The sequence below is a fragment of the Psychrobacter vallis genome (assembly GCF_904846715.1).
GTDB classification, from domain to species: domain Bacteria; phylum Pseudomonadota; class Gammaproteobacteria; order Pseudomonadales; family Moraxellaceae; genus Psychrobacter; species Psychrobacter vallis.
Map to the genome: position 1 here is coordinate 57,672 of NZ_CAJHBU010000005.1, position 57,671 is coordinate 115,342.

Here is a 57,671-nt window from a genome sequence, read left to right on the forward strand (position 1 = left end):
AAAAAATTCTATAAAATCATGATGTTAAGCGACTTTTTAATCAGCGCGCTTATTTGTTGGCGGTTGTGTTTTAGCCGTACGTTGTGCTTGACGTGCTTGCTGGATAGTCAGCTGTTTGATCAGTGCTTTTCTTTGCCTACGGCTATACATAATAAAAACCAGCATCATGCCAACGGTAATAGCCCAGCATGACCAGACAAAAACCCCATGCTTACCCATGGCAATAAATTCAGAAAAGCTATAAAAATAGGGCTGCATAATAATTTCCTAGCCGTTATTTGTGTTGACCACGGATATATTCTTTCACCCACGCTTTACCTTGATCACGGTATAAAATGAGTGTATTGGTTCGATAAATCGCCAATGTCCCCACCAGTAAATAACTACCAATAGTCGTGAGTAGCAACGGCATCCACATATCTGCTGACATTTTTGGTGCTGCCGTTAAGGTAAACGTTGCGCCTTGATGCAAGGTATTCCACCACTCTACTGAATACTTGATAATAGGCAGGTTCACCGCGCCAACAATCGACAGAATGGCCGCTGCTTTACCACGGTTGGCGGTATGTTCAAAAGCAGCAAACATCGCCATAACACCTGCATATAAAAACGCCAAAATCAGCATAGATGTCAAACGCGCGTCCCAAACCCAGTAAGTGCCCCACGTTGGTTTTGCCCAAATAGAACCTGTTAGCAAACTAATCACACACAGCAAAAAGCCTATCGGCGCAAGTGCTTGCGCGACCAAACTGGCAGTCTTAATCTTCCATACCAAATAAATTGCCCCCAATACTGCAAGGGCAAAATAGATAGAGATGGCAAGACTGGCCGCTGGGACGTGGATAAAGATAATGCGATAACTGTTGCCCTGTAAGTAATCAGGTGGTGCAAAAGCAAGACCCCAGACACTACCTATCAGCAGACAGATACTGGCTAATATCGCTAACCACTTAACCCAAGGTGCAAAAATGCGAAAGAACTGCTTGGTGCCCACAGTGGTCAAAAAGCCTTGCCAAATGCGTTGCCACAGGCTAGGAGATGAGACGTTATTCAGGTTGGGCATGGGAATAAACCTATTGCGTAGCTTATGGTGACAGGTATAACACATCATGGGCGCTACTACCTGCTAACCTGCTGGCGTTAAACACTGGATAGAATCTATAAGGGAGTGTTTACTTATTTAATGGACTATTATAGCAAAATTGCCAGTTTTCACCATGCTGTTAGTAAAAAGGGTTTTGATAAAATAATTGATCTACTGTTTATTGGTCTGTTGTTTATTAGTCTACTGTTTAATTGAGCCACGCCATTTTTAAGGTCAACGCAATAACCCACGGCATCACCAAAACTGAAACGATACTGCCTGCTAGCAATAACGCCAATATAGGTAATCCATTAAGACCAGTGGCAAACAAATCAACCGCACCCGTCGCAAAAATCAACACCGGCAACTGCATTGGCAATGCAATCAGAGGCACCAGCACCGCGCCATTTTTCAATGACAGTGTCAAACTACTAGCGACCGCTGATAGCATCAAGAGCATTGGGCTACCAGTAACGATAGAGGCCATCAGTATCCACGCCTCAAACCAGCTCAGCTGAAATAAAGGCACAGCAAGCAAACTGAGTAATGCCACAATACCACTGCTAAACACCCAATGAATGACTAAGCGTATCAACACCCACAACGGCAGCGAAGCATTGGCGACGACCAACTGTGCCAGTGTGCCATTATCAAGGGCTGGCTTAAACAAACCATCCACGCCCATCACCAGCGAGAGTAAAGCAGCAATCCACACCGCTGACACCCCAAGTCGTTGCAACAGCGCAGGTTCGCTACCAACGGCCAGTGGAAACAGTGTAATAATCACCAAAAACAAGACCAAAGGATACAACCATTGCACCGCCCCTTGCTGCTTTACTTGCCATTCGCGCCGCCATAACTGCATAAAACCAATACCACGCGATGCCGTTACCATCATGGTTGGGCTTTCATTCGCGGCTTGTACTGGACTGTTTGTCTTTGTCATGTATTTGCTCTTCTGCTCATCGCACTTGTATTATCGTTGGTACGAAATAAACGGTCTAGATCATATATTCTGTCAAGTCGAGCACTTGATTGGCAACGCCGACTGATTGATGACTGGTCATTAAGATTGCCCCGCCAGCATTGGCAAAATCGCGTAATCGGTCTTCCATTCGCGCCACCATATCGACATCAAGCGCCGTGAAAGGCTCGTCAAGCAACCAAAGCGGTGTCACATCGGGCGTCAATAAATACAGCCGCGCAAGAGTGATACGGCGGGTTTGCCCAGCAGATAAGTGGCTTGAGCTAAGGGTCTCAAATCCTTGTAACCCTACCCAAGTGAGGGCGTCATCAATGTCAGCAGCACTTGGTGTAATACCATATAAATTCAGCAAAAACGTCAGATTTTGTGCGACAGTGAGATTGGGATGAATGCCCAGTTGGTGCGATACATATAAAGGCTGCATGGGCAAACCTGCCTTTTCTTGATAAGCAACCTCACCCGTCAGGACTGGCAATAACCCAGCCAACTGCATCAGTAGCGTCGTTTTACCCGTACCATTTGCACCAATGAGATGACAAATACTACCAGTAGATAAATTGAGCGTGACCGCTTCACATAGGGGGATTTCACCACGCTGAACCGTCAGCTCATCAAGCACAAGTAAAGGGGTTTTCAAAGCCGTCATCAAAACCTCTCGTTATTTATCAAGCGGCAGTCAATATTCATCACAAACAAACACGCTGTTCATGGCATAATACTTTATGCTTCCTACAAATACACAGTATAACAAATTGTCGATTACTATGACCTCAAAACCTATGCAGACTTCAAAAGATAGCCAAAACCAAACGCCGCCAGTAGATGCTGAACATAAGGCAGATGCTGGAAACAGCCACTCTCAGTCAAACTTGTCTGGTACACGCTTGACCATAGACGGCTTGATCGATGCCCAAGTTGAATTTATGCAGCAGTGGTTAAGCAAGCAAGCTGCGCCCTTGAGTATAGAAGCTTGGCAGTGGTTTGGTGAGCAACCCTTAAATAAATATATCAGCCGCGAGCATTTGCAGCACTTGATAAATGATTGGCTACTCAATCAGCCGATCAGTGAGGTGATGCGTACCGATATCCGCGATATCTTGCATACCGTTATTTATCATCCCGTCAATGACAACGTGCCATTATCTGAATTGGTGGATGACACGCAAGTTGAGACCCTTGCCAATTATGTCGGCAGCCATGATGAGCAGCGCAATGTCTTGATTCATACGCTGATCGGCAATGAAACCTTTGCAGACTTGCTGACGCAAACGCTATACCACGCCATCAACGACTTTATGGAAACCACATTAGATAAAGCGGGCGGCGTTGGTAAACTGATGAAACTTGGGCGCAGCTCTTTTGAAAAGGCCACCAATAGAAATCTCGATGAAAAATTGCAGGCGTATTTGCACCGTAACATTAAAGATTTGGCACGCCGAGCAGAAACCAATGCACAAGAGCATTTATCCAACGAAGAAGTCGCGCGATTAATGGTCACAGGCTGGGCTCGGATCAAAGATCAGCCTGTCAGTCATCTACAAACCTACTTGCGCGATGAGCCTGACAATAGCAGTATCGACCATATCGAAGCCAGTATCCAGCAAAGCTATAACCGCCTGCGCATGTCGCCTTATTTGCACAGTCTCGTGGCAGCCAGCATCGATACTTGGTACGCCAATCATCAAGCAGACACCATAGCAACCATCGCTGCGAGCTTATATATTGACGAGCAGGCCATGACGCAATTTAGTACCGTGCTACTGCCAATTATCTATGACGCTCTTGCAAGCCCTTGGTTTACGGCACATATCCGTGACATGTTACAAGCATTTTATAATCAGCCAAACATCAAAGAGAGTTTGACACTTAATAACGCGTAATTTGCTGTTTTGGCGTGTTTATCCATATTCACTATCACTTATGTGTCAGCCCAATATTATGAGTCCAATATTATGAACCAACGTAATAAACTCAGCTTGTGGCAAAAAATCAAACGGTTGCTGACGACTTCAGCGCCGTCATCTATTATTAATGGCACAAATAAGCCATCGCATGTATCGTCAGATAAAAGTGAAGTGACCCAATCAGCAACTGATAGCAATCAACGTAATGATACTGACAATGAAGATACTGGCATTGATGATAAAAATGACTCAAACGGTAAACTCAAAACTGGCTCTGAATCTGACGCCAAAAATCACCACGAGCATTCACCAATCACCCCTTCTGACTTGCGTGTAGGACAACAAGAGCGCAACGACACCCCCATTGTCAGTGTGCTAAAACAATACTTCAATAGCAAGCAGTGGCACTATACGCATTATCGACCCAAAACCAATGACGGCCAAAAATCACATCATTTGTCATTAAGAATGCGGCATAAACAACTAAACTGTGGCTATCTGTTTCGGGTTCAAGAGCATAATAAGCTATTGGCCGTCTATGGCATTTTGCCATTTTTGATACCAGAGAGTCATCAAAGTGCTGCGATGCTCCTCATCACTCAACTGAATTATGACATGCTGGTCGGTAATCTAGAAATGGATGTCAATGATGGCGAGATACGCTACAAAAACGCCATCGATGTTGAAGCAGTTGGTATTAATGACGACATTATCGAACATTTACTACAAGGCGTGGTTGCCATGACCACTGTCGCTCATGAATTGTTGAGTAATTTGCTCAATAATCAAGATCCTACAGAAGACTTACCAACATTGCTGATAGCGCTACGCCAACAGACAGATTCACGAACGTTCTTTTTGCCAACACAGTTCGTGCAGTAAACACCTGATGGAAATAGGGTTGATGCACTTTAAATACTCCCCAAACACGCTACCAAAAGAACCCATTTAACATTATGCTAAAAATTGCTTACTCTGATATTTTTCGTTATTCAGTACCTGAAAAACACCGCTTTCCCATGCAAAAATACACCATGATTCCTGAGCGTTTGTTGGCTGAAGGTACGATCATTACGGATAACTTCTTTGCACCTAAGCAATTAAGCGAAGACGAGATTTTGACCACGCATACGCCCGACTATTGGTCTCAGCTTAAAAACCAAACGCTGCCACGAAAAGAAGCACGCGCCATTGGCTTTGATATGACGCCATTGCTGGTAGAGCGTGGCCGTTATATTGCCCATGCGACTTATGAATGTGCGCTATATGCGCAGCAATATGGTGTGGCGATGAATGTCGCTGGCGGCACACATCACGCGTTTGCCGATCATGGTGAAGGGTTTTGTGTTTTCAATGATGTGTGTATCGCTAGCAACTTACTGCTTAATCGCGGACAAGCGCAAAAGATTCTGGTGGTTGATTTGGATGTACACCAAGGCAACGGTAATGCCAGTATCATGGCGGATGAGTCACGCGTTTTTGTCTTTAGTATGCATGGTGCCAAAAACTATCCGTTCCGCAAGCAAATCTCAGACTTGGACATTGAGTTGGACAATGAAACGGGTGATAAGGAATACTTACAGATTTTGGCCGACACGCTACCGCGCTTGATTGCTGATGTTGCGCCAGACATGATATTTTATCAATCTGCTGTCGATGTGCTCGCTACGGATAAGTTAGGAAAGCTGGGACTGACGATAGAGGGCTGCAAAGCCCGTGATGAATATGTGTTACGCCAAGCGAAATCTGCCAACATTCCTGTCGCTATTGTGATGGGTGGCGGCTATTCAGAATATATCGAAGATGTGGTAGAAGCACACTGTAATACCTTTCGTTTGGCTCAGCAGATTTATTTTGGTGAAATGGCTGATTAGGACTAGGACTTAACCTCTGACGACTCAACGGATAACGTCACAAGGCAGTATTTATATGGCAAAAATATTGATAGGCATGGGCATTGTGCTGGTTATTATCGGCGTTATTTGGCTGCTGTTTCCTAGTGCATTTTCGTGGATAGGTAATCTCCCAGGCGATATCAAACACACATCAGGCAATACGCGGGTGTATTTTCCTGTGGTCACCATGATCGTGATCAGTGTCGTCGCGACTATTCTCTTAAATATGTTTAATCGCTAAAGAATAAGTTTGTACTAACCTTTTTTAGTAACTATGTATTTGTTAATTATAAATACAAGAGCTATTAGGACTATCGATATTGAAAGTGCAATAGCTATATATAATAAAAACTGTGTATTCTGATCATCACTGATTGGAAAGCCGAAGGAAAGCCATACTGGCTCAACGACTCTATTTGATAAAGAAAAAGAAGCTATCAGTCCAAAAGTTATAGCAATTAATCTATTCATAGAATTATTGCTAACATTGTATATACGGCTCAACTCATCTAGTTGTAAGTCAAGTCTTTGATTTATTCTAGCTTCTAACTCTGGCACTCCATACTCCTTTAATGACGCATTAATAATGCTCTCTAATCTCGCCATGTCTAGGTGCGTCTTTAATATAGTTTTTGAAATCTAATATTTGGCTCCTTAACTTATTAACAGCCTTCAAATCTTTCGAGTCATTTACTTTTTGAAGTAACATCCTGTTTATCATATAACCATATTCTAAAAATTCATTTATAGCTTGTTGTCCATAAATTAAGCTACCATTATTAGAATCATTCCATTCTTTCTGCGAATCAACACCTTCTTTAGACCAGACACATAACGAGAAAGAGTCTGACAGAAATATTGAGTAATCATCAAAGTATCTATAGTCTTTGGATAAATACTGTTTGGGATTAGCCTCCTTTTGTATAAGGCGCCTTCCCATTATGCACCCTAAACTATGTCCGAAATTATTAATGTTTTCTTTAGCCGATGCTCTTTGTCCTTCAAAATGAATAATAAACGTGTAAGGCCTACCACTCCAAAAATTTCCAGCTTTGATTAACTTCTTTTGTCCGAAAAAAATATAGCTTAGACCTTGTCTGGGATTACTTGCTATATACCCAATTATCGAAAAAATAGTTTGAGCGATAGAGCTTAAATTTTCACGACTATTTTCTAAATTTATCAGTTCAGCTAACTCGAAAACAAAATCACCACTTTCTACACTCTTTTTTACATCCTGAACTGCCCGACTATGGCGATTACCTATACCTATTATTTTTAATCTTTTGTGAAATGAGTATTTAAAAGTAGACTCGTGATAAGCTTTAGCACGTAGATCTACTATGGCTAAGGGCACTTCAACAGATTCAAAACCAACCATACCTAAATTTAAATCTGAGCTGATAAAATCTGCGTAATGAACCTTTTTTTGAGGTGAGATTTCTCTATATTCGACTATGATCACGCCGTTTCTATATAACTTTATTGTTAGGTATAGGTGGTAGTTAACTTGTTTTTCTTCTGAAAATGCTTTGATAAGCCCTACCGATATTCTTATATAATCTGTTAGAAAACTATCTTCAAAAACAATTAATTCATTCATTCTGAATTGAATAGATTGATACCATGACTCTTGAGCATAATCATTTAGTTGATTAAGAATATTGTCAGAATTTTTTCCGACCAAGTTTACTCTAGTTCTACCGGATTCAATTCCGTAGATAGTTTCGCCAGACAATACTCTTCCATCTGACTTAAACCAAGTTGTACCATCTCTATGTAGAATACAGGGAGCAAAATCATTATCGACAAGCGCTGCTGCAACTTCATAAAGATTTAAATCATCCACATCTAAAAAGCTTGTATAAGTATGAAAAATGCTCCATTCATCGAGAATTAGGCTTTCTTCATTACTTCTCCGTAATTTACTACCTAATGCTCTAATGGAATCTAGATTCATAAATTATTTTAGCCGATAAATATATAGTTATCTAAAGGGAGTATTATTTCAATGAGGCATAAAAAGAACGTTTTATGACAAAATCGCTGCAATTCCCTGCCAACCCACACGTATCCCAAGTACGGTTAAAATCACTAAAATAAGCTGACGAAAGCGTGCTTGCGGTAAGTAACGACGTAGACGAATCCCGACTAACAGAGCGACGATAGACAAAACGCTCAACAATACAATGATTTGCCACTCACCACTGCTCAGCGCCATAATCGGCTCGCGTAAGACAATAATTTGGGCGATTTTACCCAAAAAATAGCACATGTTGCCGACCTTGGCGACCGTGTTTTTATCATCGCTTGCAGACAATAAGTACATCATCAAGATAGTCGACATGGCATTGGTTGACCCGCCAATGACGCCGGCGCTAAAACCAACAGCGATCAGCACAGGCTTGGTATCCGGTAAGCGAATCTGTTTACCAAGAAGGCTACTTATCACATAGAAGCCAATGACTGCTGCCAATACCAGTAAAATATAAGCACTATCTACCCATAATAATAACTTTGCACCCAAAATACTGCCGAGTAAGCTGGTCAACGCCAGCAACCAATAGCGTCTGCCGTAATAAATAAAGTTTTGCCAAATGGTGCGACCGCCACCCGCCAGCCAAGTCATTGCATTGAGCAATAAAGAGGGAAAGATGGTTAGCACGATGGCATAAGGCAACGGGTACATACTGGCAAGCGCCGTAGTCGTCACCAACGTCACGCCCAACCCGCTAATACCATGTAACAATGAGGCCAGTGCAAAGACTGCCACCAGCAATAGCGTCTGTGCGCTATCGTTACCGATTATTTCGGTCATATTTGTCGCACCATTTAAGGCTTAGTGCCCATACTTAATAACGACCTGACTAACCATTGTGACGTTGCCAGATTGACTCACCAATGATGCCAGCCAATTGCTCAGCAATCTTATCTTTGCTTGCTTTTTCAAGTGTTAGCGCCTCTTTCTCGTATCGATCTGAGAAGAACACCTGCATCGCATTGTCATCACTAGCAAAACCAATATCTGCTCGTGAGACATCATTACAAGCAATTAAATCGAGATTTTTAGAAACGAGCTTACCACGCGCATAACGCTCCACGTCTTGCGTTTCTGCCGCAAAGCCAACGACAAACAACTCTGGATGAGTAAGCGAAATAGTTGCCAAAATATCAGGATTTTTAACCAAGCTCAGCATCATAGCATCTTGCGTTTTTTTGATTTTTTGCGGAGCTGCTTCTTCGGTGCGATAATCAGCCACCGCCGCAGTTGCAATAAAGATATCCGCCACTCTCACGCTATCATCGACAGAAACGCTAGTCGTATTTTCCTCATCTTGCTCCTCATCGCAATCACAGTCATGAGAGTGATGATGGTCATGGTCATGACTATGATCGTGTGAATGGTCGTGATCATCTTCAAAAATATATTGTAGCTCGCTATGCGTGCCATCCACACATTGCTGTGATGCAAGCAACATTTCTTGGGCAGACAACACATTAATACGTGTGACATTAAGTGGTGTGGGCAATGCCACCTTACCACCAGCGATTAAGATAACTTCTGCCCCAGCCGCCACACAAGCGCGTGCTAACGCAAAGCCCATTTTGCCCGTAGAGTGATTGGACAAATAGCGTACCGGATCGATGGCTTCAACTGTCGCGCCTGCGGTAATTACGACCCTTTTGCCTGCCAATAGCTGCGGCGTTGTTTGCATCGCATTAAATAGCGATATCTCAGCCAATAGCTGCTCAGGTTCAGGTAAACGTCCTGCCCCCACATCCCCGCAAGCTTGCTCACCGCTTGCTGGTTGAATGATCTGATAATTCATATCCAGCAGTGTTTGTACGTTCAGATTCACCGCTGGGTGTGCCCACATTTGCTGGTTCATCGCAGGCGCGATGATGACGGGCGCTGTCGTTGCCAGACATACTGTGGTCAATAAGTCATCTGCCATACCCATCGCCAGACGGGCAAGTGTATTGGCAGAGGCTGGTGCAATGACGATTAAATCTGCCCATTTGGCCAGTTCAATATGCCCCATTCCTGCCTCAGCTCGCTCATCAAGTAACGAGATATGAACCTCATTACCCGTCAAGGCCTGCAATGTCAAAGGAGTGATAAAGGCTTGTGCACCTGTGGTCATAATGACACGCACATCAAAGCCCGCCTTCATTAAAAGACGAGCAAATATAGCAGATTTATAAGCGGCGATGCCGCCTGTGATAGCAAGCACAATATTTGACATAAGCATGGCATCAATAAAAAAGTTGAAAGATAAAATTGCGCTTATAGTAACAATTATGAGATAAATTGGGTAAAATTTTCCGCATTTAACTGAGGTATTTGTTATCAGCCTCTACTCAAGGAGAGATAATGGCCATTAAAGACTGGCATGAAGACGATAGACCCCGCGAAAAGCTATTGAAATTTGGCGCAGCACATCTTACTGATGCAGAGATCTTGGCGATATTTTTACGTACAGGCACACAGTCACAATCAGCCATTGAGCTGGCGCGTCATCTTATTGCGCAATTTGGTAGCTTGGCAGAGCTGTTGGCAGCGCCTCAGGACATCGTCCTTGCGTGTCATGGCATCGGGCCTGCTAAGTACTCGCAGATATTGGCATCGCTTGAGATGGGAACACGATATTTAGACAGCCAGCTCAAAACAGGTCAAGCGCTTGGGCGCTCACAAGCGGTCAAAGAGTATATCAGTACGCAGTTGCGCGGTGAGCATCGTGAGGTCTTTGCCGTGCTTTGCTTGGACAATGCGCTTAACCTCTTAAACTTTGAGATACTGTTTACTGGTGGCATCTCATCTTGTTCTGTCTGTATCAAACACGTATTGCGCCATGCCTTGAGCCACGCCGCCAGCCAGCTAATCGTTGCACACAATCACCCGCATACCAATGCGACGCCCTCTACCGCAGATAACTTATTAACTTATGAGCTAAAAAAGGCCTGTGATTTGTTAGACATAGCGCTCGTCGATCACATCATCGTTGGCCGTAATGAAACCTTATCTTATGCCGAAAGCTGCTTAGCACCTTTTGGTTAATAGGCGCTCTTAACGACTTATCATCTATTAATTAGTGCTATGAGCCATTGAAATGTGATACATATTATCGACACAGCGTAGCATTTCACCTATTGATAGTTATAAGTAACTGTTTCATATTGTTAAGCAATCGTATCTTTTATTGATCGAAAAATAAGTAAAGCAGCTATTAGAACAATAATTATAGTGATCTAAAAAAACTCATTCATATATTTTTCACGCTTATGGTTTAGCGTTACAAAGGAGATAGTCATGGCCATTGGCTTATTTATTTTGGCAGTCATCATTCAATTAGCCGTGGTCTTGGCCATCTTTTTGTTGTCTTTATCTCGTGTGACTGGCAGCGTGGTTGCTCTTGTAACCATCATCGTAACAGCGATCATCAGTCCATGGTCACTCCTTTTAGGCATACCCATTGCGCTACTCTGCTTGGTGCTGCTCGTCACCCCTATTCGGCAATCCCTGATTACCAAACCTGTTTATAAAGCGTTGGGCGGTGCGATGCCTAGTATGAGCGATACCGAGCGTGAAGCGCTAGACGCTGGTACCAGTTGGTGGGAAAAAGAGCTGTTTATGGGTGCACCCAATTGGGATACGTTTGCCAGCTATCCTTATCCAAAGCTATCAGAAGAAGAACAAAGCTTCATTGACAATGAAGTAGAAACACTCTGTGCCATGCTTGATGAATGGAAAATCCAGCATGAAGATAAAGATCTATCGCCTGAAGCGTGGCAATTTATCAAGAGTAATGGCTTTTTGGGTTTAATCATTCCAAAAGAATTTGGTGGTTTAGAATTTAGCTCTTATGCCCAGAGCCGTGTCATGAGTAAAATCGCCTCGCGTTCACCGACAGCTGCTGTCACCTGTATGGTGCCAAACTCGCTCGGTCCTGGTGAGCTGTTGATGCATTATGGTACAGATGAACAAAAACAACGCTGGCTACCCGGCCTTGCCAAAGGCGATGAAGTACCTTGTTTTGGTTTGACTGGTCCTGAGGCCGGTTCCGATGCAGGTGCGATTCCTGATACAGGCGTGGTTTGCTACGGCATGCACGAGGGCGAGCAAATGCTTGGTCTACGTATGAATTTCTCTAAGCGCTGGATTACCTTAGCGCCTATTGCCACGGTTGTGGGCTTGGCATTCAAGATGCACGATCCAGAAGGATTGCTTGGCGATCCTCAAAAAACTGATTACGGTATTACTTGTGCACTCGTACCAGCCAGCCATAAAGGAGTCATTATAGGGCCACGCCACAACCCAATTGGCTCACCGTTTATGAACGGTACGGTTGATGGTAAAGATGTCTTTATCCCATTAGATTACATCATCGGTGGTGTTGAAAACGCAGGTCGCGGTTGGCGTATGCTTATGGAGTGCTTAGGCGTTGGTCGCGGCATCTCGCTACCAGCATTATCGACCTCAGCCAGCGAAATGACGTATTTGTCAGTTGGTGCTTTTGCCAAAGTGCGCGAACAGTTCAAAATTTCGGTCGGTAAGTTTGAAGGCGTGCAAGATGCCACCAGCCGTATGGCCAGTAACACTTATATGTTAGAAGCATTCCGTCATCTGGTGACGTGTGGACTGAATCAAGGTGGTACGCCATCGGTTATGACGGCCATGGCAAAATATTATGCGACTGAAACCATGCGTAGTGTGGTCAATGATGGTATGGATGTCGTTGGTGGTCGTGCGGTACAGATGGGACCACGTAACTTTTTGGCAACACCTTATCAAGCGATTCCAGTCTCTATTACTGTTGAGGGTGCTAATATCTTAACACGCTCACTGATGATCTTTGGTCAAGGTGCCATGCGTTGCCACCCGTACCTATTTGATGAGTTACAACTACTACAAAGTGAAGATAAAGAAGGCGCACTTAAGCAGTTCGACATCCTTTTCTTTAAACATTTGGGCTATACCTTTAACCGCGGAGCAAAAGCCTTTGTGGCAGGCTATGTCGGCGGTAGCAATGATGCGCCAAGCTTCGCTGATGCCTTTACCCGTCCTTATTACAAGCACATCAATCGCTTAAGTGCGAGCTTTGCTTTGACTGCTGATATGGCATTAGGGTTGCTCGCTGGTGATCTAAAACGTAAAGAGATGCTCTCTGGTCGCTTGGCTGATATTCATGGCCATTTATTTATCGCGACGGCTATTTTACAGTTTTATGAGCATGGTACAAAGTCAGACTCTGAGCGCTTGCATGCTGAAGTGGCACTCCAAAATAGCTTTTACACAATTCAAGAAGCGTTTTTGTCATTCTTTGCCAACTTCCCAAATCGTATGGCAGCGAGTGTGGTGAGTTTTGTGACTTTCCCAAGTGGTCGTATCTTTACCCCGCCAAGTGACGAGCTAAAACGTCAATTGGGGGATACCTTTATGGACGATTTTGCAGCGAATCCATTCCGCGATTATCTTAAAACCATGGTTTATTACAATACTGACGCAGATGATGTTACTGGGCGTATGGAAAATGCTTATCAGACGCTCATTGGTATAGAACCCTTATGGCAAAAATTCAAGAAGGCTGAACATAAAGACAATTTTGAAGGTCTTACTTTTGAGGATCATGTGGTTGATGCCAGCCAAAAAGGCGACATTACTGAAGAAGAAGCAGAAGTGCTCATTCAATACAATGCCCTTCGTTTTGATTCGCTGTTGACCGATGTGTTCGATGAGCATTTATTAAAAGCACTAGAACGTAGTAATCCTCACAGCCTTGAGAATGCCGTACAACAGCTGACAGACTATGCGCAATTAAAAAATGAGGCGCAAGCCAAACACGGTATCGTGCCTAATAATGAGGTCGCCTCTGATAACTTGGCGGCACCTAATAGCGCCGATGAAAAGATTGGTGATGCCAATCCCAACCACGGTTATGAGAGTGATGGTGATGTAGAAATGGTCTCTGAGCAAGACACGGCGCAAGAGGTACAGGCTCAGACTGATTTTGCTGATTCTAGTCCTAAAGCAGAAGCGCTTGACCATCGCCATCGCGACGCCGCGACACATTTAAATGAGCGCATGAGTAGCAATCATAGTCTGAATAAATATAGCACTGATGCTACTGAGACTGAGCATGTAGACAACGCTGAAAAACATGATCACTCAGACATTACGAAAGAGTCGATTAGCAACCCTTCTATAGACGAGACTTCTACTCCTGATACCAAATGGCAAGACGGTCTACGTCGTGACGAAAGTGACAAGGTCTAAAAGTAGAGAACTTACTGAGTGTATCCCTATCACCTGATATAAAAAGGCTGTCCAAATTGGGCGGCCTTTTTGTTTGTGAATGACACGTTTAATGATTATTAGAGATGAAGCCTTGTAGCATTTACCTTTTTTGACCACAAAAAACCTGCGTATATGGCTGAAATCTTACGCTTGCTTTGGCTAAATTATAAAAAAACATTGCAGTATCCTTAACAATTATTTTATATTGTGCAAGAAATTGACACAAACTGACTGAAAAAATTCACAAACGCAAAAAAATCAAGGATAGAAGCAGCAACCATCGATATGTTGCGTCAGTCTGATACTTGGCATTGCGTACAAAAGGATAGAGTTTATGTGGAAAAATATGGGACTGACAGGCAAGATCATTGTTGCCATGGTGCTCGGTATCATACTCGGTTTATTTATAAACTATTCAGGACTGAATGCTGAAGGCGGGTTTGTTCATACGTATATTACCAACGGTTTCCTCGCTATCGTTGGCAAGTTGTTTGTTAACTCACTAAAAATGTTGGTTGTCCCCTTAGTACTTATCTCGTTGATTTGCGGCGTTTGCGGTATTGGTGATATCCGCTTGCTTGGTCGTATTGGGAGCAAGACGTTTTTTATCTACATGATGACAACGGCATTAGCGATTGCCACCGCGATTGGCCTTGGCCTGTTGTTTGGTATCGGTAAAGGCATGGATATCGAAACGGAAGCGGCATTTGAAGCGGAGTCTGCACCGCCTCTGTTAGATGTGTTTGCCAATATCATTCCATCAAACCCCATCAGCGCGATGGCGAATGGCGATATGCTGTCGATTATTTTCTTTGCTATCTTAATCGGTATCAGTATTTTGATGGTGGGTAAGCCCGCCAAAGGCTTGGTACAAAGTTTAGAGCTGATTAATGAAGTCATCCTAAAGATGGTGACCATCATTATGAATCTTGCACCATACGGTGTTTTTGCCCTTTTGACCAAAGCCATGGCTGAGCTTGGCTTAGACCTTATCTGGTCATTACTTGGTTATGTTGCTGTGTTGGTTGGCTCACTGGCTTTCCACTTTTTTATTACCATGATGATTGTACTCAAGCTTTTTTCAGGCTTGTCTATCAAGACTTTTTTGGTGAAAATGCGCGAAGTACAAATTTTTGCGTTTAGTACGTCAAGCTCGAATGCGACGATTCCTATTACCTTGCGTACCGTCACCAAGCGCATGGGCGTTGATAACTCAGTTGCTTCGTTTACGGTTCCTTTTGGCGCAACCATCAACATGGATGGTACGGCTATCATGCAAGGAACAGCGACCATTTTCATTGCCAATATTTATGGCATCGATTTGAGCGTGACCGACTATCTGGTCGTTATTCTAATGTCAGTGTTGGCCTCTATCGGCACCGCTGGTGTCCCTGGCGTTGGTTTGATTATGTTGTCCATGGTGTTTGCCCAAGTCGGCTTACCTATCGAAGGTATTGGTTTAATATTGGGTGTGGATCGTATCCTTGATATGTTACGTACTGCAGTGAACGTCGGTGGCGATGCAGCAGTAACGGCCATTGTGGCAAAATCAGAAAATAAAATGGATATCGCTATTTATAACGATCCTGATGCAGGCACTAAAGACGTATTCGATGGTCATATCGATGAAAACAATGAGCGTGAGTTTTCTGAAGTCTTCAGTGATGGCGTAATGGGTAGTGAGTACGATAATGTTGATCGTCGGCGCTAATAATTTATATTAAATACCTATCGATAAAAAAACCTCAGTCACATAATCTTATGGACTGAGGTTTTTTTGTCGATAAGATGAACATATCGTCGCTCATTGCTATCGCTTAACGCCACTTTATATAGTTGAACTACTTTAAAGTCGCTACAGTATTGCTGGTGTAAATTTTTTGCAGCCTCTGTCTGCGCAGGCACAGCAAGCAAGAAAAATTTGTACCAGCAATACGTGCTGTATCGATATTACTTTTCATCGAATATAATTAACGGCATTATCCCATAACGTACTTGGTTATCATTGCCAAGCATACCAGTACAATCAATGGTCGAATCAGTTTGCTACCGCCTTTGACCACCATATGAGAACCAAAATACGCCCCTATTGCTTGTCCAACCATCATGGCCAGCCCTACTTTCCACAAGACATTGCCACCTAGGATAAAAAATATCAATGAACCAATATTGGTAGACAAGTTCAATACCTTGGCAGCGCCTGTCGCTTCGACAATTTGCCGACCGCGTAACGCCACATTGCCCAGCGCAAAAAACATTCCAGTTCCTGGACCAATATAGCCATCATAAAAACCGATTAATGGTGCAGCCACTTTTTGCCACTTCCCTTCTGAGATACGCGGCGCGGCTTCTACTTCGCCAAGTTTGGGTGCAAACAACGTATAAATACCAATGGCTGCAATCAAAAATGGAATCAGTTTTTCGAGCATATCTGGCGGTGACATTTGCACAGCGATCGTTCCGATTACCGAACCGATAAAAGCGGTAATAATCGCGACTTTAATACGCTGAGGCTTGATAACGCCTTTTCTGATCATGGTAATCGACGCGGCAAGCGCACCTGAGGCTGCTTGTAACTTATTGGTGCCCAGTGTTAAAACTGGTGGAATATTAGCAAGCAGCATGGCTGGTATGGTTAATAAACCGCCACCACCAGCGATGGCGTCAATAAAACCTGCCAGCGCTGCCACAACGGTGAGCATTAAGATGATTTCTAAAGAGAGTGATAAGTCCATGACGCTGACCTGCAAAATTTATAATAGAAAAAAGCCTGTAAAAGGCAGGCTAAAGTGATCACCATTGGTCAAGGTTTGAGATTTTTGACACATGCTAGAAAGATAGGTGCGCATTACGTAACATGAGCCATTATAAAGATAAAAATGTAAAAAAAGCCAAAAACGTAAAAAAGTCTGGTAAATTTGCTTAATAGCTCAATTAATTCTTCAAAATAAGTAGGGCTTGCATAGGTAGACTTAACGACTTGTAACTACCTTAGTACTTATATTACCTTTATAATATCGTTGTTATTGATATGACAAGATAAGCTCATGACTTTGAGTTGACGTATTTTCTTGTCTATAGTAATGAGAGTATGAGAAACTGTTCTTGTCTATTTGCTGCGTTGTTATCAGCAGTAATATAGATATTTGAGGTTATTTAATACATTGTGTTTAGTAAATGAGGATGATATGGCAATACGAAGGATTAAGGCATTTTTTGAATTTGAGGCAGCAGGCGGTATCGTCTTAGCATTGGCTGCCGTTGCTGCGATGATTATTGCTAACTCCCCTCTTAATGTTTGGTACGAAGGATTTATCCACGCACCCGTTGTGATTCAAATCGGTGATTTTGGGATTGCCAAAGATGCGCATCACTGGATCAATGACGGTTTGATGGCTATATTCTTCTTTTTGGTTGGGCTTGAGCTTAAGCGAGAAGTGTTGGTCGGTGAGTTGTCTAACGTTAAACAAATTATATTACCAGCGGGTGCAGCAGTAGGCGGCATGATTATGCCAGCAGCTGTCTATCTACTGTTTAACTATAATGAGCCTGAGTTTTGGAAAGGTTGGGCCATTCCAGCAGCGACAGATATTGCGTTTGCACTTGGTATCTTGAGTCTACTCGGTAACCGTGTCCCCAACTCCCTAAAAGTATTTTTGGTATCCATTGCCATTTTTGATGATATTGGCGCAATTTTAATCATCGCGTTATTTTATACGAGTGACTTATCCTTAGCTTCACTTGCTATTGCAGGCTTATGCTTGCCTTTCCTTTACTTGCTCAATCGTCGTAACGTTACCAGACTCACACCGTACCTATTTATCGGTGTCATTATGTGGATTGCGGTGCTTCAATCAGGTATTCACGCTACCTTAGCTGGTGTAGTCTTGGCACTCTTTATCCCTATGTTTGACCGTACTGATCCTGAGCATTCTCCGCTTGAAGAGTTGGAGCATGACTTACATACGACCGTGGCGTTTGGTATTTTGCCGTTATTCGCGTTTGCTAACTCTGGCATCTCGCTCGAAGGTGCAGGTATATCTGAGCTATTTCATTCCGTCCCACTTGGTATTGCGGCTGGTCTGTTTATCGGAAAACAACTGGGCATCATGTTCATGTGCTGGTTGATCTTTAAGCTTGGTCTCTCAACCATGCCAAAAGGTATGGATTATAAGCAAATATATGGCGCCTCTTTATTGTGTGGTGTGGGCTTTACCATGAGCTTATTTATCGGCGGCTTGGCATTTGCTGGTGACAACCCCCTATTTGATGAACGCCTAGGTATTATTATGGGTTCAATCGTCTCAGGTGTGGTAGGTTATATGATGCTTAAGGCAAGCTTAAAAGATGATGCCAGCAAGACGTCAGTCGACTTGATTCACCCGCATTGATAATACAATGCGCTGTGAGTCAGCGGCATAATCCAAAGCGTTTAAAAGCAAGGGTGCTTGACGAATAAGGTTACTTAATGAGCATGGATCAGAACAATCCCGCAAGTATCTTAACTGACCGTCAGCACCGTCAATCGACTGATGGTTATCAGCGTCATGGACGCACCACCGCTATTGACGACCATAGCGATCTGCAAGTGTTAAAACGGATCAAACGGTATCTATTGCCAAAAGACTTTGTTATCTCGCAAGCTTTGTTAAATGAGATGGTCGCAGGTTATGATATTGGTGATCCGCTTGCAGATGCATTGGCCGCTGAAGGCGTTCGTTTTGCGAAGCCTTTACAGCAACTCATTATCAGCAATCACTTCGATAATGATCTCAGTAAAAACCCCACTTTTAGCACACTGACGGAGCAATTTAGCAGCCATCCCATTTGGTTTGAGCCTAAACTTGCTCAAATTGGTGCTGTCGCCTATCGACGCTATCCGCTGATGCTGATTTGGCTTTTGCGTAACGTTGCGCTAATGGCGGGCTATAGTATTCCAGCCTTGTCACTGCCGCTGATTCAGACGGGCGCGCTGATGCACGACGCCTTGCCGCGTTTGATGCGTACTTATGCTTATATTCTAGCCGTCTCTGAACATCCACAGTCAAATATGAGCGTGCGCAATAACCACCAACCTATTGATCAAGTATTGGCCATTGGTTCTGAAGGCTGGCGACAATCTATCAAGGTACGTCAGATTCATACCTTAGTACGTCAAAACCTCCTCAAAGGCAAAGGCAGTGCAGCTACAAGCGTCATAGCAGATATTGATCAACACCACAATCCAGATGGCAGTTGGAATACGGCTTATTGGGGTGTACCGATTAATCAAACTGATATGATTGCCACGCATTTGCAGTTTTCATTGTTAATTATGCGTGGGTTAAGACTGCTTGGTGCGCGAATCAGCAAGGAGGAAGCCGAAGGTATTCTACACCTCTGGAATCTTGCCAGTTATTGGATGGGCGTTGATTTACAGCGCTTACCAAAAGATGAAGCGGCGTGTTGGGAGTGGCTCTATACGTATTTGTCCATTCAGCAGCTTGATTTTAAAATGGGAAAGCCATTGGCAAAAGCCCTGCACGATTTACCGCGTCAGCTCATGGGTGAGGACAATCGCCGCGGTCGTTTCGTTGAGATGGTCAATGCCAGCGTGACACGCACTCTGGTGGGTGATGATATTGGCGACGGACTGGATTTACCAAAATCTAAGATACGTTTTGGCGTACTGTCCTCAGTGCCAATCTTGTTTGCGCTTGATACCGCGCGTCAGCACAATCAAATCGTTGACAGAAAATTAGAAGCGTTCCGTGCTAAGCGCCAAGACAATATGAACTGGTGGCTAAAGAAAAACGATGACTATTATCAGTAGATGCTAGGGCGTGTTTGATTATTCGACCATGGCACTGACAGAGATTATTTTTTAGGCGATTCAAAGGTAAAAATAGTAAGTATAGTCATTCTATACGTCTATTTTTAACACAGAAGCGGCAAAAAAGAGTCCTGTCCCCTGCATTTATGATTGGGGCTGATGCTAAAACTGCCCCATACTGTGTTGCAAGTCTCGCTAAGGTATTAACATTATCATCGACCTGCGCCTTGTCTGGAACAGTTTTAGCGATCAGCAGTGCCTATTTGTGAATATCAAACACGCCCTAATACTAAAGCGGGATATACCTACAACATAATCTACAAGCGGGTATTTTGTATGCGGTAATACCATTCAAGCTGCCGATCAAAGCCCGTTTCTAGTAAGCTGGCAATGACTCGTCCTGTCAGACCCCATACTGTCTCACCATCAACTTGCCAGCTGGGGGTGAGCATGGTCGCGGTCTGGTCTTGCATTGTGTATTCTACCTCATACTCTACGGTAGGCTGAGTGAGCAACGACTCAAAATCTGCCCAAAATATGCGGGAGATTTCGCCAAGTTCGGGCACGAGCACCAAATCTGGCGCAATGAGTGCCACAATCGGACGTACACTCATGCCACTTTTGGCAGTTTGTATGGGTAGTTGACCAAGCAATTGCACTTTATTGGGTGGCAGCGCTGTCTCTTCGCAGGCTTCACGCAAGGCAGTAATGACATTATTGCCATCGCTTATGTCATATTTACCACCGACACAGGAGACCTCACCAGCATGGCTGTTCATATGCGCAGCACGGCGCGTCAGTAATAGTTTAGGATGGCGCTCATGAGTAATAGCCACGAGGACTGACGCATCTGCAATCGGTGTCTGATAGAGACTGTCTAAGATGCGGGCACTGTAAGAAGGGTGGTCAGTGTCATATAGTGCTGGACTGGTAATGGCATTTAACGTCTCATGCTGTACCCGTTCAGCCAATTTTTTGAGCGTAGGATAACGAATAAACGTGGGCACAGCGACTGAAAATTCATCAAAACTAACAAATTGCGGTGGAAGTAGCATTATAATTGCCTTGTGTTTTTATCAATGTTCAACACGCCCTAATTGATGACACACACTAGCATAGCGCAATCTGGCTACAACTGTATAGATTTTACGGGTCTAACAGACACGTTCGTTCACGCTTGCTCGTCTATGAAAAATTATCAGCCCTTAATCCTTAGCCCTTACTCTTGCAAACTTGTGCTGTTTTTATCATCATTATCAGTGCGATGATGATTTGTGTTATCTTAAACTTAAGACCTATCACCAGATAAAACAGGCATCGGTCATCGCCATGCTATCCTCATAGCATCAGAACGATAATTTTTAAAATATTTTTATTTCCCTTTATCATTATATAAGGCCGTTGATATGCGCTATTGTCTAGAATGCGGGCACGAAGCAGAACGCAAAATACCAGCCACGGATAATATGCCGCGTTTGGTTTGTCCAAATTGCCACTATATTCATTACGAAAACCCAAAAGTGATTTGTGGCGCACTCGTTATTCATGAAAACAGAGTACTGCTCTGCCGCCGAGCCATCGAGCCGCAATACGGACTTTGGACGCTGCCAGCGGGTTTTATGGAAAATGGCGAAACCATGGCGGAAGGTGCAGCGCGTGAGTGCTATGAAGAAGCCGAAGCGGTGGTTATCAATCCCCATTTATACTGCTTATACGACATTCCTGATATTGGCCAAATCTATAGTATCTATATAACTGATCTAAAAGACGGCGCTTATGGTATTGGCGCTGAGAGCCTTGACTGCGCGTTGTTTAAAGAAGCAGACATTCCATGGGACAACATTGCCTTTGAAGCGGTACGTCGCACCTTAAAGAGCTATTTTGAAGACCGTCAGCAATTCGACAGTCATGACAAACTTCCAGTTCACCAAGACTATATCGGTAAAGACCAAAGTATTAAACGCTACTAGCACCTCATTATAAGTATAAAACACTTTACAAAAGTTGTTGGTAAAAGTCATTGATAAGAACCGTTTATAACTATTATGCTAAATGCTTGTAGTTTCTTATCGATGGTTTTTTATTGTCTGAAGTTCATGGTTCAATCTGACTTGTGAGAACATCATGCTGACTTTGTTGCAACGCTCCTTGCCACTATTATCACTGAGCATCGCTATGGCACTAACCAGTATCAGTACCATAAGCCATGCAAGTGACTCACCGTTAACTGCCAAAGAATCCGACCCACAAACACTTGGATGGATGCAAGGCTTTCCGCCTCCAGCTGATAAACTGATAGCGCAGCCCTCCTCTGATTTTTTTAGTTTTCCAAAGCTACGTTGGACAGTCTGTCATATCCGTGAGCTGATGCCGACTACCGAAGTCAGTCGTGGTATCGGCGCACCTTCTAAGCTCAGTTATGAGCTGGATAAAAATATCGATGCCCTTACTTTTACCCCGACTGGTAGTAATCGTCCAATGACATGGCGACAGTCATTAGAGGCCAACTATACAGATGGCATTATGATCCTGCATCATGGCAAGGTCGTTTACGAGCGCCAAAACGGCTGTCTAAATGCGCTGGGACAACATGCCGCTATGTCTATGACCAAGTCTATGACGGGGTTATTGGCAGAAATCCTCGTCACCGAAGGTAAGCTTGACGATAAAGCGTTGGTTGCCTCTATCATCCCTGAGCTTGCGAACAGTGGCTTTGGTAATGCAACGGTACGCCAAGTAATGGATATGACCACTGCGCTGGACTATAGCGAAGACTATGCCGATCCGAATGCTGATATTTGGAAATACTCAGAAGCGGCCAGTCCGCTACCGAAACCTAAAGGTTATGACGGGCCCAATGGCCACTTTGAATACCTGCAAACGGTCAAGAAAAAAGGCGAGCATGGTGATGCCTTTAATTACCAGACCATTAACAGCGATACGCTTGGCTGGATTATTTCACGCACCACTGACAAAGCAGTCGACGACTTACTGTCTGAGCGCATCTGGCAAAAAATCGGCGCAGAGCAAAGTGCCTACATGACCGTTGATGCTAAAGGTACACCATTTGCGGGCGGCGGTATCAGTGCAGGCTTGCATGATATGGCACGCATTGGTAATCTGATGCTCAATAAAGGCGTCATTGATGGCAAGCGTTTGTTCCCAGCAGCCGTGGTAGACAAAATCGAAGCTGGTGGTGACAAAGCCGCTTTTGCCAAAGCAGATTATAAACAACTCAAAAACGGCAGCTACAAAAGCATGTGGTGGTCATATGACAATCCCACACCCATTTATTCTGCACGCGGTGTCCATGGTCAGAGAATTTATGTTGACCCAGCAGCCGACATGGTCATCGTCCGTTTTGCCTCGCATCCTGATGCCAGTAATGGCAAAAATGATCCCACATCAATACCTGCTTTTCGAGCCGTCGCAAATTACTTGATAACAAAGTAACGGCTTAAAAGTAAACGATGAAAAATAGCAATAAAAAAACCGCTGCTTTTATTATTTATAATGAAAGCAGCGGTTTTTTATACTACACAAATCAACTTAGATTTTTAGCTTTTAATTTTGCAAACGTTAAAGCCAAGATCTTTTACTGTCTCTTCTTTATCATAAGGCGCTAAGACTGCACGTACATGCTTCTGTCCTTGTAAGTATTGCTTGGCGACGCGCTGTAAATCAGCAACCGTCACTGCTAAGATTGCCGCGCGCATTTTACGCTGCCAGTCCGCACCGCGATGATGCAAGTCAGCAAAGCAGGCTTTGATCGCCTCACCTGCTGGCGAACCTGGTTTGTCCATACCAGAGATAATACCTAAAATGGCTTCTTCTAACTGTTCATCCGTTTGCGGATCATTTAACAACCATTCAATACTGGCATCAAAATGAGCAAAAGTCTCCGTGCACTGCGGATCACGGTAGCTAAAGAACTTAAAGGCACACGCATTGGCATCATAACCAGCACCGCCGCCATAAGCACCGCCGCGTTCACGAATGGCACTATGCAAATAACCATTACGCAGATAAGGCGCTAAGACCATTAAGGCAGCAGTATCAGGATGGTCAGCCGCCGGCACGGTATAAGCACTGGCATTATGATAGACATTGGTTGGCACCAACCATGCTAAATCCTCGACCTCTACTGACTCACTCTCTTCTGTTTGAGCTGTGTCTTTTTCACCATTTAGAGACAAATCTAACAGTAAGTCTGCAAACTCACTGGGAATATTTGCGTCAATATCTGTATCAGTGTTACTTAATTTTTCAGCAAGCGCTGAGGCACGACTGTCTTGCCAACTATCCACAATCAAGTTGCTCAACCGCTCGGTTTGCTCGGCTTCACAAATAATAACGGCATGTTTAGGCAAACTAATCAGGCGTTGATGCAAATCCATCAAACCCGTCGCTAGTTGATCCCACTGCGCATCATCTGTACTGGCATCGGTCAAAAAATCTTTCAGTGCATTGAGTGCTGGCAGACCACTGCGTACATATTCTAGCTGCGCTTGGCGACTCATGCCACGGCTTGCCGTTTGCATGGCGTAGGAATGCCCAGAACCCGCAAGGTTTGATTGCCAGCCCGCTTGACGCTGCTGCAAAATCTCTTTGATACGGTCATGTTCACTAAAGACGCTGTGCTCCATGACTTCTTTTAGCAAATCAATCGCTTCAGGTTTGCGGTTAAGCGCCCGCGTTGCCACCACAAAGTAACTGCTAATAGACTGGCTGTCATCAACATTGGTACGTTGACTGATACGCGCCGTCACCCCTGATGAATGCGCCGCTTGCTTGGCTTGCATCTCATGAGCACTGAGCGAATCTGTACCCAGCTCAGATAATAAGCTCAGATAAATAGGCAGTAAAGGATGATTAATCACCTCATTAACTGGTAAATGGTCACTTTCAATTTTACCAATGGCATCAGTCAACGGTACGATTACTTGATAATAGTAGATACCATTGGTGCCTGCTTCATACTCAAACAAGGTGCTGTCTTGTCCACTTAAGCGTACCGTTTTTTGCGTGCCTTGTTTAAAGCTAATGTCCGTTGGCACATCTTCTAAACCAACTTTGGGTAATAAACTTAAGTCATCGGGTGCCGCTTGGCGCGCGGCCAAATCCAACGCTTGCTTATGCAAAATATCTTTGTCGTCAGCGGTCAAATCCATGGCGATCGTATCTAAACGCGTTTGTTCTGCAGCGGCAAGACGCGCCGTTTTTTCACTGTCTGGTGTCAAAGTAACACGCACACGGTGGTTGTTTTCAAGCAGATGGGTTTTGATTAAATTGGGCAGCCATTGCGCGTCGACGACTTGTTCACGCAGCCATTGCAAATGCTCATCGACTTCCCAAACATCAATCGGATTGCCATCATGAATGGCTGTGCTAAAACCCTCTAGCATCAAGTTCAGACCATAAGGAATACTGTCACCGCCGATGTGGCGTTGGTCAATCTCTATCTGATGCAAAATGGTTTCGATGGTTTCGTCATCGACTGGCGAGCTTGCCACGTCAGTGAGCAAATCTATAATGCCTTGCTCTACCGCGTCGGCATGTTCAGGATTGGAGCCACGCAATCCGGTATAAAAAACCATTTCATAATGACTGTCATCAAGGCCCAATAATGGACTTGGCGCTTTTCCTAGCGGATGGCTATCCAAATAAGCGCGCAGCGGCGAGCCTGCATGTTCAATCAGCACGCCTTCTAATAGACGCAGTGCTAAGCGCTGCTTGGGATCGGTAATAGACGGCAACAACCAAGCAACCACATGGTGGGTTTGATCTGGACCCGCTTCGTCAGCGGTATAAGTGTCGGTTGCGCTAATTGGCGCAGACAGACGCTGCTCTGGGCGCGATACGTGTTTTTTGCCCGCCTCGAACTGAATCAAGGCATCGTTATGAATTTTCACCTGCGTTTCAGCGACCGGAATATTACCAAAGCTCATAATCACGCTGTTAGACGGATGATAATGGCTTTGATGAAAATCAACCAACTCAGTGTGTGTCAAATCTGGAATATCAGCAGGATCACCACCAGAATTATAATGATAAGTGGTCGTTGGGAATAAATGATGAGCAACGGCATGATACAGCTGGTCAATCTCACCGCTCATCGCGCCTTTCATCTCATTAAAGACGATGCCTTTAAACTGCGGCTTGTCGTCGCTGTCCAGCTCTACACGAATGCCTTCTTGGGCAAAGTCGAGCGGATGAATATTGGGGAAAAACGAGGCATCAAGATACACTGCCAATAAATTAAAGTAATCATTTTTATTTTGAGTGGCATACGGATACGCCGTCCAATCAGCGGCGGTCATCGCATTCATAAAGGTATTGAGCGAGCGCTTAATCATCGAAAAAAACGGATCACGAACGGGGAACTTCTCAGAACCACATAAGGCCACATGCTCTAAAATATGCGCCTCACCCTTTGAATCCATGGGCTGGGTACGAAAGCCCACCAAAAAAGCATTTTCATCACTTGGATGTGCCAAATGATAATGCATTGCGCCTGTCTTGACATGCTGACTGATCAACACATCCATTGACAGCGCCTCAATATGGCGATGCTCAATCAGCTCAAACGCTGGATGTAGGGTTAAGTCAACAGTAAATAGCGTGTCAGTCATAGTGTTCCTTATAAAGCGTTTTTGACCCAGTAAAGATAAGCGTGATGCTTCATTAAAACCACACATCGTCTGATTTACTTGGATAAAAACCAATAATGTATAAAATAGTGGATACAAAATAAGTCGTTTTATCAGTCATCGATATCAATCAATGTACAAAGACTTTTTGAATAATTTTGGGTAATATTCTTATTTAATGGCTACATATTTCATGGCAATGCTCAATCAATAGGAATTTGCCTAACGGTAGTAGATGGGGCTAAGCGTTTGATAAGTCAAGGCGCGCTTTGAAAGATAAGCAAGAAAGCTTAACCTTTAAATAGACCAAACCTTTAAACAACCAAATCCTCATTCATTCAAAATGGTTTAATGATGTTACTTAACAGTGGCCATCAGTAGTGCTATAGTTAGAATCATCTGTCATCAGGAGCAGCTCATGAGTTACCAACATATTTTATTGGTTACCGATTTAATGTCCGATGCTGATTTGGTCGCCCAAAAAGCCAAACGTATCGTCGAAAATCGTCCTAACGCCAAATTATCGGTATTACATATTGTGAAAGACACCATGGTTGGTTTCGGCTATGAGCTGGTGCCAGCGTCAAGTTTATACGATCAAATAGATGACGAGCGTTGCCAAGAAGCGCGTGCCAAGTTAGCGCAGTTTTTGGAGCGCAATGACTTACACGCGGTCAATTCTGAAGTGACCACCGCCATCTCTAATAGCGAAGGTATCGTCAACTACTGCCACAAGCATGACGTTGATTTACTGGTTATCGGTCGTCACGAACGCCATGGCCTTGTTGCATGGTTAAGCGGTGCTACAGCAGATAATATTTTGCCAAACGTGCCTTGTGATAGCTTGGTGGTGAGACTCGATAAACCAGTCACCAAGTAGCATAAAAGCCAAGACTTACCTAACAGCACTTATAATACTTGGATTACAAGTTACCTGTATAAAGCGTCCTATAATCATCTGTTATGGGACGTTTTTTATTGTGCTTTTTTGACCTGATCGTCATGCTATAGTGGGTGAAAAGTAATATCGATACAACACGTACTGCTGGTGCAAATTTTTCTTGCTTGCTGTGCCTTCGCAGCTCGATGTTACAAAAAATTTCCACCAGCAATACTGTACCCCCAGTAAACTGCTTTGACTATACTGTCAAAATATCAATAAACGTCTGCCATATGGGAGTTTGATGGCGCGCTTTGTGCCAGATTAACCACCATGTCCGTGACAGATCGATACCGGCCACTTTGACTTGTATCAATGTTCCTGCCGCAAGCTCCGTCTCAATAACATGCTGCGAGAGGCAACCAAGACCGATATCGGCACTGACCATATGTTTGATCGCCTCCGACTGTTGTATCGCTTTAACCACCTCCGCATTGGGTAAATGCTTGAGCAACTGCTCATCGATAATTTGCCGTGTGCCCGATCCTGCTTCACGCACCAATAGTGGCAATCGTGCCAGTTGGTTCACGCTCAGCTCGTAACAGTTATCCAACTCGTTATACACTGCCATATCCACCAACCACTGACTGTCGCGTTTGGCAAAAATCATCAATGTATCTGTGCGCCAAGCGCGCTGCTCGATGGCTTTTATGTCTATCGGACGCGGCGTGCCTTCTACCAAAGCAATGTCAATATTTAATTGCTCAACCTCGCTCACCACCTCTTGTGTATTGGCAATATACATATCGACATTTGCATCGGGTAGTGCCTCATATAGTCTTGCCAATAATGTAGGCAAGACATAATTACCAATGGTCGTACTTGCCCCAATACGGATTTGCCCTACTTGGTATTGATGATAATGCTCCAATGTCAGCGCTTGTCCCAAAATCGCTTGCGCTTGTACATAGATGGGATGGGCATTGGGATGTTGATTAAGACGACGCCCAACCCGCTCAAACAATGGCATTTGTAGTCTTGATTCTAATTCAGTCAAGGCACTACTGACCGCTGACTGAGACAAATGCAGTGCTTCACTGGCTCGACTGGTACTGCCCGTTTGGTAAATACTGACAAAAACAGACAACTGTTTGAGCGTAATCTTCGGTAGCATCGGCATAGCTTTTTTCATGATGTTTTTAACACTCTATGATAATCTGTTAACCCAAAAAATCGATAATTTCTATCTTATTAATCTGTTTTTATTATAACCAGTGGTGTCTTATACTGTCCAATTATAAGCTTATGCTTATCTCGATTATAAATGATAGGACAACCAATCATGCAAGCCTTGAGCCAAACCATTCATGATTACTGCCCGAGTAATCGCCATTTAGCAGGGTTAATGGTGGTATTTATCGGCAGCTTGTTTTGTTTGTGGCTTGACGTAAGCTTAGATACTTGGACTGATGGACGCATTGTCGGCCTGTCTTCTCTAACTTTGGCGATTTTGCTCGGTATGATATTGGGCAACACGGCTTATCCTACTTTCGCTCACCGCTTAGATATGGGTGTGTCATTTGCCAAAGGTCAAATACTGCGCCTCGCCATTATGTTTTATGGCTTTAAGCTGACATTGACGCAAGTATCAAGCGTGGGTATGCCTGCGATTATGACGGATGCACTGGTACTGACCTCGACCTTTTTACTGACTTATTGGTTGGGTACAAAGTGGTTAAAAGTCGACAAGCAAACAACATTGCTCATTGGTTCAGGCGCGAGTATTTGCGGGGCCGCAGCAGTAATCGCCGCAGAACCAGTAATCAAAGCAGAAGCGCACAAAGTGACTATCGCTGTAGCAACAGTGGTGGTCTTTGGCACAGTTGCGATGCTGCTCTATCCCTTCTTATATCATCTAGGTTGGTTACAACCTTGGCTAAATGCGCAGCAGTACGGTATTTATACGGGTTCGACCATTCATGAGGTGGCGCAAGTGGTGGTCGCCGGTAATGCTATCAATGCCGACGTTGGTAATACTGCCGTAGTCACCAAGATGATACGGGTGATGATGCTTGCACCCTTTTTACTGGTGCTGTCTTTTGCTTTAACCACAGATAGTGGCGATGAGGGTAATAAACCTTCGATCATGACGCGTATGCAACAGGTCAAAGTACCTTGGTTTGCTTTTATTTTTATTGCTATCGTGCTGCTGCACACTTGGGTACCGATGACACAAAGCTTTGAGCGTAGTATGGTCATGCTCGATGATGTTTTGCTGACGATGGCCATGTTTGCACTTGGCCTAACCACCCATCTGAGTGCCATCAAGCAAGCTGGAATCAAGCCGCTTATCTTAGGTGCTATCATGTTTGCTTGGCTTATTATTGGTGGTGGTTTGATTAATATCGGAATTAGCTCAATCTAATGACTGAGTGATTGCAAATGACTAAAAGAAGTCAATCGCACTGCCCTGCTGATTCTTATTTATTGGAATAATTACCTATTGATCTGACTATATTCTATGGTTCGTATCAAATTTTAGACGAAAAAAAACGAACCCTTAGGTTCGTTTTTTTATTCATCTTGCTTTAATTGTCTATAAAGACAAATTAGATAGCAACGATGTTATGAGCTTGTGGGCCTTTTTGACCTTGAGTTACAGTGAACTCAACTTCTTGACCTTCAGCTAAAGTTTTGAAGCCTGAACCAGTGATTTCGCTGTAATGAGCAAAAACGTCTGCGCCAGTTTCTGGAGCGATAAAACCAAAGCCTTTAGCTTCGTTGAACCACTTAACTGTACCTTTTTGAGTATCTGACATATTGATAATCCTACTTTTTAATTTATTAATGGTCTAGTGACCGGTAACGCTTGCAAATAGCTACTGAACGATAAATATTAAAACGAAGGATTATAACTAATACTACGAGGTAATGATTTGGTGCAGAACTGCTCTTAAGCTTGGGTGTATTATAGGGAGCTAATTCCAATATCGCAAGTATTATCTCATATTTCGTGTAACTGAAGCCCATTTTTTACTGTTTTTTGTTTGAATTGCAGAGTTTCTAGGCATTTGGCAGACGAAACAAATAGATAGCTACCCCACTACATACCACGGCTACCAGCCATGCCAGCCATATCATATCGGTTGGCAGACGATAAAATAACATGGCTGTCGATATGGTCATCATTATTGTTGCCAAACACTTGGCATAGAGGGGCACGGCATGATTGTTTTCCCAATCGCGCACAAACTTCCCAAAATATTTATGATTGATTAGCCAAAAATGAAAGCGCCGTGAGCTACGCGCCCAGCAACCAGCTGCGAGTAATATAAAAGGCGCCGTCGGCATAACTGGCAACAATACGCCGACGATACCCAATACAAAAAATACCCAGCCAAGTGTCACAAACATCCAACGCACGGTCGGGCTATTGGATTGATTGGTCTTCGGACGGTAATAAAATGCTTTTTTGTTTGAGCTCATAACAATGGTGTCGCTTGGTGAGTTAGATAATAAAAATTTAGTCACTACAGTTTTTATAAGTAAGGCTGCTTATATAGCTAAATAAGAATGCAATAACGATCAAAACGGCACAAGACTATTTTTGCTTTTTTCTGTCTCTTATTTAACATGAAGCCATTTTTCATGGGCAAAACGTTAGTGTTACGATACTGAATGTTTATTTAGATAAACTTTTAGTAGGAGAATTGTAATAATTACTGCATAATCCACAATCTGCCAAACTATTGTGCTGAACCCTTAATAATTTTTATTTTTTGCTGTCTATAAGGACATTTATGACTTCACTATTTAATATCTCATCAGCCAAAGCTCTGACGCTACCTTTAGCACTTGCTGCCATGACTGTATTTAGTGGTTGTGCGACCACTACCAGTCCTGAGGTGCGCTCTGCTTATGATAAGACACAGCAAAACCTAAAGTCTCAACCTGTTAGCATTATTAGTGATGGTTGCCTTATCCGCATAGAAAATGGCAATAACGACATCATGTACCAACAGTCGAATAGTGCTTCTCTTGCTATGGCGCAAACTGTCAAATCTAAACTAGTAGAAAAAGGGGTCAAAGTTAATCATATTTCATCTCCTTTTATATGCGGATCACGTACCAAAGAAATATTGACCAAGATGGATGTCGTATTGACCGACGGTGCCAAAGAGCAACCTAATACTGCCTATCCTATCTTGAGCTCAACAAATACCTTCGATTCAGTGACCAATAAGGCTTATCAAGATCTGTACAAGGCATTAATAGTCAGTAGAAAAGCTGTTAGCGACGATCCTACAGACTATCCAGATTTGCTCTTGGATAGTAAGAGTCTGCAAGTCATCAAAAAAATCGAAGGCGCGGAGAAGATATTTGTCGTATTGGCTGATGGCGCACAACCTTCAGTGGGTGCAAGAGTAGCGACTGGTGCAATAGGCATGTTAGGTATGATAACTGGCATCTCTAATATGGATATCCTAGTCAAATCACAGAATTACGGCATTTATCTGATTGATTTGGAAACCAATCAACTTAAATGGAGCAAAGTTGGTGACATCGAGGGTAATATCTTCAAAATGCCTGTTGATAGTAGCTACGTCTTACCGAAAATGCTTGACCCTTTATACGCTGAGTAAGCATCTATAATTTACTGAGTCTTAAAATAAAAACCGCTTACAGTTATTGCTGGAGCGGTTTTTATTTGATACTAATCTGTCGATGCTGTTATTTTTTTATCAACCCTATCTCGCGTGCTTCTTTTAGCCATGTCTCGCCAATTTGCTGACTCATTCAAAACCTTGCATTACCTCTCGCAGGTCGTCTATGATGACGCAGTACCACTCAATCTTGTCGGGGTGCTTTGATTTTCAAGCTGTGAACACAGTCCTAATCATCGCTGAGAAACACCCGTGAACCTGAAGCAGTTAGCACTGACGTAGGAAACAAGCGTGACACGTTTTAATAAATCTCTTAGTGATGCGTTCTTATAATGGCGCATCTAACATTGAGATTTGCCCTTTCTTGTTTTACCTAAACAGTATCAGTCTGATTGTTTCCCACCTGAAAAGGAAACAACGATGCAGCCGACCACCAAACTTACCCTGACCCTCGAATGGTTTTTGAACCCTGATCACCTACCCTTTATCGCTGGGGTGACCACGGGTGCGTATAAGCAAGCAGGACTTGATATCACCATTATCGAGCCAGATGACCATTATGATGGCTTTGCCGAATTGCAGAGCCTAAATATTGATTTGCATGTCAATGAGCCTATTCATCTGTTTGAACGTTACGCGCCTAACTTGCGCGCGCTGGGCTGCTTCTTTGAGACCGATGGCGGCATACTGATGCAACACGCCAGCATGGATAAGCTAAAAAACAATCAGCCTATCCGCATCTGCACCCCTGCTGCGGAGGAGAAAACCAATCGCATTGGCTTTGAGATATTGGCGCGCTATGCCAAGAAAAATGGCTTTAGCATCAGCCGTGACAATGTGAACTTTGTGCAAAAAGACTTTTATCATATAAAAAACCTGCAACAAGACCCAAGCCTTGATGGTGCATGGCTATGCTTTTATAACTTTGAGGGCGTTGAAGCGACTCATGAAGGGTTGGACTTTACGTTTATCGATCAGCATCTGTCACCCTATCCGAACTTTTCAGCATTAGAGATTCTCACGACCGATGAGATCTATAGCGCGAAAAAAGACGCGATAGATACCTTTATCCAAGTGACAAACCAGATGACGGAGCTGTGTAAAAATGATCCAGACGCTGCTCACCATATGTATTACGACTATAGTAAAACCGAAGCAGATACGCTGATGGATGCCATCATTGATAATACACTGGGCAGATTGATCACGCCAATCAAACCAAGTGCAAACAATTGGGAAGCACTGCGCGAGATGCTAGCAGAAATCGATATCGTGACGTTGACGGATGAGCAGTATCAGTCGCTGTGGGCGCTGTAGAAGTTAGAATATTTTAAGTAATAAAAAACCGCCATAGTGTTTACTGTGGTGGTTTTTTATTTGATGATAATCGAATGATAAGATTGTTGCTACACGATACCTAGGGCGTGTCCTCAATTCATTTTGCAATGAATGGTGGTACAGGCTAGGTAAAGCATAGACTTAAAATTGCAAGCCAACTTTCCTGAATACCTATCGATTGCTAAAATATAGGCCTTATTTTAGCGCCTATATTTACTTTTTCCAATTAGGGACATGCCCTAAACCAATATCAACGCCAGTAATGCAAATATCAAAAAATAGCCAAAGACGCCCATAATCGCGTACATGGTTTTGAGCTCTTTACCATTGATCTGTATGCTGGCTAATGTTGTGCTAAGTTTCAAAATAGAGATGGTATAAAAATAAAATGCTAATAAAAGAAGCACCATGCTAATGGTGAATATGGCGATGGAAGACAGTGCGCCAAAAAAGACAACGGTGCCAGGGAACAACGCCTCGCCTTTGATAATTAAAACCAATAGTACGATAGCCACACCTGATGCAGACGCGTGAAAAAATATAATATCGTGCCACGTTGCATCAGCTCTATAAAAACTGGATTCAATATCGAACCTATCGCTACTGAGTGCTTTTGGCATAGAGCCGTTATCACGGATCAACCTATGACCTTTTATATTACTCATAGCAATAAGGAAGGTAAAAAACGACAGGGCGACCCAAAAAATGACATACATATTTATCTTTATCATAGTCATTATTCCTAAACCTAGTAACACTTGATTTAAAAATATCTTGTGTACTACAAGATTCGATAGCGTATTTTCTGTTTATTTCACTTCTTATACTTTCCCAAATTTTATAAGCATTAGTGCTCGTATATTCATATTATCAGCCCTATTACTTTTATTTGTAAAAAAGTGCGCTGATAAACGTCTTTATTGTAGCGAGGCTAACTTTTGTCACTGCTGCCTATGTGGATACTGTGTTTGGTGATTAGGTGTTCATGATTGATTTATACATCACGCTTTTTTTGGCTTAGAAAAACCGCTCACAGCGAGACTGTGAACGGTTTTTAGTTTTAGTGACAAGTTTCTGATTGATTTATTTCGTTACGATACCCAGTTGGCGCGCTTCTTTTAACCATGTTGGAAACTCTTCCAGCATGTTTTCATACAAGGCTTCTTCACTAATGTCATCCAAATCATCAAGTTCAAAAAAGTCGCAATTATCAATCACGCGCCCTGTCATGTCGTCTAATTTCTTAAGGATGCCATAACCACGACCACCCAAGCCCACAAACTGCCAAAATATCGGTAGTTTCGCGGCGTCAGTCATAACTCTCGTGATACCGCGATTGTCACTCACCCCGCCATCACTGATGAATAGCACGTAGATAGGCACATCTAGCCCGTCTTTTTGATAAAACTCAGTCACTGCCTTCATGACTTCTGCTTCGTTATTCACACGTGGGCCAAGTGCCCATTTGCGCCAGCCGCCATGAGCGTTGTCAATAAAACCGTCATAGTTGCTCAGCCCAATCTCGCCCAAATACTGCGGGTCTCGGGCGAATGCCCAGCAATCTAATACTTGGTCGTCATCGAAGCTCACTGCCAATGGCAATAAGCGATTAACCACCTCTTGCACACGTCCTTGTTTATATTGTCTGTTCATCGAGCCTGAGGCGTCCAACACCAGCGCTACTTTTGCAGTGAGTTGTTGTAATTGACGTTTCTCAAGCGAGATGGTGGCTTTTTTGGCCAAATTGACCAGTTTAGGTGCTTTGTCTAGCATGACCTTTTCTAACGATGGTTTTGCTTGAACTGGCGTTACGTCTGCTGCTGTCGGGCTACCCTCTGCTACATCACCACCGAAGTGCTGCACGATGGCGGCAAGTCCACCATTAAAGCCTTGTGCGACGTTAGATACCCGCCAAACGCCACTTTTACGGTAAAGCTGCATCAGCATACTGGCTTGCTGTTGGGCAAAGTCTGCTGCTTGATATTCTGCCTGTACTTTTTGTGACTGCTGCCAAATGCCAATCTCTAACGATTGAATTTGATTAAGCGGGGTATCGGCTGATAACACAAAAAATAAGCTGTCTATATTCGCATCCAGTTTGGATAAGTTAAGTTCAAACTCGGCTTGGATGCCTTTACCCGCCGTTGGCTGCGACTCGTAATGGGTGAGCTTGATTTGCCCGCAAGGTGAGGTTGGCTGATTGTAAAACACCATGTAATCATCATTGATCAGTTTGCCCTCTGAGTCTAAGGCAAAGCAGCTTATGTCCATCTCTATCGGACTTTGGCGAGTGAATTTAAGCGTGATGGGTGCGGTATCGTCAATAGCAAGATTGCTTAGAGGCGCGCGTTGTCCGACGGTGAAATGGTTCATGGTGCTCCTTACGTTAAAGTGTTATTCTTTTAAAGATAATAGACTAATTACTGATATTAAAAAACCGCTAACAGTACGAGCTGGAGCGGTTTTTTACTTTAGCTAAGCTGGAAACTTAATGTTATCTATTAAGAATGAATTACCATCTAATCAAAAGTACTTTACAGATACTATGCGAATTTGCACCATACTTTATTCCCACATTAGATAACTAATTAGCTCGACTGTTTCTTTTTCATCCAATAATAACCTATTCCAAACCTAACTTCATGAGCATGACAGACATAAACAGTCTGGCATAGCGTACATCGACATTCATAGTTAGTTTCAGGATAAGAAACATGCTGGACTTTCTGTAATATCTCTATCAGTCCCAGACTTTCTTGCCCTTCTGGTGTAGGTTTAACATATCGATATTTTGAACATCGACAAGCACCTTCAGCAATATCATTTAGAAAAGTATTAAGCTTATCCATTGAACCTAAGACGTATTGCCTTGAACTGTCTTTTGGCCACGTTTCAGTCTTTTGGAGAACCTCAAATTTATTAATATGTTTTGCTATCTCTTTTAGAACACTCATATCTGAGATATTTATTATCTCATAAGCATTTATCTCACTAGGAATAAGTACTTTATCATCAAATATTTTATTTTTTATGGATTGTACAATATCATCAGTTTTCATAATTAGCTCTACTGCTTACACAGCTACCTAGTTAATATCAACGCTCATTCATTTTTCGTCAACTAATTATATTGTAAGGTTGGCTGATTATAAAACACCATGTAATCATCATTGATCAGTTTGCCCGCTGCGTCTAAGGCAAAACAGCTGATGTCCATTTCGATTGGACTTTGGCGAGTGAATTTGAGCGTGATTGGTGCGGTATCGTCAATAGCAAGGTTGCTTAGAGGCGCACGTTGTCCGACGGTGAGATGGTTCATGGTGTTCCTTACGTTAGCGTGTTATTCCTTTGAAGATCATAGACTAATTACTGACATTAAAAAACCGCTACAGTCAGGGCTGAAGCGGTTTTTTGTTTTTTAGTCAATAGGTTGGCACTATTTTATAATCAGTAAACTATTGGAATACTTTCCAACTGAACTACGGTAAGTATCCTATAGAAGATGCTCATTACGTTCTTCAGTATATTTGTTAGCCAGCTCTTTAGCTTTTGTAGCAAGTATAGTCTTATCTTTCTTATCCAAAATTGCATTCATTTTGTCAAGATAAGCCTCTCTTAGCGCTTTTAATTTCTGTAAGACTTCGTCTTGCTCATTAATAGAAATTTTATCTGAATCTGTTATTTCTATTATGAAATCAGTTGCTACACCATTTGCTCTAGTCGCCCAATCTCTATCACTTTCATCAGCAGACCCTGAAAAATCAAAGTGTTGATGAAATACTAAATTAGATGAAAGCCCGTGGAGTCCACCTTTCAATTTACTACCAAGGGCTTTCTTAAGTTCGAACTGAATATTGGAATCTAACAAGTCTAGCGTAGGGTTAGTTAAATAAATATTACCTAGCCTTTTTAGCCTTAATTTTTGAAGACTAACTACCGACTCTATTTTATGCAGCTCTGCTTTTAACTCAAGCAAAGACAATACTGATAAATCCACCTTATCCTTATTGCGAACAATTAATAATAGCTCTTCTGCAGAATAGATTAAGTCACCCAGAATAAAATAGCTTTCGAGTAGCTCAACGATTTTTTCCTCTTGCTGATTGTCTCTATATAATTCATATAGTTTTGGAATTGCATCAGACAAAGCTCTAAAAAAATTAAGAAACAAATCCAACATTTTCTGTCCTTATTATACGTCACCTATTTTTTCGCGAGGGACGAGCGCCGAGCTGAACCATTAAAGAACACTGCCTCATGCATCGCATATTTGCCCCTTATTAAAGGACTCCGATGCTGAGGCCATGCTTTTTAAGCTTTTGCTTTTTTTACAACGCCTTCAACTCTTCCATCTGCGCTGTCATCGCCGTCAACTGCCCTTCTAACTCAGCCAGTTTCGCCTTCTCAGCATCGACCACTTCCGCAGGCGCTTTACTGACAAAGCCTTCGTTACTTAACTTACGCGCGATACCGTCGGATTGACCTTTCAACTTATCATATGACTTACCCAAACGCGCCAGCTCAGCCGTTGGATTGATCAGCCCTTTCATCGGTACGAGGACGCGTAGCTGACCGACCATACTTGATGACGATAGTGGCACCTCATCACCTTCTTTGACGATGGTTAAGCTCTCGACTTTGGCAAGCGCTTTAAACTGGTTTTTGATACGGGATAGACGCGCTTCTTCATCGCTAGAGACGTTCTGTAGTAGCACTGGCAGACGTACCGCATTACCCAGTTTCATCTCACCACGGATGTTACGGACGCTGGCGATTAGCTCTTGTAGCCACGCCATATCCGCTTCGGTCTGCTCACTGATTTGGCTATCATCGGTCTGTGGATAGTCAGCGACCACGATGCTGTCGGTGTTTTTACGACCCAGTAGCGGCGCGATAGTCTGCCAAATTTGCTCAGTCAGATACGGCATGATTGGATGCGTGAAGCGTAGCGCAGTCTCTAGCACGTGCAGTAGCACATAGCGGATTTGCGCTTTACGCTCATCTGACACCGAATCATCATTTAGGCTGGCCTTGGCAAGCTCAACGTACCAGTCACAGTACTCATTCCAGATAAACTCATAGATATCTTGGCTGACCATATCGAGACGATACTGAGCAAAATGCTGATAAATGTCTTTGATGCTAGAGTTCAGACGACTCATGATCCATTTTTCTGGCAATTCCCACACGTCAGGATTTGCCGCTTGGTCGATAGGCTTGGCACTGCCTTCACTGTCTACACAGTTCATAAGGACAAAACGGCTGGCGTTCCAAATTTTATTACAGAAGTTACGATAGCCCTCGACGCGTTTGAGATCAAAGTTAATATCGCGACCCGTACTGGCTAAGGATGTGAAGGTAAAGCGCAGCGCATCCGTACCATAAGCTGGGATGCCTTCTGGGAACTCTTTACGCGTTTGCTTTTCGATTTTGGCCGCATCTTTTGGATTCATCATATTGCTGGTACGTTTTTCGACCAGCGCTTCCAGCTCGATACCGTCGATCAAATCGATAGGATCTAAGACGTTACCTTTCGATTTTGACATTTTTTGACCATTGCCATCACGTACCAGACCGTGCACATAGACGGTCTTAAACGGCACTTGCGGCGTGCCATCTTCGTTTTTCACAAAGTGCATAGTCATCATGATCATGCGCGCCACCCAAAAGAAAATAATGTCAAAACCTGTCACGAGCACGCTGGTTGGGTGGAAGGTTTTCATCACGCGTGGATCGGCGTTGACGTCTGCCCAGTCAAGCGTACTAAATGTCCACAGACCAGAGCTGAACCAGGTATCAAGCACGTCATCGTCTTGGCGCAATATCACGTCATCGCTTAAGTTATATTTGCTACGTACTTCTGCTTCGTCGCGCGCCACATATATCTCGCCCGTCGCATCGTCATACCATGCAGGGATACGATGACCCCACCAGAGCTGACGGCTGATGCACCAGTCTTGTAGATCGGTCATCCACGCCATATACATGTTTTTGTACTGCGCAGGGACGAACTCAATGCTACCGTCTTCTACCGCGTCAATCGCAGGCTTAGCAAGCTTACTCACTGCCACATACCACTGATCGGTCAGCCACGGCTCAACGATCGTGCCGCCACGCTCAGCACGCGGGGCTTTGAGGGCGTAGTCTTCGATATCTTCGAGCCAGCCCTGCTCGCCTGCTTGCTCAACAAGGAATTTACGTGCGGCAAAGCGCTCAAGTCCAGCGTACTCACTAGGCGTGGTTTCTAACTCTGGCTCACGCGTCTGCAAGTCAGGATAGACTTCCATCGCTGCTAAGATATTGGCGCGCTCATCAAAGATATTGATGAGTGGCAAGTCATGGCGGCGACCCAATTCATAATCGTTAAAATCATGCGCTGGAGTGATTTTCACACAGCCTGTACCGAAGTCTTTTTCGACATAATCATCAACAACGATAGGCACGACACGACCCGTGATTGGCAAGGTAATGGTTTTGCCAACCAAATGCGCGTAACGCTCATCGCTAGGATTGACTGCAACAGCGGTATCACCAAGCAAAGTTTCAGGACGCGTGGTAGCAACAACCAGATAGTTTTTACCATCTTGAGTCAGCAGCTCTGTGTCCGTGAAATGATAGCGGAAATGCCACAAGCTGCCTTTTTCATCGTGGTTTTCTACTTCTAAATCAGACAATGCGGTTTGGAACTTAGGGTCCCAGTTCACCAAACGCTTACCGCGATAAATAAGCCCATCGTCAAATAGACGAACGAACACTTCTTTGACCGCATTGGATAGACCATCATCCATGGTAAAGCGCTCGCGTGACCAATCAACTGAGCTACCCAAACGGCGAATTTGGCTGGTGATATTGCCGCCCGACTCTTCTTTCCATTCCCACACTTTATCGACGAAATCTTCACGCGTCATATCACGGCGCTTGAGACCTTGCGCCTCCAAACGACGTTCAACGACCATTTGCGTGGCGATACCTGCATGATCCGTCCCTGGCTGCCAAAGCGTATTGTCACCATCCATTCGGTGGAAACGTGTGAGCGCATCCATGATCGCGTTGTTAAACCCATGTCCCATGTGTAGTGACCCAGTGACATTCGGTGGTGGCAAAGCGATAGAGAACGATTCGTCTTTATCAAAAGTCGGCTTAAAATAACCGCTTTCTTCCCAGCCTTGATACATACCTGCTTCGACTTCCGCAGGATTGTAGGCGTTTTCAAGTTGAGTCAAAGCTGCTTGAATCGATTGGGTCAGGTTGGTTTTGGTATTTGTACTTTCAGGATTGCTCATAATGGAATGGTCTTTTGTTAATAATAAATGTGGGCAAACACATAAGTGAATAAATGAGGAAAATGATTAATAGCGTGATTTTAACGCAGATAGCCAGATTTTGTTAGATGCTAAGGCAATTTATCAGGTTGGAAAAATGGTATTTAATTATTAATAACGCCAATCGACTAAATACTCAACAGAATAGGCCACCGTCATGCGTCATAATATCGGGTATCCATTTTATGTAGTATCGACTATAGAGTGATACTATCAAATATAAGCCATACGTCTATAATAAATACAATCCGATAAACAGCGAGCCGACCGTGTCCCAAGATACCGAGCATAAAAATAACTCTCAGGCTGATGATATAGTGGACAAGCGGCTCATGACTGATGCTGACAATCGTGAGTATAACGCCAAAGATGGACTTCCAGAGGACGACAGCAATACTCTAGGCATCATTGATACTACCGAGTCTTTAAAAGACGAGGATTTTTCTGAAGAGATCAGCCAACAAGACCGAGAAACCATCAAAAAGGTCGCGAGTGATGACAATGTAAGTCAAGCAAAAAGCTACGCCAGCATTTTGGTTGAGCAAGTGATGGATGCCAAAGAGACGTTTGAGCGCTCGCTTGGGTCACTATTTACCAGTGCCTTTACAGCAGGGCTTGAGATTGGTATCAGCTTCTTTATGATTCTGTCCGCTTTTGCGCTGCTCAGTGGCGTATTGCCCAGCCACTACGCGCTTGTACTCGCCTCTTTGCTTTATCCGATTGGCTTCATCGTCGTGGTCATTGGTCAGTCGCTATTATTTACCGAGCAAACCTCCCTTTTGAGCCTGCCTGTCCTCAATGGCATCGAACCTTTAACCAAACTGCTGCGTCTTTGGGGCATTGTCATCGCGGGCAACATCGTCGGTGGTTGTTTATTTGCCGCTTTGATGGTGGGTTTGGGCTTAAACATGCAGCTGTTTAGCGCGAGTGATATTGACGCTTATGCCGAGCATATTTTGGGATTTAGGTGGTGGGTGATATTTGGTAGCGCCATATTGGCAGGTTGGATGATGGGCATGACTGCATGGCTTGTCACCTCGGCACGCGACACACTGAGCCGTATCGTTTTGGTCAGCCTGATTACAGGTAGCATTGGGTTTTTGGGTTTGCATCACAGTATCGTTGGCAATATCGAGATATTTTCGGCATTGCTATATGGCAATACGGTCAGTTTGTGGCGTTACTTATTGTTTTTAGCGGTGGTTTTGATAGGCAACACCATAGGCGGTGTGGTATTCGTCGCAGTACTCAAAAACCGTACCTTTTTATTTGAAATCAGAAAAGTAAAAGAACAAACCGCAGAGACAAAAACTAAAATAGATGACCTTCGTCTTTAGGGCATGTCCTCAATCTGAACGATAGCGACTAAATGGGTTAAAAATGGCTAAATATTCGCCAAACTGCGTCAAATAGCTGGTTAATATCCCGATATTAACCAGCTATTTTCCTTGTTTGGCTTCAATTTATCTCATTTTTATAACCATTTTCAAAATGAGGACACGCCCTAGTATTTCACGTACAGGCGTTAGCAATAAACGCACGAACTCCCAAAACAAGCGTAAAACCTTAAACTTGTTCTGGGAGTTCGTGCTTAAACGATTTATCTCAATAGTGTACTTATTTTACTCACATCTACCTAAAGTCTGCGCGCGGCCAAAATGCCACTCTCTACTTCAGATTTTTTTAGTTTATTGTACTTGGCACTGAATACCCTGACTAAAATCCCTGCGGTTAAGAACATAATTAACGTATAAATGGCAGGCGTCAGCGACATTTTATAGTTGGCAAGTAACGTCAATGCCATAAATATCGACAAGGTGCTGTTCTGCAAGCCGACTTCTAGTGTCACTGACGCTCTTTGCGCTAAGTTTAAACCAAACCATTTACTGGTGTAGTAACCAAGCGCCATGGTAGAGAGATTTAATAATAAAGATACCGGTCCCGTGGCAAGGAAAGCCTCAACGATGATGTCTCTTTGAACATAGCTCAAAAAAGCCACTAAAAAGGCCAGAAATATAACGCCAAATCTAGACACGTACCGCTGCGAATTGTCCGCGACCTTTGGCGCAAAGCGTTTGATCAGCATACCAACACTAATAGGTACAATCGTCAGCAGCACCAAGGTAAGCACTGTCTTTAATACAGGCAATTGGAACTCGCTGCCCGCGCCCATAAAGTGAATCAATGAAAAGCTCAGAACGACAGGAATACTAAACACGGTGATGACGCTGGCAATCGCCGTCATAGTCACGGATAACGCCACATCACCTTTGGCCAAATAGGCAAATAAGTTGGAAGTTGTACCGCCTGGACATAATACCAATAACATGACGCCGACTGCATACTCAGGCTCAAGCGGCATGATATTTGCCAACGTAAAACCAATAATAGGTAACAGTAACAGCTGATTGGTCAAGCCAATACCGACAGCTTTTGGGTATTTTAGAACGCGTTTAAAATCGTTTGCGACGAGGGTCAGACCCATACCCATCATAATCAAAAATAGGCAAATAGGAATGACAACTGAATTTACTAACGTGACTATCTCAAGACTTTCCATAACTACATCCATGTAGATAAGACCCTGCTCTGGGTCAGTTTATGATAATGCCGTGATGCTTAATCAGCCAATCCTGCTGATTATTTTAGGTAAAAGCCATCAACGTCATCAGCGTTTTTGTGTGATGCTTTTTTGTACCGTACTATTTTTGCAGGACAACGAGGTACATGTCCCACCATAATTTTGGAACAAGGAAAGTAAGTATATCGTTGTGAAAGTCTCTTTATTTGCTTTATTCAACTACTCGCCAGTCAAATATGAAATATTGTCTTGTAAAATACATAAAGAATATGCGGATTAACATTTAAGCAGAAGGTCTAAATAGAGGATTTGGAATGAGCAATCGTAGAGCCAGCACCGTCGATACTGATGACCGCTGTGCCATAAGCAATGGCTTCTACCATGCTGCCCAATTGGTTGATGTTAGTAACCTCAAGGCGTACGCCATAAATATGCGTGTATCCTTTAGCGTTGGCCTCAGTACGCATACGTACGATAGCCTCACGGCGAGCACGATCTAATAATGTCTCATAAGTGGTTAAGTTTTTGCCAAACAAACTTAATACCCGAGCGATAATCATTTTAAAATAATCTTGGGCAATGACGACGCTGCCAAGCACCAACTCGCCCTCACTATCAGCCGCAAGCTTAGGACGATAAAAACGCTCGCTTGAGACAATAATATGAGCCAGCTCCTGCTCGGCAATGCTCAACTGCGCCAAATGCTGACGCTCATGACGCGACCCAAAAAACCAACCAGCGGCGAATAATAAAACAAATGGCGCATAGTTGATAAGAAATTGAGTGAGGGAGTTATTCATGACACGTCTCTTAATATAAAAAGCATCAATGCTTTTGAGATTTGGCTAATTAACCAAAAGGATTGAAACGTGGCAAATCATCTGTCGGCACAGGTGCTGGGGTTTGCGTCGGCGGGTATTGGTCAGATTGTTGATGACCATTCGTTGGCGGATTTTGATAAGACTGCAGTTGCATCGGTACGGCTTTGACAGCCGTACCATAAACAAACAGCTCAGAAGCGCCTTGCGCAATGCTAGAGGTCGAAAAGCGCAGACCAACGACGGCATCAGCGCCGAGTGCTTCGGCCTTGACAATCATCCGATCTATGGCTTCTTGACGCGACTCTTCTAGCAGCTCGGTATAAGCCGTCAACTCACCACCGACGATGTTTTTTAGGCCAGCAAACAAGTCTTTGCCGACATGCTTTGAGCGCACGGTACTGCCGTACACCACATCGAGGCGCTCGGTGATTTGATAGTTAGGCAAGTGCTCAAGGTTGGAGAGTTGCACAGTCATAGTACGCCCTTGTCGGTGACTTAATAGGATGATTCAAAAAACGTTAAACAGCGCTCACAACGAAACACATGGGGATCAGTCAGCGCCGCTCATCAGTTCAGTGGCTAATCATTGGTATGAAATAACAAAAACAATTCTGTCAAATTGCCTTCAATGCTATTGGCCATTTGCACCAATTTATCTTCATCTTTACGCATCTCAGCAAGCTCTGGATCTTCATCATCAATACCGCTCAATACAATCATGGGCAAGGTCAATACTGCCACATCTTCTGCGGTCTCTTCGTCTTCAAACCAATCGCTGGCTTCATCGCCATACATCGCATCTACAAAACCAATCGACCAAGCGACGATATCTGACTCATCTGAAAAATCGACTGCCACCTCTTCGTCACCCGCATCTTCGCCAAACGGCAATTCAATAGGCGTCTCGTTTTTTAGCTCAGCCATGATAGAGTCGCGCCAGCGCTTGATGCCATCGATGACATTGTCTGGAATCTCACTAACATGACCTTCAAACAATGCATCCATCCAATTGGGCAACGGACGCCCAATCACGGTGGCTGTCAAAAAGCCGTGAGCGGCAACACTATCAAGCACAAACTGGCTTTCTTGATTGTCCAAGTAGTCTAGTAATTCATCGAAACTTAATGGGTTACTCATATTGTTATTGTCCTTGAGAGAGTGCGTCACTCACCACAAACGCTTGGTTAAATGCCGTATAGCGGATAATCTGAAAATAAAGGTCATTTGGACAAAGTAGCCAAACAACCCTTATAAAATAAGAACGATTGAACAGAAGGGCTTGCTAGCAACCATAAAAAATCACTAAACAAGATATGATTAGCTTAACACAGTCCAATAAATATCTAGCAATAAAGAGCTTTAGTCGGCTCAAAAACTTTAGCCTCTATAACCCATATCATGAGTCAACGTTAACCACTAAAGATCATCGTCCCAGTCATCGCCATCTTCGTCGAAGTTATCGATATCATCTAGATCATCTTTTAGCTCTTTGGCGAGACGTTTTTCTTCTAACAAATTGTCTATTAATCGACGTTTCTCAAGGCTGCTCAAGCGTGTACGCACACTTGTTTCGGCCTCTTCTACCATCTTTGCATCATCATCGTCGACAAAATCATCATCAAAATCATCGTCAATATCAGCGTCACTCATGAAAAACTCCTGTCGTTTTTGGCAAACGTATTAATAATACATCAATATATATATGCCTTATAAAGTCTCTATTGAGCGTTGTCAATCCTTTTTATCACGATGATAGGTTTTGTGTTCAATACCAAGGCAGTAATATGGACAATATAACAGACAATTGTATATATATTAGTGAAAATAAGTACGGTTAACTGGGTGACTCTTGCTCATTTTCAATCATTAACACGGCATTACGTACGTCCGCCAAACGCTGAATCATTGCGTCATTACCGCCATCGAATATCGCACATTCGCGTTCATAGACAGTCGTTGGGCGCATGATGCTCTGCACTTGTACATGGTGACTGATTTGCTTGAGACCAGCATTCGGCAATAAAATCAGCATTTGCTCTTTTTTGCCGATACTGTCTAGCAGCTGGGTCATTACTTCCGATTGCGCATCATCACTGACGCCCGCTTTTGCCGGTAGCGCAAAGCGTGAGAGTTCGATGTGTTTATCGTGGATAATCTTATTCAGCATTAGATATAATTTGCCAAGCATCACCCCTGCTAGCGCGACTTTTGCATGGCTGTTGTCCGCTTTTAACAACACGCTAGCACCACTACCCTCAAAATGTGGTTCATTCATCACACCCACACCCAGCAACAAGGGTTGCTTAAGGAGCTCGGTGACGGCTTGGTTCAATAGCTGCGTACATAATGCCAGATAAGGCAAGCGCTGGGCGGGTGCGAGACGCTCAAGCATATTAAATTCGTCATGGAACACAATGTGCACTCTGACACTGTCCAATGACCGTGTGGCAGATAGTCGAGAGGCGCTACTAGACTTATGGTTACTACTGTTAGCACCGCTTATTTGATCTTGTTGACTATCCGCTGCTCGCACGTCAGCCGCATCTTCATCAGTGCTGGCAACAACACCTGTAGCATCACTCGCTACCGTTTGATGCTGCTGTGCTCTTAAATATTGATTGACTTCATTATGGACATCAAGCTTACGTACATGAGCTGAATCATCGCCCGTCTCACGCTCAGAAGGATTGCCAGTGCTTTCGCTATTCATGGAGTCGGTTGAACGGCTTTCACGATCATAGCGGCGTTGATCGATTTGCTGATATTGCTCACGATGCAAATCTTGAATTTCGCGGCTTAGGGCATTGATTTGTTCTTTGGTTGGGCGAGCAAGATAGCCATAAATTAACCACAATAATAAATGCAGCAGCATGGTGCCAATCACAAATGGCCACTGCATGGCGATAATCTCACCTTTGCTCACATCTTTCAAAGTCAAGGCTACGCTACCAATCACGGCATCACCTTTGGTGGCAATTTGACGAATGGTCTCACCTTGTTGCATAGGTGCATTACCAACAGGAACCAAAATTTCATCATTATTGTCTTTAATCAAAATCCGTGTGACGTCTTGTTCGCTGGTATAGCGATTGGCAATAACACTGAGACTGACACGGTCTTTGTTTTCTAGAGACAACCTTGCTTCATCAATCAGCTGGGCGACCATCTGCTCGCCTTTTAACGCACGACTTTCGCTCAGCTGCTGATCTGTACTAATGACCAATAGCAGAGTTTGCAAACAAAAACTAACCAGAAGAATAATGGCAAACAACCCTTGCCGCGGCGCTAAATACGTCATGATATGGTAAACTTTTTTAGATAAAAGAAATTAAAAAACAAGGCTATCGCTCATTTTTTGGCTAAGTTAAAAAAAACGGTACTACAAAACGGTTATTCAAAAGACAACTACTTAACATAAGCGGACGCATTTTGGGATGCTGCGAAAAATTCATACCAGTAGCACGGCATCTTTTTAAATTGGATCGACCACTGACACCCTTCATCTCCTCAGCCCATTCTCTCCACTATATCACCATAATAAACCTTGTAGCGTTAGCAACTTTATAAATTTATCACAATAAAGGTATTCAATTTTATCTGCTTTTTGAGTGACAATAGCGGTTTTTAGTGAACCATGATACTTTGCGTGTCCTCTATAGGCGCTGCCCAGTAAAACTGGTATTATTCCTAATCTTATATAAGCATACAAGGGACAATTGAGCCATGCCAAACAATACATCTTATTCGTTACCAAAAGACAGCAAAGCATGGCAACAAGCCGTCGATTCTATTGCGTCACTATTACCTGACGATACCAATTTGCAAGATTTTGATGCGCTACAGTCTCTGCCTGTTTTTGCCCTAATTGTCGTACTACCTAACAAAGTGTCAACGCTTGATATTCATCAATATGTGCAATCGTGGGTAGATGAGCAGCCAAGCTGGCATTTGGTCACTGTCGCAGAAGATACCGATGCAAGCTTTGTCAATATCACCGTTGCGGATACAGAGCCCATGGCAGGAGGCGCACAGCGTCTGCCTTTTACGCAATCGCAAGTATTCCGATACTTGCTGGTGCCAGTGACCGATACACTCATGCATCCAGGCAAAAAAACCGCAGCCGCTCACATTATCGATGACCAGCTGACGACACGCTTACGTCGTGATTTAACCGAAGAATATAAAAACACGAACAGTGCCAACAAATTAGATGTCGTCGATTGCCATATTTTATCTGTCGGTCATATGCTACGCACTCATAAGCTTGCCTGCTTTGATATGGATTCAACCTTAATCGAACAAGAAGTCATCGTCGAGCTGGCCAAAACTGCAGGTATTGGTGAGGAAGTCGCAGCGATCACTGAAGCGGCAATGCGCGGTGAGATGGAATTCGATGAGTCATTCGCGCAGCGTGTGGCGTTATTAAAAGGTATCTCAACCGACGTGCTTGATGACATATGCAGTCGCTTAACACTATCAACAGGGGCTCGCACCACGATCAGTGCGCTAAAAGCATTGGGCTATCATACGGTTCTGGTATCAGGCGGCTTTACTTATTTTGCGCGTTATATCGCTGAACAGTTGGGTATTGATGAAGTGCATGCCAACGCATTAGATATCGAAGAAGGTGAAGTAACCGGACATGTACAGTTGCCCATCATAAATGGTGCCAAAAAAGCCGCTATCGTCGAACATACGGCTCAGCGTTTGGGGATTGAGATGTCACAAGTCGTTTGCATTGGTGATGGTGCCAATGATTTACCGATGATGACCATTGCTGATTTAGGCGTCGCTTACCGTGCCAAGCCAATCGTCCAAGCAAGAGCAGATGCGGCTGTCAATGTGACGGGGCTTGAAGGCACACTTTATGCCCTTGGTTATCCATCGCTTGCGCCTACTCAGTAATCACTAAGCGCTCAAAATCAGAGTACAAACCAAAACCTAAGCCAAATTACGTTTTTTATCATTGGTATTAACCCTCAACACTTATTATTAGATAATGAAGGACTGTCCATGACGGTACCACAACCACCACTTCCAAACGAGCCGTCAGCGCCACAGCCATTGGATCAAGATACCACTCTTACGACGAGAGATACGCCAAAGCAGTTATGTGGTGTTTATATCAAAGGCATGGCCATGGGCGCAGCAGATATCGTGCCTGGCGTCTCTGGTGGTACCATTGCGCTGATTGCTGGTATTTATGAGCGCCTGATTAATGCGCTGAGTAGTATCGGCCCCAATCTTTGGCAAGTATTTCGGCAGCAAGGCGGTCTCAAAGGACTAATGGCTGTCTGGCGCCAAGTTGATGCAACATTTTTGCTTTTCCTGCTGCTAGGGATTGCCACCAGTTTTGCCACGCTAGCGGGTATTATCAAGTACCTGCTAGACAATGAGCCACTATTTATTTGGTCGTTCTTTTTTGGCTTGGTGGTCGCCACAGTCTTGATACTGTTGAGTGAAATTGAGCGCTGGAATATAGGACGGGCGGTACTATTCGCCGTTGGACTTGTCTTTGCAGTGATTGTTAGCAGCTTGCCTTTACTGACGGCCACGCCAAGTTTGCCGTATTTGTTTTTTGCAGGAGCAATTGCCATTTGTGCCATGATATTGCCAGGTATATCGGGGTCTTTTATCCTATTGCTATTGGGCGCTTATGACACGGTACTAGAAGCGGTACACACCCTTAATTTTGCGATCATCTTGACTGTCATGGCTGGCATGGTAACTGGGCTGTTGCTATTTACCCGCGCCCTTAAATGGTTGTTATCCCGCTACTATCAAGCAACCTTGGCGTTACTGACAGGCTTTATCGCCGGTTCTTTGGTCAAAGTGTGGCCGTGGAAAGTAGATGCGTTAGGTGCTCTAAACAGTGAGGCGGTGACTAACGTGATGCCATGGCAATATCCTACTGGTCCGCATTGGTTCATCACAATTGGCCTGATGCTACTGGGTGCCGTTCTGGTATCATTGTTGTCTTGGTGGGGCAACCGTCGCAGCTGATTTTATAAGAAGTATCCTTAAAGTATTTTTCTCAAAATCTCAGATACCATCAACCCCATATCAAATCAATATATAGCTAGCTCTGTACGACTGGGATAGATTTGAAAGAATATATCCCAGTCCGCCGACTCTTTTTATATCGACCTAACTATAAAAATAAGTGCCCAATCTTGCGGTACTTAGTCTCAAAATCTGTACTAAAAACCCCTCAAATACGCTAAAAAATCAAACGTCAACGGTTGTCGCAAAGTCGCCTCTCCCCCCTTTAGCTTTGTTCAGCAAGCTCTCATAATAGCCTTATTGGAATTCACCTTATGAATAGCGAGATGAATGATGTTACTGACTATATTTTCTGTTATTGGTGTCGATACGTGGAGCAGTGCCACAGTGCTGGGTTATGCCGTGCTGGCAGGTTTGGTAATGGCACTCGCCTTATCATCACAACGTTGGCTGCTTTGGTACTTATTCGGTGGTATGGCATATTGGCTAGCGGTCGAAGCCATCCAATACGTACTAGCAAATCGTCCTATGCTGTCAGCTTTATCGGAGTGGCATCGCTATGTCATTGCCATGGGTATCAGTTGGTTGCCGCTGTTGGGTTGGGTATTGTATCGGGCACTTCGTTATGAGGATGTCAGTAAATCAGTGCAGCAGCAGCGCGCATTGGAAGCTGCACGTTATATCGAACATACCCCTGTCTATGACGACGATTATCAGCCACGCTTTCATTAAGCTATAGTCAGGTCAACATAAAACAAGGTCAGCGAGACTGGGAGAAATTTGTCCCAGTCTTGCGTTATCATATATCCGTTTTATTTATTATCGACAGAATAACTATGTTCATTCATTGCAATGTTACAAGATACTTAACGCTCTCTACGTAACTACTAAAGAATTGAGACTTATTAATCGTTTATAATCTATTTATATATTTGTCACAAAAATTGTTATAAAGTACGCGTTATTTTGCGTCTCATTGTTAGGAGTTCAATTATGTTTACTGTTCCTGTATTAGATATTAAGTCTGATCCGCTAGATGTGTTGCTGGCTGTGATTGGCTATCGTTTGTCGATGCTGGCTGATAGCAATGATGAAGCGGTCGAAGCACTATTTGCAGATCGTCAAGTCACAATCGAGTTTGCCAGTGCCGAATCTGATGTCGCTCGTCACTTTAGCTTTGACAATGGTGAGTTTAGCCAGCGTAGTGGTCATGCCGAAAAAGCCGACCTGACTATCACCTTTAAAGACTCTATGACTGGTGTTAAGCTTTTGACCAAAGGCGATTTGCCTGCATTTATGACTGCTGTACAAGAAGGCAATCTGAGCATTGAGGGCGACTATAGCCTAATGATGTGGTTTAATAAGCTGGCCAAACACATCGTGCCAACGATCCCTGATGAATATCAACCCTATGTCCAAAAAGCCAAACCATATGCTTATAAAGCACAGAAGTTTACCAACCATTGGATTGGTGTCGCCAAGCACAAACTGGGCAAATAAACCCAGTCTAATGATTGAATAGCTATAAATACTATATCCTAGTGTTCTGACTTTCCAAAAAGGTTGCGTTATACTATACCGCAACCTTTTTATTATCTTAAAAATGACAATAGACAAAAGTATTTGGATTTATCTGATACCGTTTAATATTATTGTAAAAGGACTTATATCATGGCAGGATTACTTAGCATCTCAGAACCTAACGCCAGTAACCCCACTGACCCACTTGGCAATCAAATTAATCAAATGAATAATCAAGCCAGCACCAACAATGATTTTTTGGCCAGCTTAGCAACCGACGCGATTAATACCGACCAACAAACTATGAATACATACAACCGTGCAGACATCGCGCAACTGTTTGACTTGCCTTTGATGGATTTGTTATTAAAAGCGCAAACGATTCATCGAGCGCATTTTACCGCCAATGAAGTTCAGATCAGCACTTTGCTGTCTATTAAAACCGGCAACTGTCCTGAAGATTGTGGTTACTGCTCACAATCCGGGCATCACCGTGACACAACCAAATTGCAAGCAGAAAAACGCTTAGAAATTGACAAAGTGATTGCCGCCGCCAAACGTGCCAAAGCCACTGGTTCATCACGTTTTTGTATGGGAGCGGCGTGGAAGCATCCAAGCGCTAAAGACATGCCTTATGTGGTAGAACTGGTCAAAGAGGTAAAGGCGTTGGGGCTTGAGACGTGTATGACGCTTGGTATGCTCGACACCAATCAAGCGACGCAACTTGCGGATGCAGGGCTAGATTATTACAATCATAACCTAGATACCTCGCGCAGCTATTATGAGCAAGTCGTCAGCACACGTAGCTATGACGAGCGCCTTGATACGATAGAGAACGTGCGCAACTCCGGCATCAATGTTTGTAGTGGTAATATTGTGGGCATGGGCGAAAGTCGCGACGATCGCATTGACTGGGTACATGAGCTGCTCAAAATGCCCAAAGCGCCAGAATCTATTCCTGTCAATTTATTGGTTCCTATCGCAGGGACACCCATTGGAGATCGGGTGATTGCAGAGGGTCAGCTATCCGTACTTGAATGGATACGTACTATCGCTGTGACTCGTATTTGCTGCCCGACCAGTTATGTTCGTCTGTCTGCTGGACGTGAAAGCTTATCTGACTCTGAGCAAGCGTTGGCCTTTATGGCGGGTGCCAATTCGTTCTTTTACGGTGATAAGCTATTGACCACAGGAAACGCCAGTCAATCAGGTGACGACAGACTCATGCGTGAGCTTGGTCTAACCAAGCAGTTTGCTGCACCCAGAGCGCCTAAGCAAGTACCTGTCATGGATGCGATGAGCGGTCATCAATCACAAGTGGTATTGGCAGAGTAGTTTTTGTACTTTGTATAACGCTACTATTATTGGATAATCTGCGCTAAGCTTGCCAGCCTCATTTACGGCGCCAATAAGCTGGAATACACATAAGAGAGACGATCATGCCAGATTATTTTAACTGGATTAAAGCGGCACACATTATCTCGATGGTCTGCTGGTTTGCGGCGATATTTTATTTGCCGCGCCTGTTCGTCTATCACGCGATGAGCGACGATAGCATCAGCCATGAGCGCTTTACCATTATGGAGCGCAAGCTCTATCGCGGCATTATGACCCCAGCGATGATAGCAACATGGGTATTTGGCCTATGGATGGTAGGATTGGGCTGGGAGGTTTATAAAACCCAAGGCTGGTTACACGTCAAGCTGCTACTGGTAGTACTACTGTCTGGCTATCATGGTGCCTGCGGCTTTTACCGCAAAAAACTGATAGACAACCCGCATTATAAATCCCACAAATTTTGGCGCTGGTTTAATGAAGTACCCGTTTTTGCGTTGGTTATTATTGTGATTTTAGCGGTGGTAAAACCTTTTTAAAATTGATTTCCTTGCAAATTGCCAAAGATATATTTGAAATACTTTAAAGTCGCTACAGTATTGCTGGTGTAAATTTTTTGCAGCATCGAGCTGCGTAGGCACAGCAAGCCAGAAAAATTTTCACCAGCAGTACGTGTTATATCGATATTACTTTTCACTGACTGATATCTTAAAAAATAAAAAAGCGTCCGTAACCTTAAATAAGTTACAGACGCTTTTTTATTTTTGCTAATCAGACCTAAAGCAATATTAGTAGTAAGGTTTATTATAACGCTATCAACACGCCTTAAACGCTCGGACGCATGATTTGATAGACGTTGCTCAAATCATAAACCCGATAACGTGCAGGTTCACGTCGGTTTTGTCCAGCATAGCTCAGTATCAGCGCTTGCTTAGCGCGCTCATCAACCCAGCCTACAAACAAACCACTGTGCTCAACACGATTATAGCCATGATTGATATAGTATAGCCAATCGCCAACTTCAATCTCATCACTACTCGCATAAGGGCCTTGACCGTACGTGCCTTTATGAATGGTATCACGAGACACCCCTGCCCGTTTGAACACAGCATTAAGATAATCCCAGCAACCGCCTTGCACAATCGCACGCTCATTTAGCGTCATCTTACGTGCTGTACTGATTACCTCACGCGCAGCCAGACTGCTTTGCATCTCGGCCGTGCTCAAGAGCGGTAAATGCTCACTGTCGACATTATCATAGTTACCAGACAAAAACGCTGGTAGCACCGCAGGGATTTGACGCTGTACCTCAGGATAACGATATGCGGTATTGATCGTTGGCGAATTGCCATTATTGGTTATATTTGGCGCATTATTGTTTGAATAAACCGTATTGGTCGTTGTTTGAATATTGGTAGGATTTGAGCGATGTGTGCCAGCACGTTGAATGGTAGAGCGAGTACTGACTTTGGCAGAGGGTACTGACGAGTTATAATGAATATTGGTATTAGACTGAGCAGATTTTTGAGCAATAAGCGCACTCATATTATCAGCATGGGCTTGGCTTGTTAGGCCAAAAGTAAACAACAACAAACTGCACGACGCTGTAACCAACGACACGGGCGAACGCGACATGACCAACTCCTTGTCAATAAGAGATAAATGACAAAATAAACAATGGTATCAAGGAAAATTTTTCAATCTTACTTATAAACTATTTAGGCAGGAGTCTGCAAGCATTATTGCACTTAGATAACCGATAGAAGGCATAAAAATAGCGATAAATGGTTAGGGCGTGTTTGATATTCGACTATGGCACTGACAGAGATTATTACACTATCCTGAGATAACATAAGCGTTTTTAACACGTATCACTTCATAGGCAGCGAGCTAAGAATGGGGCTCATCATTGCCCATCTTGATATTTACATGGCGCTTGCTCAATGCTTGACCTTCCAAGATAGCTTTGGTAGCGGTTGCTTCTTGGATACTTTCAAAGCCGCTGATATGGTATTTACGGTTATCATCACCGTCAACAATCTGTAACTGCTCATCAATAAGATGAACTTTATCGCCATCAGCCAGATGGATGTGCTCACGTTTGCCTTGATTGTCATGCACCAGCTCACCAACACGTACCCACAAGATACCGCTGCTAATGACACCTGTCATGGCTTTTTTGCGTTGTTGACGTTGCCGATTAAAAACAAAACTGCCAATGATAAGCAATGCCAGCGCACCAATAGCCAGACGTTCAGGCAATAGACTCATTGCCAGCGCTACCGCCACTGCACCCACCAATAATGCTGACCCAAACCAAAACAAGCCATTGTCCGCCGCTTGTGGCTGACCCTGTAAAGTGATTTTGGCGCCATCATCAGTCAGCTTGAGCATACGTTAGTACCTATTACAAAAATTAGGGTGATTGTCTATGAAAAAACTGCCTATCAAGAGCTAACAGGCAGTTATTGGAACGAAAAATCGAGACAGCGTGCTGAAGATAAAAACAGATTACCAGCCAAGCGCTGTCTGTTGCATTTTAATCAATTCCGCAATGCCTTTTTCGGCAAGAATCAACATATCATCGGCTTGCGCACGAGTAAATGGCTTCTCTTCCGCTGTGCCTTGTAGCTCAATAAACTCACCTTTTTGGGTCATCACGACGTTCAAATCGGTATCACAGCTGGCGTCTTCTTCATAGTTCAAATCTAGGTACGCTTCGCCATCTTTCATACCGACAGAAACAGCTGCAACCAGACCAATTAACGGATCTGCTTTTAGTTTTTTGGTTTTTTGGATACTTTCTAATGCATCGATAAGGGCAATGGCCGCACCCGTCACACTAGCGGTACGAGTACCACCATCGGCTTGTAAAACATCACAATCAAGATAAATGGTGTTTTCACCCAGCTTACTTAAGTCAATCATGGCACGTAAGCTACGACCGATTAAGCGCTGAATCTCTTGGGTACGACCTGACTGCTTGCCGCGTGCCGCTTCACGTTGATTACGGGTATTGGTCGCTCGTGGTAACATGCCATATTCGGCAGTGATCCAACCTTTGCCTTTGCCTTTTAGCCAGCGCGGTACGCCCGACTCAACACTAGCGGTACACAATACTTTGGTATCGCCAAAACTTACCAACACTGACCCTTCGGCATGCTTAGTGTAATGGCGCTCAAAGCTGATCGAGCGAAGTTGGTCGAGCTCACGATTGTCAATACGCATAAAAATTCCTAGTAAGATGTTTTAAAAGCAGTGTCATAAAAATAAGAGGTCTGTTGCAGTTGGGCTGAGCAATCTATATTTAGCAAAGTATGTACACACTAAAAAATGAGAATGGCAGGCCTTAGCACACTTAAATATTGAGATATCCTAACGTGACAGCGGCGCAATAGCAAGATTCTCTCAAGCTATGACGCCGCTACGTAGCCATGGAGCTGGCGTACCAAAGAAAGAATAACCGTAAAATTATTCTAACCCTTCCATCTTACGCAATTCTTTACGTAGGATTTTACCAACGTTCGATTTTGGTAATTCATCCACAAATTGTATATGGCGTGGACGCTTATAGCCCGTCAATTGCTTTTTGCCAAAATCTAGCAACTCTTGTTCTGTGACGTTGCCTTTTTTGACCACAAATAATTTTGGTTCTTCACCGCGCTCTTCATTGGGTACACCAATGGCACCGCACTCCGCTACGGCCGGATGCTCGCTCATGGCTTCTTCGATCTCATTGGGATAGACGTTAAAACCAGAAACCAAAATCATATCTTTTTTGCGGTCGACAATTTTGATAAAGCCTTTTTCATCCATGATACCGATATCACCTGTTTTTAGGTAACCATTGGCCGTAAAACTTTCGGCCGTTTCTTTTGGACGATTTTGATAGCCAATCATGACCTGCGGCCCTTTGACACAAATCTCGCCACGATCACCTAGGGCGACTTCGTTTTCGTCATCATCGATTAGTATGATATCCGTGCTAGATGCAGGAATACCAATTTTATTGGTAAATTCAGCAATAGTCATTGGGTTAAACGCAACCACTGGTGAGGTCTCAGACAAACCATATCCTTCTACGATAGGCAGGCCTGTGATTTTGTGCCACTCTTTGGCCACGCTCGGCAACACGGACATACCGCCGCCAATAGAGGCTTTTAGGTTAGAAAAATCTAAATCCGCAAAACCTTCTTTATGCACCAAACCATTGAACAAGGTATTTACCGCAGGGATAAAAGAGGGTTTGTATTTGCCCATCTCTTTAATCAGACCGTCAAGGTCGCGAGGGTTCGGGATAAGCAAACCCGCATAGCCTTGGTACATGCCATACATACCGCACACCATGAAGGAGAAGACGTGATAAAGCGGCAACGCGGTCAAAATAACGTCGCTTGCATCCGCATCATCTTCAAACGCACTGTTCATAAGCGCGCTAATCTGCAACATATTGGCGACTAAATTACCGTGAGACAACATCGCGCCTTTAGCAACGCCTGTCGTACCGCCCGTATATTGTAGCAAAGCCACATCGCTCAAATTCAAATCAGGGCGTTTATAATGGCTGGCTGATACCTCGC

General features: G+C 43.7%; 51 protein-coding genes and 2 pseudogenes (1 of these 53 only partly in view). 22 read left to right on the forward strand and 31 right to left on the reverse strand.

What is annotated here, in order from left to right; translation table 11 throughout:
* Nucleotides 1–36: 36 nt before the first annotated feature.
* The 4 genes from ccmD to ccmA all read right to left on the reverse strand — a co-directional run bounded on the left by ccmD (nucleotide 37) and on the right by ccmA (nucleotide 2,715).
* Entirely contained in the window at nucleotides 37–258 is a 222-nt protein-coding gene (ccmD, locus tag JMY02_RS04805) for a heme exporter protein CcmD (protein ID WP_201595804.1), read from the reverse strand.
* Nucleotides 259–274: 16 nt separating this feature from the next.
* Nucleotides 275–1,063 carry a heme ABC transporter permease CcmC gene (ccmC, locus tag JMY02_RS04810; protein ID WP_201595807.1) on the reverse strand — a complete coding sequence of 263 codons (789 nt, stop codon included), beginning with the start codon at nucleotides 1,061–1,063 and terminating at the stop codon, nucleotides 275–277.
* A 229-nt stretch (nucleotides 1,064–1,292) separates the two neighbouring features.
* Nucleotides 1,293–1,979, reverse strand: coding sequence for a heme exporter protein CcmB (locus JMY02_RS04815; protein ID WP_201595964.1), 687 nt, complete (start codon nucleotides 1,977–1,979; stop codon nucleotides 1,293–1,295).
* A gap of 106 nt (nucleotides 1,980–2,085) precedes the next feature.
* On the reverse strand, nucleotides 2,086–2,715 hold the full coding sequence (gene ccmA / locus JMY02_RS04820) for a heme ABC exporter ATP-binding protein CcmA (RefSeq protein WP_201595966.1): 630 nt from the start codon (nucleotides 2,713–2,715) through the stop codon (nucleotides 2,086–2,088).
* 133 nt (nucleotides 2,716–2,848) lie between these two features.
* Between ccmA and JMY02_RS04825 the strand changes: the two genes are divergently transcribed.
* The 4 genes from JMY02_RS04825 to JMY02_RS04840 all read left to right on the forward strand — a co-directional run bounded on the left by JMY02_RS04825 (nucleotide 2,849) and on the right by JMY02_RS04840 (nucleotide 6,109).
* On the forward strand, nucleotides 2,849–3,949 hold the full coding sequence (locus JMY02_RS04825) for a hypothetical protein (RefSeq protein ID WP_227678417.1): 1,101 nt from the start codon (nucleotides 2,849–2,851) through the stop codon (nucleotides 3,947–3,949).
* Nucleotides 3,950–4,021: 72 nt separating this feature from the next.
* Complete coding sequence (locus JMY02_RS04830; protein ID WP_201595810.1) at nucleotides 4,022–4,855, forward strand: type III secretion system chaperone family protein; 834 nt, start codon at nucleotides 4,022–4,024, stop codon at nucleotides 4,853–4,855.
* Nucleotides 4,856–4,929: 74 nt separating this feature from the next.
* Nucleotides 4,930–5,847: a histone deacetylase family protein gene (locus JMY02_RS04835; RefSeq protein ID WP_201595813.1), complete on the forward strand. Its 918-nt coding sequence runs from the start codon at nucleotides 4,930–4,932 to the stop codon at nucleotides 5,845–5,847.
* 55 nt (nucleotides 5,848–5,902) lie between these two features.
* Entirely contained in the window at nucleotides 5,903–6,109 is a 207-nt protein-coding gene (locus JMY02_RS04840; RefSeq protein ID WP_201595816.1) for a DUF2905 domain-containing protein, read from the forward strand.
* Nucleotides 6,110–6,123: 14 nt separating this feature from the next.
* Here JMY02_RS04840 and JMY02_RS04845 read toward each other — a convergent pair whose 3' ends face one another.
* The 5 genes and pseudogenes from JMY02_RS04845 to coaBC all read right to left on the reverse strand — a co-directional run.
* A complete protein-coding gene (locus JMY02_RS04845; protein ID WP_201595819.1) occupies nucleotides 6,124–6,426 on the reverse strand; it encodes a hypothetical protein in 303 nt (100 codons plus the stop codon).
* A 22-nt stretch (nucleotides 6,427–6,448) separates the two neighbouring features.
* The gene (locus JMY02_RS04850) at nucleotides 6,449–7,828 is read right to left on the reverse strand and encodes a hypothetical protein (protein ID WP_201595822.1); all 1,380 of its coding nucleotides are present in this window, start codon (nucleotides 7,826–7,828) and stop codon (nucleotides 6,449–6,451) included.
* A gap of 72 nt (nucleotides 7,829–7,900) precedes the next feature.
* The gene (locus tag JMY02_RS04855; protein WP_201595825.1) at nucleotides 7,901–8,686 is read right to left on the reverse strand and encodes a sulfite exporter TauE/SafE family protein; all 786 of its coding nucleotides are present in this window, start codon (nucleotides 8,684–8,686) and stop codon (nucleotides 7,901–7,903) included.
* A gap of 49 nt (nucleotides 8,687–8,735) precedes the next feature.
* A pseudogene (locus JMY02_RS13745) lies at nucleotides 8,736–9,158 on the reverse strand (phosphopantothenoylcysteine decarboxylase domain-containing protein); the annotation flags it as partial.
* Nucleotides 9,159–9,341: 183 nt separating this feature from the next.
* Nucleotides 9,342–10,115 (reverse strand): annotated as a pseudogene (coaBC, locus tag JMY02_RS13750) (bifunctional phosphopantothenoylcysteine decarboxylase/phosphopantothenate--cysteine ligase CoaBC); the annotation flags it as partial.
* 128 nt (nucleotides 10,116–10,243) lie between these two features.
* Here coaBC and radC point away from each other — a divergent pair.
* The 3 genes from radC (at nucleotide 10,244) to JMY02_RS04875 (ending at nucleotide 15,875) form a co-directional block, all read left to right on the forward strand.
* Entirely contained in the window at nucleotides 10,244–10,927 is a 684-nt protein-coding gene (gene radC, locus JMY02_RS04865) for a RadC family protein (RefSeq protein ID WP_201595831.1), read from the forward strand.
* 252 nt (nucleotides 10,928–11,179) lie between these two features.
* The gene (locus tag JMY02_RS04870; protein ID WP_201595834.1) at nucleotides 11,180–14,143 is read left to right on the forward strand and encodes an acyl-CoA dehydrogenase; all 2,964 of its coding nucleotides are present in this window, start codon (nucleotides 11,180–11,182) and stop codon (nucleotides 14,141–14,143) included.
* 355 nt (nucleotides 14,144–14,498) lie between these two features.
* The gene (locus tag JMY02_RS04875) at nucleotides 14,499–15,875 is read left to right on the forward strand and encodes a dicarboxylate/amino acid:cation symporter (protein ID WP_201595837.1); all 1,377 of its coding nucleotides are present in this window, start codon (nucleotides 14,499–14,501) and stop codon (nucleotides 15,873–15,875) included.
* Nucleotides 15,876–16,143: 268 nt separating this feature from the next.
* Here the strand turns inward: JMY02_RS04875 and JMY02_RS04880 are convergent, their stop codons facing one another.
* Entirely contained in the window at nucleotides 16,144–16,899 is a 756-nt protein-coding gene (locus JMY02_RS04880) for a TSUP family transporter (RefSeq protein WP_201595840.1), read from the reverse strand.
* Between the two features lie 453 nt (nucleotides 16,900–17,352).
* Between JMY02_RS04880 and nhaA the strand changes: the two genes are divergently transcribed.
* Nucleotides 17,353–18,555 carry a Na+/H+ antiporter NhaA gene (gene nhaA, locus JMY02_RS04885; protein WP_201595843.1) on the forward strand — a complete coding sequence of 401 codons (1,203 nt, stop codon included), beginning with the start codon at nucleotides 17,353–17,355 and terminating at the stop codon, nucleotides 18,553–18,555.
* A gap of 77 nt (nucleotides 18,556–18,632) precedes the next feature.
* Nucleotides 18,633–19,976, forward strand: coding sequence for an oxygenase MpaB family protein (locus tag JMY02_RS04890; protein WP_201595846.1), 1,344 nt, complete (start codon nucleotides 18,633–18,635; stop codon nucleotides 19,974–19,976).
* Nucleotides 19,977–20,293: 317 nt separating this feature from the next.
* Here JMY02_RS04890 and JMY02_RS04895 read toward each other — a convergent pair whose 3' ends face one another.
* Entirely contained in the window at nucleotides 20,294–21,031 is a 738-nt protein-coding gene (locus JMY02_RS04895; RefSeq protein WP_201595849.1) for an NUDIX hydrolase, read from the reverse strand.
* Between the two features lie 351 nt (nucleotides 21,032–21,382).
* Here JMY02_RS04895 and JMY02_RS04900 point away from each other — a divergent pair, with 351 nt between their 5' ends.
* Complete coding sequence (locus tag JMY02_RS04900; RefSeq protein WP_201595852.1) at nucleotides 21,383–21,946, forward strand: NUDIX hydrolase; 564 nt, start codon at nucleotides 21,383–21,385, stop codon at nucleotides 21,944–21,946.
* 154 nt (nucleotides 21,947–22,100) lie between these two features.
* Nucleotides 22,101–23,429 (forward strand): serine hydrolase domain-containing protein, encoded by a 1,329-nt coding sequence (locus tag JMY02_RS04905; protein ID WP_201595855.1) that lies wholly within the window; start codon nucleotides 22,101–22,103, stop codon nucleotides 23,427–23,429.
* 104 nt (nucleotides 23,430–23,533) lie between these two features.
* Here the strand turns inward: JMY02_RS04905 and JMY02_RS04910 are convergent, their stop codons facing one another.
* Nucleotides 23,534–26,608, reverse strand: coding sequence for an insulinase family protein (locus JMY02_RS04910; RefSeq protein WP_201595858.1), 3,075 nt, complete (start codon nucleotides 26,606–26,608; stop codon nucleotides 23,534–23,536).
* Nucleotides 26,609–27,044: 436 nt separating this feature from the next.
* Between JMY02_RS04910 and JMY02_RS04915 the strand changes: the two genes are divergently transcribed.
* Entirely contained in the window at nucleotides 27,045–27,506 is a 462-nt protein-coding gene (locus tag JMY02_RS04915; protein ID WP_021813691.1) for a universal stress protein, read from the forward strand.
* Between the two features lie 259 nt (nucleotides 27,507–27,765).
* On the opposite strand, the gene JMY02_RS04920 is transcribed toward JMY02_RS04915, so the two are convergent.
* Complete coding sequence (locus JMY02_RS04920) at nucleotides 27,766–28,698, reverse strand: LysR substrate-binding domain-containing protein (RefSeq protein WP_201595862.1); 933 nt, start codon at nucleotides 28,696–28,698, stop codon at nucleotides 27,766–27,768.
* 150 nt (nucleotides 28,699–28,848) lie between these two features.
* Between JMY02_RS04920 and JMY02_RS04925 the strand changes: the two genes are divergently transcribed.
* Nucleotides 28,849–29,931, forward strand: a complete 1,083-nt coding sequence (locus JMY02_RS04925; protein ID WP_201595865.1) for a YeiH family protein — start codon at nucleotides 28,849–28,851, stop codon at nucleotides 29,929–29,931.
* Nucleotides 29,932–30,115: 184 nt separating this feature from the next.
* Here the strand turns inward: JMY02_RS04925 and JMY02_RS04930 are convergent, their stop codons facing one another.
* Together JMY02_RS04930 and JMY02_RS04935 are read right to left on the reverse strand one after the other, a co-directional pair.
* Nucleotides 30,116–30,325 carry a cold-shock protein gene (locus tag JMY02_RS04930; protein ID WP_010201661.1) on the reverse strand — a complete coding sequence of 70 codons (210 nt, stop codon included), beginning with the start codon at nucleotides 30,323–30,325 and terminating at the stop codon, nucleotides 30,116–30,118.
* A 244-nt stretch (nucleotides 30,326–30,569) separates the two neighbouring features.
* Nucleotides 30,570–30,992 (reverse strand): YbaN family protein, encoded by a 423-nt coding sequence (locus tag JMY02_RS04935; RefSeq protein ID WP_201595868.1) that lies wholly within the window; start codon nucleotides 30,990–30,992, stop codon nucleotides 30,570–30,572.
* A 314-nt stretch (nucleotides 30,993–31,306) separates the two neighbouring features.
* On the opposite strand from JMY02_RS04935, the gene JMY02_RS04940 reads away from it, so the two are divergent.
* Together JMY02_RS04940 and JMY02_RS04945 are read left to right on the forward strand one after the other, a co-directional pair.
* Entirely contained in the window at nucleotides 31,307–32,149 is an 843-nt protein-coding gene (locus tag JMY02_RS04940; RefSeq protein WP_201595871.1) for a hypothetical protein, read from the forward strand.
* Nucleotides 32,150–32,590: 441 nt separating this feature from the next.
* Nucleotides 32,591–33,487 (forward strand): ABC transporter substrate-binding protein, encoded by an 897-nt coding sequence (locus tag JMY02_RS04945; protein WP_201595874.1) that lies wholly within the window; start codon nucleotides 32,591–32,593, stop codon nucleotides 33,485–33,487.
* Nucleotides 33,488–33,747: 260 nt separating this feature from the next.
* Here the strand turns inward: JMY02_RS04945 and JMY02_RS04950 are convergent, their stop codons facing one another.
* The 6 genes from JMY02_RS04950 to JMY02_RS04975 form a co-directional block, all read right to left on the reverse strand.
* Nucleotides 33,748–34,239 (reverse strand): hypothetical protein, encoded by a 492-nt coding sequence (locus JMY02_RS04950; protein WP_201595877.1) that lies wholly within the window; start codon nucleotides 34,237–34,239, stop codon nucleotides 33,748–33,750.
* A gap of 352 nt (nucleotides 34,240–34,591) precedes the next feature.
* Nucleotides 34,592–35,881 (reverse strand): VWA domain-containing protein, encoded by a 1,290-nt coding sequence (locus tag JMY02_RS04955; RefSeq protein WP_201595879.1) that lies wholly within the window; start codon nucleotides 35,879–35,881, stop codon nucleotides 34,592–34,594.
* 215 nt (nucleotides 35,882–36,096) lie between these two features.
* Nucleotides 36,097–36,567 carry a hypothetical protein gene (locus JMY02_RS04960; RefSeq protein WP_201595880.1) on the reverse strand — a complete coding sequence of 157 codons (471 nt, stop codon included), beginning with the start codon at nucleotides 36,565–36,567 and terminating at the stop codon, nucleotides 36,097–36,099.
* A 62-nt stretch (nucleotides 36,568–36,629) separates the two neighbouring features.
* Nucleotides 36,630–36,827 carry a TerD family protein gene (locus JMY02_RS04965; protein ID WP_227678418.1) on the reverse strand — a complete coding sequence of 66 codons (198 nt, stop codon included), beginning with the start codon at nucleotides 36,825–36,827 and terminating at the stop codon, nucleotides 36,630–36,632.
* Between the two features lie 174 nt (nucleotides 36,828–37,001).
* Nucleotides 37,002–37,688, reverse strand: coding sequence for a hypothetical protein (locus JMY02_RS04970; RefSeq protein WP_201595882.1), 687 nt, complete (start codon nucleotides 37,686–37,688; stop codon nucleotides 37,002–37,004).
* Between the two features lie 148 nt (nucleotides 37,689–37,836).
* On the reverse strand, nucleotides 37,837–40,791 hold the full coding sequence (locus JMY02_RS04975; protein ID WP_201595884.1) for a valine--tRNA ligase: 2,955 nt from the start codon (nucleotides 40,789–40,791) through the stop codon (nucleotides 37,837–37,839).
* A 308-nt stretch (nucleotides 40,792–41,099) separates the two neighbouring features.
* Between JMY02_RS04975 and JMY02_RS04980 the strand changes: the two genes are divergently transcribed.
* Nucleotides 41,100–42,167 (forward strand): formate/nitrite transporter family protein, encoded by a 1,068-nt coding sequence (locus JMY02_RS04980; protein WP_201595886.1) that lies wholly within the window; start codon nucleotides 41,100–41,102, stop codon nucleotides 42,165–42,167.
* 299 nt (nucleotides 42,168–42,466) lie between these two features.
* On the opposite strand, the gene JMY02_RS04985 is transcribed toward JMY02_RS04980, so the two are convergent.
* From JMY02_RS04985 to JMY02_RS05010, 6 genes are all read right to left on the reverse strand, one after another.
* Nucleotides 42,467–43,402 (reverse strand): bile acid:sodium symporter family protein, encoded by a 936-nt coding sequence (locus JMY02_RS04985; RefSeq protein ID WP_227678419.1) that lies wholly within the window; start codon nucleotides 43,400–43,402, stop codon nucleotides 42,467–42,469.
* A 305-nt stretch (nucleotides 43,403–43,707) separates the two neighbouring features.
* On the reverse strand, nucleotides 43,708–44,211 hold the full coding sequence (locus tag JMY02_RS04990) for a YbjQ family protein (protein WP_201595888.1): 504 nt from the start codon (nucleotides 44,209–44,211) through the stop codon (nucleotides 43,708–43,710).
* Nucleotides 44,212–44,260: 49 nt separating this feature from the next.
* Nucleotides 44,261–44,707 (reverse strand): YbjQ family protein, encoded by a 447-nt coding sequence (locus JMY02_RS04995; RefSeq protein WP_201595890.1) that lies wholly within the window; start codon nucleotides 44,705–44,707, stop codon nucleotides 44,261–44,263.
* Nucleotides 44,708–44,811: 104 nt separating this feature from the next.
* Nucleotides 44,812–45,369, reverse strand: coding sequence for a YecA/YgfB family protein (locus tag JMY02_RS05000; RefSeq protein ID WP_021815423.1), 558 nt, complete (start codon nucleotides 45,367–45,369; stop codon nucleotides 44,812–44,814).
* 279 nt (nucleotides 45,370–45,648) lie between these two features.
* Nucleotides 45,649–45,882 (reverse strand): PA3496 family putative envelope integrity protein, encoded by a 234-nt coding sequence (locus tag JMY02_RS05005; protein ID WP_021815424.1) that lies wholly within the window; start codon nucleotides 45,880–45,882, stop codon nucleotides 45,649–45,651.
* A gap of 184 nt (nucleotides 45,883–46,066) precedes the next feature.
* Nucleotides 46,067–47,530 (reverse strand): hypothetical protein, encoded by a 1,464-nt coding sequence (locus tag JMY02_RS05010; protein ID WP_201595892.1) that lies wholly within the window; start codon nucleotides 47,528–47,530, stop codon nucleotides 46,067–46,069.
* 425 nt (nucleotides 47,531–47,955) lie between these two features.
* On the opposite strand from JMY02_RS05010, the gene serB reads away from it, so the two are divergent.
* The 6 genes from serB to hemJ all read left to right on the forward strand — a co-directional run bounded on the left by serB (nucleotide 47,956) and on the right by hemJ (nucleotide 53,630).
* A complete protein-coding gene (gene serB / locus JMY02_RS05015) occupies nucleotides 47,956–49,137 on the forward strand; it encodes a phosphoserine phosphatase SerB (RefSeq protein ID WP_201595894.1) in 1,182 nt (393 codons plus the stop codon).
* A gap of 108 nt (nucleotides 49,138–49,245) precedes the next feature.
* Entirely contained in the window at nucleotides 49,246–50,235 is a 990-nt protein-coding gene (locus tag JMY02_RS05020; RefSeq protein ID WP_201595896.1) for a DUF368 domain-containing protein, read from the forward strand.
* A 330-nt stretch (nucleotides 50,236–50,565) separates the two neighbouring features.
* Nucleotides 50,566–50,967, forward strand: coding sequence for an AciT family ciprofloxacin tolerance protein (gene aciT / locus JMY02_RS05025; protein ID WP_227678420.1), 402 nt, complete (start codon nucleotides 50,566–50,568; stop codon nucleotides 50,965–50,967).
* Between the two features lie 261 nt (nucleotides 50,968–51,228).
* Nucleotides 51,229–51,735, forward strand: a complete 507-nt coding sequence (locus tag JMY02_RS05030) for an SCP2 sterol-binding domain-containing protein (RefSeq protein WP_201595898.1) — start codon at nucleotides 51,229–51,231, stop codon at nucleotides 51,733–51,735.
* A gap of 171 nt (nucleotides 51,736–51,906) precedes the next feature.
* Nucleotides 51,907–53,091 carry a biotin synthase BioB gene (gene bioB, locus JMY02_RS05035; protein WP_201595899.1) on the forward strand — a complete coding sequence of 395 codons (1,185 nt, stop codon included), beginning with the start codon at nucleotides 51,907–51,909 and terminating at the stop codon, nucleotides 53,089–53,091.
* A 104-nt stretch (nucleotides 53,092–53,195) separates the two neighbouring features.
* Complete coding sequence (gene hemJ, locus JMY02_RS05040; RefSeq protein ID WP_131656818.1) at nucleotides 53,196–53,630, forward strand: protoporphyrinogen oxidase HemJ; 435 nt, start codon at nucleotides 53,196–53,198, stop codon at nucleotides 53,628–53,630.
* 286 nt (nucleotides 53,631–53,916) lie between these two features.
* On the opposite strand, the gene JMY02_RS05045 is transcribed toward hemJ, so the two are convergent.
* The 4 genes from JMY02_RS05045 to JMY02_RS05060 all read right to left on the reverse strand — a co-directional run.
* Entirely contained in the window at nucleotides 53,917–54,726 is an 810-nt protein-coding gene (locus JMY02_RS05045) for a hypothetical protein (RefSeq protein WP_201595902.1), read from the reverse strand.
* A gap of 255 nt (nucleotides 54,727–54,981) precedes the next feature.
* Nucleotides 54,982–55,485, reverse strand: a complete 504-nt coding sequence (locus tag JMY02_RS05050; RefSeq protein ID WP_201595904.1) for a hypothetical protein — start codon at nucleotides 55,483–55,485, stop codon at nucleotides 54,982–54,984.
* A 117-nt stretch (nucleotides 55,486–55,602) separates the two neighbouring features.
* Nucleotides 55,603–56,319 (reverse strand): ribonuclease PH, encoded by a 717-nt coding sequence (gene rph / locus JMY02_RS05055; protein WP_021815435.1) that lies wholly within the window; start codon nucleotides 56,317–56,319, stop codon nucleotides 55,603–55,605.
* A gap of 243 nt (nucleotides 56,320–56,562) precedes the next feature.
* A protein-coding gene (locus JMY02_RS05060; RefSeq protein ID WP_406947725.1) for an AMP-binding protein crosses the window boundary here: on the reverse strand, nucleotides 56,563–57,671 show its 3' portion. Its footprint extends 589 nt past the window's final position; 1,109 of the gene's 1,698 nt are visible here — the last part of the coding sequence; its start codon lies off the right edge, out of view; it ends in the stop codon at nucleotides 56,563–56,565.

Excerpts from the sequence above, each read along its gene's own strand:
- JMY02_RS04900 (WP_201595852.1), top strand. The coding sequence starts at position 21,383 with ATGCGCTATTGTCTAGAATGCGGGCACGAAGCAGAACGCAAAATACCA.
- ccmD (WP_201595804.1), bottom strand. The coding sequence starts at position 258 with ATGCAGCCCTATTTTTATAGCTTTTCTGAATTTATTGCCATGGGTAAG.
- JMY02_RS05000 (WP_021815423.1), bottom strand. The coding sequence starts at position 45,369 with ATGAGTAACCCATTAAGTTTCGATGAATTACTAGACTACTTGGACAAT.
- rph (WP_021815435.1), bottom strand. The coding sequence starts at position 56,319 with ATGCGTATTGACAATCGTGAGCTCGACCAACTTCGCTCGATCAGCTTT.
- JMY02_RS04945 (WP_201595874.1), top strand. The coding sequence starts at position 32,591 with ATGCAGCCGACCACCAAACTTACCCTGACCCTCGAATGGTTTTTGAAC.
- JMY02_RS04910 (WP_201595858.1), bottom strand. The coding sequence starts at position 26,608 with ATGACTGACACGCTATTTACTGTTGACTTAACCCTACATCCAGCGTTT.
- JMY02_RS04935 (WP_201595868.1), bottom strand. The coding sequence starts at position 30,992 with ATGAGCTCAAACAAAAAAGCATTTTATTACCGTCCGAAGACCAATCAA.
- JMY02_RS04995 (WP_201595890.1), bottom strand. The coding sequence starts at position 44,707 with ATGACTGTGCAACTCTCCAACCTTGAGCACTTGCCTAACTATCAAATC.
- JMY02_RS05010 (WP_201595892.1), bottom strand. The coding sequence starts at position 47,530 with ATGACGTATTTAGCGCCGCGGCAAGGGTTGTTTGCCATTATTCTTCTG.
- JMY02_RS04960 (WP_201595880.1), bottom strand. The coding sequence starts at position 36,567 with ATGAAAACTGATGATATTGTACAATCCATAAAAAATAAAATATTTGAT.
- JMY02_RS05020 (WP_201595896.1), top strand. The coding sequence starts at position 49,246 with ATGACGGTACCACAACCACCACTTCCAAACGAGCCGTCAGCGCCACAG.
- ccmA (WP_201595966.1), bottom strand. The coding sequence starts at position 2,715 with ATGACGGCTTTGAAAACCCCTTTACTTGTGCTTGATGAGCTGACGGTT.
- JMY02_RS04875 (WP_201595837.1), top strand. The coding sequence starts at position 14,499 with ATGTGGAAAAATATGGGACTGACAGGCAAGATCATTGTTGCCATGGTG.
- JMY02_RS04835 (WP_201595813.1), top strand. The coding sequence starts at position 4,930 with ATGCTAAAAATTGCTTACTCTGATATTTTTCGTTATTCAGTACCTGAA.
- JMY02_RS04955 (WP_201595879.1), bottom strand. The coding sequence starts at position 35,881 with ATGAACCATTTCACCGTCGGACAACGCGCGCCTCTAAGCAATCTTGCT.
- JMY02_RS04830 (WP_201595810.1), top strand. The coding sequence starts at position 4,022 with ATGAACCAACGTAATAAACTCAGCTTGTGGCAAAAAATCAAACGGTTG.
- JMY02_RS04965 (WP_227678418.1), bottom strand. The coding sequence starts at position 36,827 with ATGAACCATCTCACCGTCGGACAACGTGCGCCTCTAAGCAACCTTGCT.
- JMY02_RS04890 (WP_201595846.1), top strand. The coding sequence starts at position 18,633 with ATGAGCATGGATCAGAACAATCCCGCAAGTATCTTAACTGACCGTCAG.
- JMY02_RS04925 (WP_201595865.1), top strand. The coding sequence starts at position 28,849 with ATGCAAGCCTTGAGCCAAACCATTCATGATTACTGCCCGAGTAATCGC.
- ccmC (WP_201595807.1), bottom strand. The coding sequence starts at position 1,063 with ATGCCCAACCTGAATAACGTCTCATCTCCTAGCCTGTGGCAACGCATT.
- serB (WP_201595894.1), top strand. The coding sequence starts at position 47,956 with ATGCCAAACAATACATCTTATTCGTTACCAAAAGACAGCAAAGCATGG.
- JMY02_RS05005 (WP_021815424.1), bottom strand. The coding sequence starts at position 45,882 with ATGAGTGACGCTGATATTGACGATGATTTTGATGATGATTTTGTCGAC.
- JMY02_RS04975 (WP_201595884.1), bottom strand. The coding sequence starts at position 40,791 with ATGAGCAATCCTGAAAGTACAAATACCAAAACCAACCTGACCCAATCG.
- JMY02_RS04840 (WP_201595816.1), top strand. The coding sequence starts at position 5,903 with ATGGCAAAAATATTGATAGGCATGGGCATTGTGCTGGTTATTATCGGC.
- JMY02_RS04825 (WP_227678417.1), top strand. The coding sequence starts at position 2,849 with ATGCAGACTTCAAAAGATAGCCAAAACCAAACGCCGCCAGTAGATGCT.
- JMY02_RS04950 (WP_201595877.1), bottom strand. The coding sequence starts at position 34,239 with ATGATAAAGATAAATATGTATGTCATTTTTTGGGTCGCCCTGTCGTTT.
- JMY02_RS04855 (WP_201595825.1), bottom strand. The coding sequence starts at position 8,686 with ATGACCGAAATAATCGGTAACGATAGCGCACAGACGCTATTGCTGGTG.
- JMY02_RS05045 (WP_201595902.1), bottom strand. The coding sequence starts at position 54,726 with ATGTCGCGTTCGCCCGTGTCGTTGGTTACAGCGTCGTGCAGTTTGTTG.
- JMY02_RS04815 (WP_201595964.1), bottom strand. The coding sequence starts at position 1,979 with ATGGTAACGGCATCGCGTGGTATTGGTTTTATGCAGTTATGGCGGCGC.
- JMY02_RS04870 (WP_201595834.1), top strand. The coding sequence starts at position 11,180 with ATGGCCATTGGCTTATTTATTTTGGCAGTCATCATTCAATTAGCCGTG.
- JMY02_RS04905 (WP_201595855.1), top strand. The coding sequence starts at position 22,101 with ATGCTGACTTTGTTGCAACGCTCCTTGCCACTATTATCACTGAGCATC.
- bioB (WP_201595899.1), top strand. The coding sequence starts at position 51,907 with ATGGCAGGATTACTTAGCATCTCAGAACCTAACGCCAGTAACCCCACT.
- aciT (WP_227678420.1), top strand. The coding sequence starts at position 50,566 with ATGATGTTACTGACTATATTTTCTGTTATTGGTGTCGATACGTGGAGC.
- nhaA (WP_201595843.1), top strand. The coding sequence starts at position 17,353 with ATGGCAATACGAAGGATTAAGGCATTTTTTGAATTTGAGGCAGCAGGC.
- JMY02_RS04915 (WP_021813691.1), top strand. The coding sequence starts at position 27,045 with ATGAGTTACCAACATATTTTATTGGTTACCGATTTAATGTCCGATGCT.
- JMY02_RS05030 (WP_201595898.1), top strand. The coding sequence starts at position 51,229 with ATGTTTACTGTTCCTGTATTAGATATTAAGTCTGATCCGCTAGATGTG.
- JMY02_RS04930 (WP_010201661.1), bottom strand. The coding sequence starts at position 30,325 with ATGTCAGATACTCAAAAAGGTACAGTTAAGTGGTTCAACGAAGCTAAA.
- radC (WP_201595831.1), top strand. The coding sequence starts at position 10,244 with ATGGCCATTAAAGACTGGCATGAAGACGATAGACCCCGCGAAAAGCTA.
- JMY02_RS04920 (WP_201595862.1), bottom strand. The coding sequence starts at position 28,698 with ATGAAAAAAGCTATGCCGATGCTACCGAAGATTACGCTCAAACAGTTG.
- JMY02_RS04970 (WP_201595882.1), bottom strand. The coding sequence starts at position 37,688 with ATGTTGGATTTGTTTCTTAATTTTTTTAGAGCTTTGTCTGATGCAATT.
- JMY02_RS04940 (WP_201595871.1), top strand. The coding sequence starts at position 31,307 with ATGACTTCACTATTTAATATCTCATCAGCCAAAGCTCTGACGCTACCT.
- hemJ (WP_131656818.1), top strand. The coding sequence starts at position 53,196 with ATGCCAGATTATTTTAACTGGATTAAAGCGGCACACATTATCTCGATG.
- JMY02_RS04985 (WP_227678419.1), bottom strand. The coding sequence starts at position 43,402 with ATGGATGTAGTTATGGAAAGTCTTGAGATAGTCACGTTAGTAAATTCA.
- JMY02_RS05050 (WP_201595904.1), bottom strand. The coding sequence starts at position 55,485 with ATGCTCAAGCTGACTGATGATGGCGCCAAAATCACTTTACAGGGTCAG.
- JMY02_RS04880 (WP_201595840.1), bottom strand. The coding sequence starts at position 16,899 with ATGGACTTATCACTCTCTTTAGAAATCATCTTAATGCTCACCGTTGTG.
- JMY02_RS04850 (WP_201595822.1), bottom strand. The coding sequence starts at position 7,828 with ATGAATCTAGATTCCATTAGAGCATTAGGTAGTAAATTACGGAGAAGT.
- JMY02_RS04895 (WP_201595849.1), bottom strand. The coding sequence starts at position 21,031 with ATGCTACTTCCACCGCAATTTGTTAGTTTTGATGAATTTTCAGTCGCT.
- JMY02_RS04990 (WP_201595888.1), bottom strand. The coding sequence starts at position 44,211 with ATGAATAACTCCCTCACTCAATTTCTTATCAACTATGCGCCATTTGTT.